General features: G+C 67.8%; 56 protein-coding genes, 1 rRNA gene and 2 pseudogenes (1 of these 59 cut by a window edge). 27 read left to right on the plus strand and 32 right to left on the minus strand.

All coding sequences use genetic code 11. From position 1 onward, the window contains the following. Positions 1–108: 108 nt before the first annotated feature. The 3 genes and pseudogenes from rrf to ON41_RS13425 all read left to right on the plus strand — a co-directional run bounded on the left by rrf (position 109) and on the right by ON41_RS13425 (position 2,821). A 5S ribosomal RNA gene (rrf, locus tag ON41_RS13415) occupies positions 109–225 on the plus strand. A 787-nt stretch (positions 226–1,012) separates the two neighbouring features. After that, positions 1,013–1,933 (plus strand): annotated as a pseudogene (locus ON41_RS43630) (hypothetical protein); the annotation flags it as partial. Positions 1,934–1,942: 9 nt separating this feature from the next. After that, positions 1,943–2,821 carry an HAD-IIA family hydrolase gene (locus ON41_RS13425; protein ID WP_040747938.1) on the plus strand — a complete coding sequence of 293 codons (879 nt, stop codon included), beginning with the start codon at positions 1,943–1,945 and terminating at the stop codon, positions 2,819–2,821. Between the two features lie 359 nt (positions 2,822–3,180). Here the strand turns inward: ON41_RS13425 and ON41_RS13430 are convergent, their stop codons facing one another. The 4 genes from ON41_RS13430 to ON41_RS13440 form a co-directional block, all read right to left on the minus strand. Continuing rightward, positions 3,181–4,080 (minus strand): SDR family oxidoreductase, encoded by a 900-nt coding sequence (locus ON41_RS13430; protein ID WP_040747939.1) that lies wholly within the window; start codon positions 4,078–4,080, stop codon positions 3,181–3,183. A gap of 76 nt (positions 4,081–4,156) precedes the next feature. Beyond that, positions 4,157–4,840 (minus strand): YdcF family protein, encoded by a 684-nt coding sequence (locus ON41_RS13435; protein ID WP_051161373.1) that lies wholly within the window; start codon positions 4,838–4,840, stop codon positions 4,157–4,159. 46 nt (positions 4,841–4,886) lie between these two features. Then, positions 4,887–5,039: a hypothetical protein gene (locus tag ON41_RS41550; protein ID WP_157185454.1), complete on the minus strand. Its 153-nt coding sequence runs from the start codon at positions 5,037–5,039 to the stop codon at positions 4,887–4,889. Next, positions 5,036–5,893 (minus strand): alpha/beta fold hydrolase, encoded by an 858-nt coding sequence (locus ON41_RS13440; RefSeq protein ID WP_040747940.1) that lies wholly within the window; start codon positions 5,891–5,893, stop codon positions 5,036–5,038. Before ON41_RS13440 ends, ON41_RS41550 begins: the two co-directional genes overlap by 4 nt. 95 nt (positions 5,894–5,988) lie before the next feature. Between ON41_RS13440 and ON41_RS13445 the strand changes: the two genes are divergently transcribed. Next, positions 5,989–6,615, plus strand: coding sequence for a TetR/AcrR family transcriptional regulator (locus ON41_RS13445; protein WP_083905329.1), 627 nt, complete (start codon positions 5,989–5,991; stop codon positions 6,613–6,615). A gap of 10 nt (positions 6,616–6,625) precedes the next feature. On the opposite strand, the gene ON41_RS13450 is transcribed toward ON41_RS13445, so the two are convergent. Then, positions 6,626–7,525 (minus strand): aromatic prenyltransferase, encoded by a 900-nt coding sequence (locus tag ON41_RS13450; protein ID WP_040747941.1) that lies wholly within the window; start codon positions 7,523–7,525, stop codon positions 6,626–6,628. A 216-nt stretch (positions 7,526–7,741) separates the two neighbouring features. Here ON41_RS13450 and ON41_RS41555 point away from each other — a divergent pair, with 216 nt between their 5' ends. The 5 genes from ON41_RS41555 to ON41_RS13475 all read left to right on the plus strand — a co-directional run bounded on the left by ON41_RS41555 (position 7,742) and on the right by ON41_RS13475 (position 12,076). Continuing rightward, positions 7,742–8,065 (plus strand): hypothetical protein, encoded by a 324-nt coding sequence (locus tag ON41_RS41555; RefSeq protein WP_051161377.1) that lies wholly within the window; start codon positions 7,742–7,744, stop codon positions 8,063–8,065. Next, complete coding sequence (locus tag ON41_RS38965) at positions 8,062–9,366, plus strand: T6SS phospholipase effector Tle1-like catalytic domain-containing protein (protein WP_051161379.1); 1,305 nt, start codon at positions 8,062–8,064, stop codon at positions 9,364–9,366. Before ON41_RS41555 ends, ON41_RS38965 begins: the two co-directional genes overlap by 4 nt. A 70-nt stretch (positions 9,367–9,436) precedes the next feature. Next, entirely contained in the window at positions 9,437–9,919 is a 483-nt protein-coding gene (locus tag ON41_RS13465; protein ID WP_040747986.1) for a cation:proton antiporter regulatory subunit, read from the plus strand. Between the two features lie 5 nt (positions 9,920–9,924). After that, entirely contained in the window at positions 9,925–11,181 is a 1,257-nt protein-coding gene (locus ON41_RS13470; protein ID WP_174411324.1) for a cation:proton antiporter, read from the plus strand. Between the two features lie 88 nt (positions 11,182–11,269). Further along, positions 11,270–12,076, plus strand: coding sequence for a nucleotidyltransferase domain-containing protein (locus ON41_RS13475; RefSeq protein WP_040747942.1), 807 nt, complete (start codon positions 11,270–11,272; stop codon positions 12,074–12,076). Positions 12,077–12,103: 27 nt separating this feature from the next. Here the strand turns inward: ON41_RS13475 and ON41_RS13480 are convergent, their stop codons facing one another. The 3 genes from ON41_RS13480 to ON41_RS13490 are packed head-to-tail and all read right to left on the minus strand — an operon-like array spanning position 12,104 to position 15,188. Next, a complete protein-coding gene (locus ON41_RS13480; RefSeq protein ID WP_246829523.1) occupies positions 12,104–12,880 on the minus strand; it encodes an SDR family NAD(P)-dependent oxidoreductase in 777 nt (258 codons plus the stop codon). Beyond that, positions 12,877–13,818, minus strand: a complete 942-nt coding sequence (locus tag ON41_RS13485) for an alpha/beta hydrolase (protein ID WP_040747943.1) — start codon at positions 13,816–13,818, stop codon at positions 12,877–12,879. Before ON41_RS13485 ends, ON41_RS13480 begins: the two co-directional genes overlap by 4 nt. Next, a complete protein-coding gene (locus ON41_RS13490; RefSeq protein WP_040747944.1) occupies positions 13,815–15,188 on the minus strand; it encodes a flavin-containing monooxygenase in 1,374 nt (457 codons plus the stop codon). Before ON41_RS13490 ends, ON41_RS13485 begins: the two co-directional genes overlap by 4 nt. 138 nt (positions 15,189–15,326) lie before the next feature. Between ON41_RS13490 and ON41_RS13495 the strand changes: the two genes are divergently transcribed. Then, positions 15,327–15,929 (plus strand): TetR/AcrR family transcriptional regulator, encoded by a 603-nt coding sequence (locus tag ON41_RS13495; RefSeq protein WP_040747945.1) that lies wholly within the window; start codon positions 15,327–15,329, stop codon positions 15,927–15,929. Positions 15,930–16,010: 81 nt separating this feature from the next. Here ON41_RS13495 and ON41_RS13500 read toward each other — a convergent pair whose 3' ends face one another. Beyond that, positions 16,011–17,117: a TIGR03857 family LLM class F420-dependent oxidoreductase gene (locus ON41_RS13500; protein WP_040747989.1), complete on the minus strand. Its 1,107-nt coding sequence runs from the start codon at positions 17,115–17,117 to the stop codon at positions 16,011–16,013. A gap of 156 nt (positions 17,118–17,273) precedes the next feature. Then, positions 17,274–18,518 carry a hypothetical protein gene (locus ON41_RS13505; protein WP_157185455.1) on the minus strand — a complete coding sequence of 415 codons (1,245 nt, stop codon included), beginning with the start codon at positions 18,516–18,518 and terminating at the stop codon, positions 17,274–17,276. A gap of 413 nt (positions 18,519–18,931) precedes the next feature. Here ON41_RS13505 and ON41_RS13510 point away from each other — a divergent pair, with 413 nt between their 5' ends. Next, positions 18,932–19,132 carry a hypothetical protein gene (locus ON41_RS13510; protein ID WP_040747947.1) on the plus strand — a complete coding sequence of 67 codons (201 nt, stop codon included), beginning with the start codon at positions 18,932–18,934 and terminating at the stop codon, positions 19,130–19,132. After that, positions 19,133–19,399 (plus strand): helix-turn-helix domain-containing protein, encoded by a 267-nt coding sequence (locus tag ON41_RS43765; protein ID WP_083905331.1) that lies wholly within the window; start codon positions 19,133–19,135, stop codon positions 19,397–19,399. Between the two features lie 127 nt (positions 19,400–19,526). Here ON41_RS43765 and ON41_RS13515 read toward each other — a convergent pair whose 3' ends face one another. Together ON41_RS13515 and ON41_RS13520 are read right to left on the minus strand one after the other, a co-directional pair. Continuing rightward, complete coding sequence (locus ON41_RS13515; protein WP_040747948.1) at positions 19,527–20,306, minus strand: alpha/beta fold hydrolase; 780 nt, start codon at positions 20,304–20,306, stop codon at positions 19,527–19,529. 372 nt (positions 20,307–20,678) lie between these two features. Continuing rightward, positions 20,679–21,617: a MerR family transcriptional regulator gene (locus ON41_RS13520; RefSeq protein ID WP_040747990.1), complete on the minus strand. Its 939-nt coding sequence runs from the start codon at positions 21,615–21,617 to the stop codon at positions 20,679–20,681. A gap of 89 nt (positions 21,618–21,706) precedes the next feature. On the opposite strand from ON41_RS13520, the gene ON41_RS13525 reads away from it, so the two are divergent. Next, entirely contained in the window at positions 21,707–22,024 is a 318-nt protein-coding gene (locus ON41_RS13525; RefSeq protein ID WP_157185456.1) for a hypothetical protein, read from the plus strand. 208 nt (positions 22,025–22,232) lie between these two features. On the opposite strand, the gene ON41_RS13530 is transcribed toward ON41_RS13525, so the two are convergent. From ON41_RS13530 to ON41_RS13550, 5 genes are all read right to left on the minus strand, one after another. After that, positions 22,233–23,531 carry a cytochrome P450 gene (locus ON41_RS13530; protein ID WP_040747950.1) on the minus strand — a complete coding sequence of 433 codons (1,299 nt, stop codon included), beginning with the start codon at positions 23,529–23,531 and terminating at the stop codon, positions 22,233–22,235. A 28-nt stretch (positions 23,532–23,559) separates the two neighbouring features. Next, positions 23,560–24,399 (minus strand): mycofactocin-coupled SDR family oxidoreductase, encoded by an 840-nt coding sequence (locus ON41_RS13535; protein WP_040747951.1) that lies wholly within the window; start codon positions 24,397–24,399, stop codon positions 23,560–23,562. Between the two features lie 540 nt (positions 24,400–24,939). Next, entirely contained in the window at positions 24,940–26,229 is a 1,290-nt protein-coding gene (locus ON41_RS13540; RefSeq protein ID WP_051161381.1) for an aldehyde dehydrogenase family protein, read from the minus strand. Between the two features lie 29 nt (positions 26,230–26,258). Then, on the minus strand, positions 26,259–27,089 hold the full coding sequence (locus ON41_RS13545; RefSeq protein ID WP_040747952.1) for a mycofactocin-coupled SDR family oxidoreductase: 831 nt from the start codon (positions 27,087–27,089) through the stop codon (positions 26,259–26,261). A 14-nt stretch (positions 27,090–27,103) separates the two neighbouring features. Then, the gene (locus ON41_RS13550) at positions 27,104–27,847 is read right to left on the minus strand and encodes a carboxymuconolactone decarboxylase family protein (RefSeq protein WP_040747953.1); all 744 of its coding nucleotides are present in this window, start codon (positions 27,845–27,847) and stop codon (positions 27,104–27,106) included. A gap of 87 nt (positions 27,848–27,934) precedes the next feature. On the opposite strand from ON41_RS13550, the gene ON41_RS13555 reads away from it, so the two are divergent. Further along, positions 27,935–28,612 carry a TetR/AcrR family transcriptional regulator gene (locus ON41_RS13555; RefSeq protein WP_040747954.1) on the plus strand — a complete coding sequence of 226 codons (678 nt, stop codon included), beginning with the start codon at positions 27,935–27,937 and terminating at the stop codon, positions 28,610–28,612. A 620-nt stretch (positions 28,613–29,232) separates the two neighbouring features. Here the strand turns inward: ON41_RS13555 and ON41_RS41560 are convergent. Then, positions 29,233–29,733, minus strand: a complete 501-nt coding sequence (locus ON41_RS41560) for a hypothetical protein (protein WP_169336483.1) — start codon at positions 29,731–29,733, stop codon at positions 29,233–29,235. A 250-nt stretch (positions 29,734–29,983) separates the two neighbouring features. Here ON41_RS41560 and ON41_RS13560 point away from each other — a divergent pair, with 250 nt between their 5' ends. Both ON41_RS13560 and ON41_RS43600 read left to right on the plus strand, forming a co-directional pair. Continuing rightward, positions 29,984–30,541, plus strand: a complete 558-nt coding sequence (locus ON41_RS13560) for a VanZ family protein (protein WP_051161383.1) — start codon at positions 29,984–29,986, stop codon at positions 30,539–30,541. A gap of 73 nt (positions 30,542–30,614) precedes the next feature. Continuing rightward, positions 30,615–30,914 carry a helix-turn-helix domain-containing protein gene (locus ON41_RS43600; protein ID WP_218003442.1) on the plus strand — a complete coding sequence of 100 codons (300 nt, stop codon included), beginning with the start codon at positions 30,615–30,617 and terminating at the stop codon, positions 30,912–30,914. Here the strand turns inward: ON41_RS43600 and ON41_RS13565 are convergent. Then, the gene (locus tag ON41_RS13565) at positions 30,871–31,791 is read right to left on the minus strand and encodes an NAD-dependent epimerase/dehydratase family protein (protein WP_040747955.1); all 921 of its coding nucleotides are present in this window, start codon (positions 31,789–31,791) and stop codon (positions 30,871–30,873) included. The genes ON41_RS43600 and ON41_RS13565 overlap by 44 nt on opposite strands. A 317-nt stretch (positions 31,792–32,108) precedes the next feature. Between ON41_RS13565 and ON41_RS13570 the strand changes: the two genes are divergently transcribed. The 4 genes and pseudogenes from ON41_RS13570 to ON41_RS13585 all read left to right on the plus strand — a co-directional run bounded on the left by ON41_RS13570 (position 32,109) and on the right by ON41_RS13585 (position 34,993). After that, positions 32,109–32,684 (plus strand): TetR/AcrR family transcriptional regulator, encoded by a 576-nt coding sequence (locus ON41_RS13570; RefSeq protein WP_040747956.1) that lies wholly within the window; start codon positions 32,109–32,111, stop codon positions 32,682–32,684. A 105-nt stretch (positions 32,685–32,789) separates the two neighbouring features. Further along, positions 32,790–33,719 carry an acetoacetate decarboxylase family protein gene (locus tag ON41_RS13575; RefSeq protein ID WP_040747957.1) on the plus strand — a complete coding sequence of 310 codons (930 nt, stop codon included), beginning with the start codon at positions 32,790–32,792 and terminating at the stop codon, positions 33,717–33,719. Positions 33,720–33,797: 78 nt separating this feature from the next. Then, positions 33,798–34,187: pseudogene (locus tag ON41_RS13580) on the plus strand (aldehyde dehydrogenase family protein); the annotation flags it as partial. A gap of 95 nt (positions 34,188–34,282) precedes the next feature. Then, positions 34,283–34,993, plus strand: coding sequence for a type 1 glutamine amidotransferase domain-containing protein (locus tag ON41_RS13585; protein WP_040747959.1), 711 nt, complete (start codon positions 34,283–34,285; stop codon positions 34,991–34,993). 149 nt (positions 34,994–35,142) lie between these two features. On the opposite strand, the gene pgl is transcribed toward ON41_RS13585, so the two are convergent. From pgl to ON41_RS13630, 9 genes are all read right to left on the minus strand, one after another. Continuing rightward, positions 35,143–35,901 (minus strand): 6-phosphogluconolactonase, encoded by a 759-nt coding sequence (gene pgl, locus ON41_RS13590; protein WP_040747960.1) that lies wholly within the window; start codon positions 35,899–35,901, stop codon positions 35,143–35,145. A gap of 35 nt (positions 35,902–35,936) precedes the next feature. Further along, positions 35,937–36,983 (minus strand): glucose 1-dehydrogenase, encoded by a 1,047-nt coding sequence (locus tag ON41_RS13595; RefSeq protein ID WP_040747961.1) that lies wholly within the window; start codon positions 36,981–36,983, stop codon positions 35,937–35,939. Positions 36,984–36,997: 14 nt separating this feature from the next. Further along, positions 36,998–38,116: an FUSC family protein gene (locus tag ON41_RS13600; protein ID WP_083905332.1), complete on the minus strand. Its 1,119-nt coding sequence runs from the start codon at positions 38,114–38,116 to the stop codon at positions 36,998–37,000. After that, the gene (locus ON41_RS13605; protein WP_051161384.1) at positions 38,113–39,573 is read right to left on the minus strand and encodes a sugar porter family MFS transporter; all 1,461 of its coding nucleotides are present in this window, start codon (positions 39,571–39,573) and stop codon (positions 38,113–38,115) included. Before ON41_RS13605 ends, ON41_RS13600 begins: the two co-directional genes overlap by 4 nt. 344 nt (positions 39,574–39,917) lie before the next feature. After that, complete coding sequence (locus tag ON41_RS13610) at positions 39,918–41,855, minus strand: S9 family peptidase (protein WP_051161387.1); 1,938 nt, start codon at positions 41,853–41,855, stop codon at positions 39,918–39,920. Positions 41,856–41,986: 131 nt separating this feature from the next. Continuing rightward, positions 41,987–42,946, minus strand: a complete 960-nt coding sequence (locus tag ON41_RS13615) for a zinc-binding dehydrogenase (RefSeq protein WP_051161389.1) — start codon at positions 42,944–42,946, stop codon at positions 41,987–41,989. 151 nt (positions 42,947–43,097) lie between these two features. Further along, positions 43,098–43,820, minus strand: a complete 723-nt coding sequence (locus ON41_RS13620; RefSeq protein ID WP_040747963.1) for an alpha/beta fold hydrolase — start codon at positions 43,818–43,820, stop codon at positions 43,098–43,100. Positions 43,821–43,997: 177 nt separating this feature from the next. Then, positions 43,998–45,104 carry a Gfo/Idh/MocA family protein gene (locus ON41_RS13625; RefSeq protein WP_218003444.1) on the minus strand — a complete coding sequence of 369 codons (1,107 nt, stop codon included), beginning with the start codon at positions 45,102–45,104 and terminating at the stop codon, positions 43,998–44,000. A gap of 46 nt (positions 45,105–45,150) precedes the next feature. After that, the gene (locus ON41_RS13630) at positions 45,151–46,122 is read right to left on the minus strand and encodes an aldo/keto reductase (RefSeq protein WP_040747997.1); all 972 of its coding nucleotides are present in this window, start codon (positions 46,120–46,122) and stop codon (positions 45,151–45,153) included. 374 nt (positions 46,123–46,496) lie between these two features. On the opposite strand from ON41_RS13630, the gene ON41_RS13635 reads away from it, so the two are divergent. Both ON41_RS13635 and ON41_RS13640 read left to right on the plus strand, forming a co-directional pair. Beyond that, positions 46,497–46,940 carry a MarR family winged helix-turn-helix transcriptional regulator gene (locus ON41_RS13635; protein ID WP_246461685.1) on the plus strand — a complete coding sequence of 148 codons (444 nt, stop codon included), beginning with the start codon at positions 46,497–46,499 and terminating at the stop codon, positions 46,938–46,940. Between the two features lie 432 nt (positions 46,941–47,372). Continuing rightward, positions 47,373–48,260 (plus strand): exodeoxyribonuclease III, encoded by an 888-nt coding sequence (locus ON41_RS13640; RefSeq protein WP_040747965.1) that lies wholly within the window; start codon positions 47,373–47,375, stop codon positions 48,258–48,260. A gap of 47 nt (positions 48,261–48,307) precedes the next feature. On the opposite strand, the gene ON41_RS13645 is transcribed toward ON41_RS13640, so the two are convergent. After that, entirely contained in the window at positions 48,308–49,339 is a 1,032-nt protein-coding gene (locus ON41_RS13645; RefSeq protein WP_040747966.1) for a LuxR C-terminal-related transcriptional regulator, read from the minus strand. A 137-nt stretch (positions 49,340–49,476) separates the two neighbouring features. Between ON41_RS13645 and ON41_RS41565 the strand changes: the two genes are divergently transcribed. Both ON41_RS41565 and ON41_RS41570 read left to right on the plus strand, forming a co-directional pair. Beyond that, positions 49,477–50,484, plus strand: coding sequence for a cupin domain-containing protein (locus tag ON41_RS41565; RefSeq protein WP_063709873.1), 1,008 nt, complete (start codon positions 49,477–49,479; stop codon positions 50,482–50,484). After that, positions 50,481–50,648, plus strand: a complete 168-nt coding sequence (locus ON41_RS41570; RefSeq protein WP_157185458.1) for a hypothetical protein — start codon at positions 50,481–50,483, stop codon at positions 50,646–50,648. Before ON41_RS41565 ends, ON41_RS41570 begins: the two co-directional genes overlap by 4 nt. A gap of 422 nt (positions 50,649–51,070) precedes the next feature. Here the strand turns inward: ON41_RS41570 and ON41_RS13655 are convergent, their stop codons facing one another. Continuing rightward, positions 51,071–52,306 (minus strand): FAD-dependent monooxygenase, encoded by a 1,236-nt coding sequence (locus ON41_RS13655; RefSeq protein WP_051161391.1) that lies wholly within the window; start codon positions 52,304–52,306, stop codon positions 51,071–51,073. Between the two features lie 94 nt (positions 52,307–52,400). Here ON41_RS13655 and ON41_RS13660 point away from each other — a divergent pair, with 94 nt between their 5' ends. After that, positions 52,401–53,147 (plus strand): TetR family transcriptional regulator, encoded by a 747-nt coding sequence (locus tag ON41_RS13660; protein ID WP_040747967.1) that lies wholly within the window; start codon positions 52,401–52,403, stop codon positions 53,145–53,147. Positions 53,148–53,390: 243 nt separating this feature from the next. Here ON41_RS13660 and ON41_RS13665 read toward each other — a convergent pair whose 3' ends face one another. Beyond that, the gene (locus tag ON41_RS13665; protein WP_051161393.1) at positions 53,391–54,365 is read right to left on the minus strand and encodes a GlxA family transcriptional regulator; all 975 of its coding nucleotides are present in this window, start codon (positions 54,363–54,365) and stop codon (positions 53,391–53,393) included. A gap of 147 nt (positions 54,366–54,512) precedes the next feature. On the opposite strand from ON41_RS13665, the gene ON41_RS13670 reads away from it, so the two are divergent. Beyond that, positions 54,513–54,944: a VOC family protein gene (locus ON41_RS13670; RefSeq protein WP_040747969.1), complete on the plus strand. Its 432-nt coding sequence runs from the start codon at positions 54,513–54,515 to the stop codon at positions 54,942–54,944. Between the two features lie 85 nt (positions 54,945–55,029). Then, a complete protein-coding gene (locus ON41_RS13675) occupies positions 55,030–55,551 on the plus strand; it encodes a DUF4254 domain-containing protein (RefSeq protein WP_157185459.1) in 522 nt (173 codons plus the stop codon). 230 nt (positions 55,552–55,781) lie between these two features. Here ON41_RS13675 and ON41_RS41575 read toward each other — a convergent pair whose 3' ends face one another. Next, on the minus strand, positions 55,782–55,906 hold the 3' portion of the coding sequence (locus ON41_RS41575) for a hypothetical protein (protein WP_157185460.1). It continues 76 nt past the right edge of the window; the window shows 125 of its 201 coding nt (coding positions 77–201); its start codon lies beyond the right edge, outside the window; the stop codon is at positions 55,782–55,784.

Genomic DNA, 55,906 nt, shown 5'->3' on the forward strand with positions numbered 1-55,906 from the left:
GGATCCCGGTGAGAAGCATGCCGGGACGTGATGGTTCCGGTGTGCCCGGGGTCGTCATGGAGGTCCCGGCACGGTTTTGGCCGGGATCTGTGGATAGTTTCATAGAGTTACGGCGGTTATAGCGGTGGGGAAACGCCCGGTCCCATTCCGAACCCGGAAGCTAAGCTCACCTGCGCCGATGGTACTGCACTCGACAGGGTGTGGGAGAGTAGGACACCGCCGGAACATACTTCCCGAAAAGGGGGCCCATGCTGTGGGTCCCCTTTTCGCCGTTTACGGCCGGTGCCGCATCACGGCCGGTGCGTCCATCCGTGATTCAATTTCGTGTAGGCGGCCGACGGCCGGCACACAGCGACGACGTCTCGGCGGGCACCGAGCAGGAACAGACGAAGGGATCACCGTGTCGGAGCAGAACGAGGGTCGGAAACCCTTCCGCCGTAGCAGCGGGCCCGGCCAGGGGTCTGGCTCCGACCGACCCGGGTCCGATCGCGGCCGCGACCGGCCGTCGGGCGGCGGTTTCCGACGCGACGGCGGCCGCGACGACTCGGGCCGCGATTCCGACCGCCGTGGCGGCGACTCCGGTCGCGGCTCCAACGGCGACAACCGCGGCGGATTCAAACGCGGCGGCGGGTCCGACCGTCCCTATGGCGATCGCGATCGCGGCGACCGATCCGACCGTCCTTACGGTGACCGTGGAGGTCGATCCGACAGGCCCTATGGTGACCGCGGGAATCGATCCGACCGTCCCTATGGCGATCGTGACCGCGGCGACCGATCCGATCGGCCGCACGGTAATCGCGGCGGTTCCTCGGATCGCCCGTACGGCGATCGTGGCGCCAACCGTGGCGGCTTCTCCGATCGCCCCTCCGGCGACCGCGGCGGCAATCGCGGTGAGGGCCGGGGCGACGATCGTCGCGGTGGCTACGGCCGCGGCGCGGACCGCCGTGGCGGCGACCGTCCCGGCGGAAGTGGCTTCTCACGTCCCCAGGGCGACAAACGAAACTTCGGACGCGACGACGGCGAGCGCGGCGGATTCCGTCGCGGCGACGACCGGCGTCCCGACCAGGACCGTGGCCGATCCGACCGCCGCTCGGGCGACGGCGACCGCGGGTACGGCGGCGGACGCCCGGATGGCGACCGGGGTCCGGACCGCCATCGCGGCGGCGAGGGTGCCCAGTTCGGACGGGGTCGCGCGACCGATCGCCGCGAACGGCGCCCGGACGAGCCCGAACTGCCCGAGGACGTCGAGGCCGGTGAACTGGAATCCGCGGTCCGCCGCGACCTGCTGAGCCTGGACAAGAACAACGCGGACACCGTCGCCCGCCATCTGGTGATGGCGGCCCGTCTCCTCGACGAGGATCCGGAGCAGGCGCTGGCCCACGCCCGTGCCGCCCGGCAGCGGGCCGGCCGCATCGCGGTGGTTCGGGAGACCGCCGGTGTGACCGCGTATCACGCCGGTGAGTGGGCGGAGGCGCTGTCCGAACTGCGGACGGCCCGCCGGATGTCCGGCGGCTCCGGACTGCTCGCGGTCATGGCGGACTGCGAACGCGGCCTCGGCCGCCCCGAGCGGGCGATCGAGCTGGGCCGCAGCGACGAGGCCCGTCAGCTGAGCGGCGACGAGGCCACCGAACTACGGATCGTGGTCGCCGGCGCCCGCATGGACCTGGGCCAGTACGACCAGGCGGTGGTGACGCTCCAGACGCCGGAACTCGACCCGTCGCGGAGCGGTTCGGCCGCCGCGCGGTTGTTCTACGCGTACGCGGAGGCACTGCTGGCCGCCGGACGCGTCGACGAGGCTCTCAAATGGTTCCTCAACGCGGCGTCGGCGGATCTCGAGGGCGAGACCGACGCCGAGGAGCGGGCCGACGAATTGGCCGGCGGGACAACGGAAGTCGACGCGGACGAGGACTCCGGACGCGACGATCTCGAATAGGTGGGACAAGTGACGCGGTTGAGGGACCGGTTCGGCGCGCTGCTGCTGGACCTGGACGGCACGCTGTATCGCGGGAACGACGTGATTCCCGGTGCGCCCGAGGCGCTCTCGGGCGCAGCGTCCGCGCAGGCGCTGATGTATGTCACCAACAACGCCAGCCGGTCGGCCGCCGTGGTCGCGGCCCACCTTGCCGGTATGGGCTTCACCGCCACCGAGAACGAGGTGGTGACCAGCGCCCAGGCCGCGGCGCACGTCCTCGCCGACCGTCTGGACCGCGACGCGACGGTGCTCGTCGTCGGCACCGACGATCTGGTCGCCGAGGTCGAGCGGGTCGGTCTGCGTCCCGTCCGGCGCTTCGAGGACACGCCGCCCGACGCCGTGGTGCAGGGACATTCGCCGCACACCGCGTGGCCGGATCTGGCCGAGGCGGCCTACGCGCTGCGCGCCGGGGTCCTGTGGGTCGCCGCGAACACCGATGCCACGCTGCCGAACGAACGCGGCCTCGCGCCCGGCAACGGGTCGATGGTGGCCGCCCTGCGCACGGCCACCGATCTGGAACCGATCGTCGCCGGCAAACCGTACGCGCCTCTGATGGAGGACGCGCTGGACCGCGCGGACACCCGCGACGCTCTGGTGGTCGGCGACCGCCTCGACACGGATATCGACGGCGCCCACTGCGTCGGCCTGCCGTCACTCCTGGTCCTCACGGGTGTCAGCACCTTGGCCGACCTTCGCAAACAACCACCGGAACGCCTCCCCACCTTCATCGCCGACTCCCTGGACGCCCTGAATCACCCAGCCGCCCAGATCGACCCCGCAGGCGCAGACGGCGATATCGCCAACCTCCTCCGAGAGCACCCCGGCCGCGCCATCCCGATCGCCGGCTGACCCAGACTCCCGCGAGGGCCAGCCTCCCGCGAAGGTCAGCCTCCCGCGATGAGAGGGTCTCCGCGTGGTGAGAGGGTCTCCGCGTGGTGGGTCGGTCTTGCCGTGGCGAGGCGGTCTTGCCGTGGTGAGAGGGTCTCCGCGTGGTGGGTCGGTCTTGCCGTAGCGAGGCGGTCTTGCCGTGGTGGGACGGTCTCCCCGTGGCGAGGCGGTCTTGCCGTGGCGAGACGGTCTGCCGTGGTGAGACGGTCTCTTGTGGTGAGGCGTTGTCCTTGTTGGCGAGACACTCGCTGCGGTGAGACGGCCCCTGTGGCGGCAACCTTCCGCACGGGACGTAGGCGGTCGGAGACCGTGGTGGGTGGTCAGGACGGGAGGGCGTAGGCTCCGGCGGCTATGTCCTCCAGCAGGGTTGGGCCCGTGGGGGTCCATCCGAGGAGTTCGCGGGTGCGGTCGTTCGATGCGGTGATGTCCATGCCGAAGAAGCCGCCGATCCAGCCGAAGTGGGCCTGGGCGTCCTCGGGCGCTACCGAGACGGCGGGCACGTTCAGGTAGTCGCCGATCGCGGTGGCGATGTCGCGGGACGGGATGCCGGATTCGGCGACCGCGTGCATTCGCGAGCCCGCCGGGGCCTTCTCCAGCGCGAGGCCCACCATGCGGGCGGCGTCGGAGCGGTGCACGGCTGCCCAGCGGGTCGAGCCGTCGCCGACGTAACCCGCCGCGCCGTGTTCCTTCGCGACCTGCGTCAGGACCGAGGTGAAGCCGTGGTCGCCCATGCCGTGCACGGTCGGGGAGAACCGCAGCGCCACGGAACGGACGCCGCGCTCGGCGTAGGACAGCGCGAGGTTCTCGCTGCCGCCGCGCATCGAGTCGGCGCCGTGGAAGGGCGATTCGTCGTCCTCGGTCAGGGGCCGTCCGATGCCGCCCGACGCCAGCCCGGAGGCGAGCAGGAACGGGCGATCGCTGCCTGCGAGGGTATCGAGCATCCGCTGGACGGCCGCGTTCTCGCTGCGGCCGGCACCGGCGTAGTCGGTGAAATCGTGTTTGAAGGCGAGGTGGACGACCCCGTCGGCGGACGCGGCCGCCGCGGCGAGGCTGTCGAGATCGTCGAGGCTGCCGCGGTGGGCGGTGGCGCCCTTGGCCGCGAGCGTGTCGGCGGCCGCGTCGGAGCGGGCCAGTCCGACGACCTCGTGGCCGTGCGTGAGAAGTTCGTCCGTGACCGCCGAGCCGATCCAGCCGGAGGCACCGGTGACGAAGATGCGCATGACGACTCCTTTCAGGTATGTCAGTGACTGACATCGACAGTAGCACCGGATGTCAGTCACTGCCATCAAGAAAATGTCAGGCCGCCGGTGGCCCGGCATCCATACGCTGATTACCGCCCGCGCGGTTCAGGAGGGCGACAGCCGCCGCGCCCGCGCGGCGGCGGGCTATGGCGGCGAGTTCGTGGGCCGCGGTGGGAACCTTCAGCCACCACCGCTCGAGGAAGCGATAGTCGGCGGCGGGGGCCAGGCGGTCCGCGAGATCAGGCCGCTGGAGCAGGAGGTAGCGGCGGGCCCGGGCGGCGTGCATGGGATCGGAAGCGATCTTGATGTGGTCGGCGCGTTCCACCAGCGACATCGTGAATTCGATATTCTGCCACGTGCTTTCGGCCTCGGTCTCGGTGACGATGCGGGCGGCCGGCACGCCGAGAACGTCGTGGGTGTAGCGCGCCATCACCTCGGCCTCGGGCCACTCCCGCCGCACCGCGCCGCCGGTGAAGACGAGGCGCCCGTCGCGCCCGGGATCCAGCGAGCGCGCGGCGATACGGCAGCGCCAGCGTTGCAGCCGATGCGGGCTCCCGTCCTGATTCGCCGGATAACCCAGCACCACAACGGTTTCCGTTCCGCCGGGTCTCGCCGGCGCGGGGCGCAGGTACTGCCGCGACGCGCGCCAGGTCAGCCATTCGGCCGCGGCGATCGTCGCCATCGCGACCGTCGCCGCGGTGGCCCACCACCGGATCCCTCCGAGTCGAATACCGCGCACGCCGACATTGTGCCAAGTGGCACGCGGGATCGGCCGCAGCCCGCTCCTATCCGCGTTTGCGGGCGACCTCCGCGCGGTCGCGGTTCTGCGCGTGGCCGCCGCCGGCGCGGTACGTCTCGAGCGCGCGCTCCATGCTCTCGGGATCGAAATCCGCGGTGATATGCGAGATGACCAGGTGTTCGGGGTGCGGCTTGCTCACTGCCGGGGGGTCAGGAACGCGCGTAATGCGATTGTCAGGGCGGCGGGATTGTCCTCTTGCACGTTGTGTCCCGCGTTCGGCACGACGACGAGTTCGCCGTGGGGGATGCGGTCGACGAGCTGTTCGGCGGCGAGCTGGGGGAGGACCTTGCTGCGGGCGCCGCGAATCAGAAGGACCGGGTGCCGGGTCAGCTGGGTGGTCAGCCGGTGGATGGCGGCGAGGATGGCGGGAAAGTCGGGCGGGCTCGGATCGGCCTTCGGAATCCACTCGCCCTCGGGCGTGGGACGGAACAGCGTGTGCATCCGGTAGGCGACGGAGGCGCGGTCGGCGCGCGGGTTGAGCCGCAGTGCGGCGTCCACCACCGTGTCGAGGCTGCCGACCGCGCCGAGGCCGAGGGTGAACTCCCGCATACGCCGGGTGCTGTCGAAGTCCACGCCCGGGGCGACATCGATGAGCGCCAGCCGGTGCACGCGGTCCGGCCACGTGCCGGCGACGTGCGCCGCGACCACGCCGCCGAGTGACATACCGGCCAGGGCGAATCGGTCGATGCCGAGGTGATCGGCCGCGGCGGCGACGTCGGCGGCCATGGTGGCGACGCGGTAGTCGCCGGACCAGTCGCTGTCGCCGTGACCGCGCAGGTCCAGTGCTATCGGCCGGACGGTGCCGCGCAGGCCGAGACTCACGAAATCCCATGTGTGCGCGGACAGTTTGCCGCCGTGCAGCAGGAATACGGGGAAACCTTCTCCGCCCCAGTCGAATCCGTGCAGCCGGCAGCCCGTGCGCGAGTAGTGGATGTCGCGGGGCGGGGTGGGATCGTGAATGTCGACGCCCAACGCGGCCGCCAGCTCGGTCATCCCCGGAATCGTGGATCGTCCGTGCATGATGCTCCCCTTACCTTGGACCATCAATGTAAGACTCTTACATTGAGTGGTCAAGGTAAGATCGGCGGGTGGCCACCCGAGTGCGACGAAAGCCCGATGACGCGAAACGGCTGATCCTTGAGGCGGCGAGCAGGCTCCTGGCCGCGGGCGGACCGGCCGCGGTGCAGGTGCGTGCCGTCGCCGCCGAGGTCGGCGTGTCCGATGCGGCGGTCAACCATCACTTCGGTACGCGTGACCAGCTGTTGGAGTCGCTGCTGCGATTCGGCGGGGCCACGATGAAATCCGAACTGCGCGCCGTCCTGAACGCATGGCCCGACGGTCCGATCGATCCCGCCGAACTCGTGCGCGCCCTGTCCGCGCTGTATGCCCGCGGCTACGCCGAACTGGCCCTTGCCCTACACCAATCCGGGTGGCGGGATCCCAGCAGCGGCCTGCTCGACGAGGTCGTCGACCGCCTGCACACCCAGGCGGGCGAGCAGTGCGCGTCCACCGGGCGAACTCCCCCGTCCCGCGACGTGATCCGGCTCACGATGGCCGCCCTCCATCAGGCCGTCGCCCTGGATCCGTTGTTCGGCAACGAATTCCGCCGCAGCGCCGGCCTGACCTCTGCTGGCGAGCGCACGCTGGAGTGGTGGGCCGAGGTGGTGCGGGCGACTCTCGATGGAGAGTTGGGGGCTGTGCCGCCGACCGGTTAGCCGGTGCGGGTCACCGTTGCTGGGGGACTTCGGCTCCGCCGGGGAGGACGAAGCGCATGGGGGAGGTGTAGTCGGCCTGGATCTTGTAGTACTTGCCGGAGGGTCCGTAGGCGGCGTAGAAGGCGGCGGCGTGGGGGCCCGGGCCCGCGACCGGGCCGGTGGCGAAGCGGGACAGCGTCGGGTCGAGATCGGGGAACTGGTCGCGAAAGTAGCGGGCGGGGAAGCAGATTCGCAGAATGTTCGGCGAGGTCCACGAGAAGGTGCGGTAGATGGTGAAGGGGGAGGCGAGGACGGTCAGCTCCTCCTCGCTCGGCGGGACGAAACCGAGTTCCGCCAGGATCGCGACGATGTTCTCCGGGGTGATCTGCCCCGGCGCCTGGATCGACGCGTACAGGTTCATCGTGCGGCTGGCGAAATCCATTGCTATCAGCGCGAGTTGGTCGCCGCCCCAGCGCTTCAGGTGGCCGGTGTGCGCCCGCGCGGACTCCGGGACCCCGTCGACGGCCAGCAGCCGGTCGACGGGGATCAGCTCCGGGAAGCTGGCCCAGATCTTCTGTACGCCCGAGGTGACGCCCACGTCGACACCCCACTGCACCGGTTCGGTGGCGGAGATCGCGGCCAGAACCTTCTCCATCGGATGGCCGGTGAACTCCAGCAGCCCCTCCGCACGCAATCGGTCGGGCGCGTTGGCGGCCGCGGGGAGATTCACGAACCGGATGCTCAGCTCCCGCTCGTCGACCGCGTGCGTCGTGGTGCGTACCGCCAGCCACGACTGTGGCCAGAACTCGTCGCCCAGTGCGTCCAGTACCGCGTTCACCACCGCCGGGTCGTACCCGACCTCGGCCAGCCGCGCGTACTCCCGCAGATCCGCGTGGAGCTGCTCGCGCGTCACATCCAGCGGCATGCCCATGAATCACCCCTGTCCCGAGCCCGTCGTGTACCAGCCCAGGATAGGCGGCCGCTCCGCATCGCCGTGGACGGTTTCCGCAAACGACCGGCACCGTGCCGAAACGGTCGCTCGGTTCCTTTTTACGGTCAGGGCCCCTATCACTTCCGGATGGGAAATAAGGGGTGTGTCACGAGATCCGGGTAGTGATTGTTGTTCCGTGCCTTTATCTTCGATGGCATGTGGCTCTATGCCTTATGGGGGTTTCTCGGCGCGGCATTCTTTTGCGGCGTCGAGTTCCTGGAAGCCGGTCAGCGTGTCGGAGGATGGCCCTGGAAGCGTCCCGCGGGGCCGGGTGGCGGGCCCTACGCGGTGGCGATCGTCGTTCGCCTGGCGCTGGGGGCCGGGGTGACGGCCGCGCTCGCCGCGGGAGGGGTCCTCACGAATGTGTTGGTCGCGGTCGGGGCGGGGGCCGCAGCGCCGGCCATCCTGAAAAGTCTTGCCGCGCTGGCCGAGCGGATGCCGATCAGGCTGCCCGCGGGAAGCCGAGGTGGGAGCGCGTGAAACGACTGGTGGTGTGTTGCGACGGCGAATGGAGAACCGGCCCGCGCGTCGCCGGTGACCGGTTCGGACACCGGCTGCTGTCGGCGCTGGCGGGGACGACTCGGGCGTTCGCGCGGCCTCCCGCCGACGAGCCCGCGACCCGTGGCCGTCGCGTGCTGTCCGCGCTCGCCGGTTCGACCGCCGCATTCGCCCCGGGCCCGGCCGCGGAGTATCCCGAACCCGATGCCGGGGTGTCCAATATCCTGCAGATCGCGAAATCCGTGCGGCTGGGCACGACGACGGAAGCCGGCCGGTATGTCGGTCAGCGAGTCTTCTATATGAACGGTGCGGACCCGCAGGGCACTCTCGATACGGAACTCTCGACGATGTATCGCCAGCTGGCGCTGAATTGGGAGCCGGGCGATCAGATCTTTATTTTCGGTTTCAGCCGCGGCGCCTATACCGCGCGCAGTCTGGCGGGGATGATCGGCCGGTTCGGGCTGATGGGTATCCGGGGTATAGCCGCCGGCCGGTATCCCGAGGTGCTGGCGTATTACCGGGAACGCAAACAGCATCCCGACGAGCCCGATCCGCCGCACTGGACGGATTTCCGTGCGGCCAACTGCCATTACCCCGTTCCGATCGAATTCCTGGGTGTGTTCGACACCGTCGGCGCGATGGGCGTGCCGGGACTTCGGCGGTGGCGGTACCGGTTTCCCGATATGCGGCTGTCGCCGTATGTGCAATGCGCTCGCCAGGTACTCGCCATCGATGAGCGCCGCCGTGTGTTCGCACCATGCCTGTGGGAGGTCGACGACGCGGTCGCCGGGCCGCTGCGTTCCGATCGGATCGAACAGGTGTGGTTCAAGGGTGGGCACACCGATATCGGCGGCGGCAATGCGGACTCCCGGCTGTCGGATCCGACGCTGCGCTGGATGGTGAACGAGGCCGCCGCGCGTGGTCTGGTATTCGAACGCGAACCCTTCGAGAAGTTCTCGGAGAGTGGCGCTTTCGACGCTTCCGCACAGCCGCGTAACGAGCTGACGGTTACGGATCGGCTCCTGAATCTGATCGGCCGGCTGCTCGATCCGCAGAGCCCGTACTACTATCCGGATTCCTGGCGCCGCCTGGACACCGGCACCCCGAATACGTACCTCTCGAATACCGTCGTGATCAGCGACGACTACCGCCCGCCGAATCTCGAACGCTGGCAACACGAACTCGCGCGGCAGGGCAAATCGCTGCCGTACGAGCCGGGGACCGATGCCGCTGCGGCAACCTCACCCCGCCCCGAGGATCCGCAGCGCACCCGCTCCCAGTGATCTCGCGGCATTCACCGGCGGGCATATGGCGACCGTGCGGGCGCTGAAGATCCCTCGATAGGGTGGGGTGGTGAACGTCGAGGTTACACAGCTGCCGGGTATCGGTGTGCGCAAAGATTTTCCATTGAAAGATTCCCGTCGCCGGGTCGGGGTGATCGATCATAAGGACGGCACGATCGATCTCATAGTGAGCAAACCCGGGAATCCGGATGCGACGGACCAGATTTCGCTGTCGGCCCACGAGGCCGCGGTATTGGCCAATCTGCTGGGTGCGCCACAGTTGGTGGCGCAGCTGCGAAACGAGCATCGCGACTACGGCGATCTGACGACGCGCCAGCTGGTGATCCGGGACGGATCGCCGTTCGACGCCCGATTGCTGGGCGATACGCAGATGCGGACCAGGACGAAGGTTTCGATCGTCGCGGTGGTGCGCGCGGGTCAGGCGATTCCCTCGCCGGGACCGGATTTCGCGTTCACCGCCGGTGACGTGCTCGTTGTTGTCGGAACGGCGGAGGGGCTCGCGGCTGCCGACAGACTATTGATGGACGGCTGAAACGTATGGTGGAGCATGAAACCGCCCTGGCGCTGATTCAGCTGGGCGCGGTGTTTTTCGGTTTGGGTCTACTGGGCAGAGTTGCCGCGCGGATCGGGATGTCGCCGATTCCGTTGTATCTGATCGGGGGGCTGGTCTTCGGCACCGGCGGGCTGATCGAACTGGATCACGTGGACGAGTTCATCCACCTGGCCAGCGAGATCGGCGTCGTGTTGCTGTTGTTGCTGCTCGGCCTGGAATACACCGCGAACGAGCTGGTCACGGGAATGCGCAAGTCCTGGCTCGCCGGTGTGCTGGATATCGTTCTGAACGCGACGCCCGGTGTCGTGGTCGCGTTGCTGCTGAAATGGGGACTCACCGGCGCGGTCGCGATGGCGGGCGTCACGTATATCTCCTCGTCCGGAATCGTGGCGAAGGTGCTGGGGGATCTCGGCCGGTTGGGTAACCGGGAGACGCCCACGATTCTGTCGATTCTGGTGTTCGAGGATCTGGTGATGGCCGGGTATCTGCCGGTCCTGACCGCGGTGCTGGCCGGCGTCGGATTCGCGGCCGGGGTGAAGACCCTGGGCATCGCGCTGGCGGCGGTCACGGTGGTGCTGGTCGTCGCGCTGCGCTACGGCAAATACGTGTCGATGATCGTCGACAGCGAGGATCGGGAGATCTTCCTGCTGAAGCTGCTGGGATCGGCGCTGCTGGTGGCCGGTGTGGCCTCCGCGTTGCAGGTGTCGGCGGCGGTGGGCGCGTTCCTGCTGGGTATCGCGATCTCGGATTCGACCGCCCATACCGCGACGAAGATCCTGGAACCGTTACGGGACCTGTTCGCCGCGTTGTTCTTCGTGCTGTTCGGGCTGAGTACCGATCCGACCAGTATTCCGCCCGTGCTGGGCTGGGCGGTCGTGCTGGCGGTGGCCACGGTCGCGACCAAGGTAGCCACCGGATGGTGGGCGGCCAAACGCGCCGGAGCGTCGACGTACGGGCGGGCGCGTGCCGGTACGGCGCTGGTGGCTCGCGGCGAATTCTCCATCGTGATCGCCGGATTGGCGGTGACGACCGGTGCGGTCCCGCCCGAGTTCGCGGCGCTGGCCACCACCTACGTCCTGCTGATGGCCGTGCTCGGCCCGATCGCGGCCCGCGTGGTGGAGCCGATTCTGGTCGTGGTTTCGCGGTTGCGCTCGTCCAAGCGCAGCGGAACCCGGTCCACCCTCGAAACGTCCGGCGCGGACGGCGTCACGGGCCAGAGCCAGGCAGTGACGGAGTCCTAGCGCCGCCGGTGCCCGCCCAGCGAGGCGACTCCGCTGCCCCCGCGAAATGCGGTGGCCCGGGGTCGTCCGGGGCGGGCATAGTGCCCGCATGGAGATCGTGGGACTGGACGCCGACGGGTTCATCGCCCGGGAAGGTTCGCTCGACCGGATTCAGGCGCCGTTCGCACCGGTGGTCGACCATGCGTGCGCGGCCATCGAGGAGACCTTCGGCCCCGACCGCCTGCACAGCGCCTACCTGTACGGCAGCGTTCCCCGGGGCAGCGCCGTCCCGGGCGTGTCCGACCTCGACGTACTCCTCGCCCTCCGGCAGGAACCCACCCCGCCCGACCGGTCCGACGCCGGGTCCCTCGCCACCGTGCTGGATGCCACCCACGCCGTGATCAACGGCGCCGGCATCGAACTCGCTTCCACCGCAACGTTACTCAGCGATATCGAACGCCACGACCTGGGCTGGTTCGTCGCCTGCCTGTGCACGCCGCTGCTCGGCGACGACCTCGCGGCGTACCTCCCGCGCTACCGGCCCACAGCACACCTCGCCCGCGAGACCAATGGGGACCTCGACCAGGCGGTCCGATCCTGGCGGGCGCAGCGCGGCGGCGACCTCACCGAGGTCGAGCGCCTCCGGCTGACCAGGCGGGCCTCCCGCCGCATCGTGCGATCGGGCCTGACCCTGGTGATGCCGCGCTGGGGTGGATGGACCAGCGATCTGGCCCGCTCGGCGGAGATCTTCGCCCGCTACTACCCGTCTCGCGGCGCCCAGATGCGCACGGCCGCAACGATCGCGCGCGTCCCGGCCGAGGACCCGGTCGTCCTCGACATGCTCCTCGACGACCTCGGGCCGTGGCTCGCCGCCGAATACATCCGGGTGCACGGAACCAAGGCGCCTCGCGGCTGACACCCTATTGGATTGTGAGACAACGGGTTACGGGGAAGGTAGGTCGGTCGAGAGTGCTCGGAGTTTGGCGACGGTGTCGGGGTAGCGGCGGAGGTGGGCGCCGCCGTTGAGGTCTATGGCAGCGCCGGTCATCCAGCCGGAGCGGTCGGAGGCGAGGAAGGCGGCGAGTTCGGCGACGTCTTCCGGGCGGCCGCTGCGGGCGAGGGGGGTGTTCTCGAGGTATTCCTCGCGCAGGCCCGGCACCATGGCGATGCCGGCTACCAGCGGGGTGTCGACGAGGCCCGGTGAGATCGCGTTGACGCGGACGCCGCGGTCGGCCAGTTCCAGCGCCGCCACCTGGACCAGCATGAGGACGCCCGCCTTGGCCGAGCAGTAGGCCGCCAATCCCGTCCCGGGCTGGCGTCCGTTGAGGGAGGCCACGCAGACGATGCTGCCGTTGTCGGCGAGGTGCCGTCCGGCGTGCTTGACCACGAGGAAGGTCCCGGTCAGGCAGACATCGAGGGTGGTCTGCCAATTCGCGAGGTCGAGTTCGGTGACCGCGCCGAACATCGACAGACCCGCGCAGTGCACCACGGTGTGGGCGCCGGCCGCCGCGCGCAATCCCTCGGCCACCGAATCCTCGTCGGTCACGTCCATTCGTACCGCGGTCACCGCGTCGCCGAGTTCGTCGGCTAGGCGCCGCGCGGCCGCCTCATCGATATCGGCGACGACCACCCGGTATCCCTCGGCGGCCAGCAGGCGCACGGTGGCGGCGCCGATACCGGACGCACCGCCGGTGACCACCGCGGTGCTGCCCGCGCTCACGCGGACCGTCCCGGACTCGTCACGGTCCGCGGGGCGAGATGCCTTCGCAGGAAACGCAATTGGTGGTCGACGGCGGTCTCGAACCAGGGCCGGTCCGGGAACAGGTCGAAGTGGTCGCAGGGGTAGTGGCGCACCTCGGCCCGCGCCGCGAACGCGGTCTTCGCCGCCGCGTGCGGCGGTGCGGCCCTGTCGAAGTCGGCGATCTGCACCAGCACCGGCGCGGTGATGCGATCGGCGTGACGGCCCGGCCGGTAACCACCGAGTTCCAGCGCGACCGCGGCGTCCACCTCGTTACGCCAGGTCGGACCGGACAGGCCGAGGTAGCTGTCGTAGAAGCCGTCGGCGGTCAATGCAGCGCGCTCGCCGGGCCGTCCCACCAGGGGAATCATCACCGGCCGCCGGCCCAGCCGGGCCGATACCGCGCTGCGCACCGCCGTGACCGCCGAGCCGGCGACCGCCCGCGCGCCCACCTGCCGCAGGGCGAGGAGACCGGCGGCCGGTCCGGAGACGAGCGGAACGGCGGCGATCACCGCGGCGACATCCGTGCGGTCCGCGGCGACGGTCAGCGCGTGCCCGCCCGACATCGATACTCCCCACAGCACCAGCCGACCGGGATCCACGCCGGTCTGCCGCCCGGCCGCGGTCGCCGCGGCCCGGAAGTCCGCCACCTGTCCCGCGACCGAGACCCGCTGCCGCGGCTGTCCGGCGGAGGCGCCGAAACCCCGGTAGTCGAAGGCGAATACGGCGAGACCCGCGGCGCGGAAGATGTTCGCGAAGGGCAGCAGTCCGGAGTCCTTGGTCCCTCCGAATCCGTGTGCCATCACCACGACCGGACGGCCGTCGGCGCTTTCGAAGGGACCCGCGGGCTCCGGCTCGAAAAACCATGCATCGCACGAAATTCCGTGCGAGGAGAACTCGACCTGCCGATAGTTCGTCACCGGTGCGCCTCCTGGCTCCGCTGTGCGCCCGCCTGTGACCAGCGCGGGGGACCCGCGGCCGCCGCCCGGCGCGCACCGGCCGGCAGTTCCCGGACCCGCATGTCGTGTTCGTAGAGGAAGTAGTCCAATTGCTGTGTGTGCCTGGGGCGGTCGAGCATGTGACCGGTGTAGAACTGCTGGTCGGCGACGATCACGCGGCGCATCTCGGCCTCGCCGGGCGGCCGGTAGCGCCCGGCGGCGTAGGCCGCGATCAGGCGGGCCTGGCATTCCACGAACGGGAACAGCGTCGGTGTGGCCTGGGCGAATCCGGCGAACATCAGATCGTCCATGCCGGGCAGGAAGATTCGTTTGTAGAGATCGATCCGGTTGTCCGGTGCGCTGATGAAATCGGGGTCGAAGAACGGGAAGGTGATGTTGTAGCCGGTGGCGTAGACGACGATATCGAAGTCGTCGCTGCTGCCGTCCCGGAAATACGCTGTGCGGCCGTCGAATCGCTCGATATCGGGCTTGGCGATCACGTCACCGGAGCCCAGGCGCAGCGGCAGTTCCACCGATTGCGTCGGATGCGCCTCGAAGAATTTGTGGTTCGGCGTGGGCAGGCCGTAGTTCTCCGGCCGCCCCGCCGTGAGCGGCTGACCCCACTGGACGACCTTGCGCTGCCACGACGTCGGGATATACGGAAAAGTCCGGAAGTACTTGTCCGCCGGACGTCCCGCGATGTACTTCGGCACGATCCAGGCGCCCGACCGGGTGGACAGCGTGAGCCGGTTGTCCAGCGCCTTCGACGACAGTTCGACGGCGATATCGGCCGCGCTGTTGCCGAGTCCGACCACGAGGATCCGGCGGCCGCGGAAATCCAGCGGGGTGTCCGGATCGATGTAGTGATGGGCGTGCAGGGTCTCGCCGGTGAACTCGCCCGGGAAATCCGGATAGCGCGGGTCCCAGTGGTGCCCGTTGGCGACCACGAGCAGATCGAATCGCCGGACCTCGCCGCGTTCGGTGGTGAGTTCCCAGCCGCCGTCCGGCAGCCGCCGCGCCGCGGTGACGCCGTTGCGGAATTCGATGGCATCGGTGAGATCGAATGCCGCGCAATAGTCGTCGAGATATCGCTTGATCTGCGTGTGGTGCGGGAAATCCGGATAGTCCACGGGCATCGGGAAATCCCGGAACGACAGCCGGTGCTTGGAGGTATCGATGTGCAGCGATCGGTAGGCGCTGCTGTGGCCGTTCGGATTCCCGAAGGCCCAGTTGCCGCCGACCCGGTCCGACGATTCGAAGCACACGTACGGCACGCCGTAGTCGTTGAGCATCTTGCCGGCGGTCAGCCCGCTGATGCCGGCGCCGATGACAGCGGTCCGCGGTAGGTACATCGTGCGTCCTTTCCGAGCGTAGACAGATCGGAGACTCTGTCTACAGTGGACAGAATCTCAGAAGTGTCTACTATTTGCTAAGGTTTTCGCGGAACCGGCGGAAATTCGCCGGTCACGGACCGATCGAAAGCGGGGCGTGTGACCGAGGCACCGGTGAACGGGGTGGTGGACCAGCTGCTCGACGCCGCGCAGACATTGCTGGCGCGCAAGGGAATTCGCGCCACGACCGTCATCGAGGTGGCCGAGGAGGCGGGGGTGTCGCGGGCCTGGCTGTATCGCCACTTCCCGGACAAGTCGGCGCTGCTGGGCGCGGCGATCGTGCGGCTGACGGATTCGTTCTGGAGTGGTGCGCGGGCCGAACTCGACACCTTCGGCACGTTCACGGAGCAGCTCGTGGCGGGCGTGCGGATCGGGCGCCGCGTCTACGACGATCCGGGGGCGCTGCCGCTGCGGCTGCGGGTGACCGAGCCGGAGGAGTTCGCGGCGTGTGTGGGCGCGGGGGTTTCGGGCTTGGTTCCGGATCTCGGGGCGTTCTGGCTGCCGTATGTCGAGGCCGCGATGGCTCGCGGCGAGATCGCCGGGCGGCACGATCCACGCGAGGTGTCGGAGTGGATCGCGCGGGTGCTGATCAGCCTGGGCACCATGCCGGGGGAGACGATCGATGCCGACGATCCGGCCACTGTCCTCCGCCATCTGCGCACCTTCGTCTTGCCGGGTCTGCGGGCCGATCCTCGCGGGTGAGATGACCACGGTGCCAGGCGGGCGATCCACGCGGGGTGCCGTGTCCGGGCCGTGTGCCGATCCGCGTGGGCGACGCGTTCGTCAGGACTGCACCGGCACATCTTGCGCCGCACCGGGATTCACGGGCAGGCTGCGGTCGACGGGTCGGATCGCCCGGTAGGCGGCGACCACCGGCGCGAGTTCGGTGGGGGTGGCGCCGTGCAGGATCACCGAGTCGACGCCGAGGGTGAACTGGCGCGCCACGGCCGCGGCGCAGGCGGCGGCGGATCCGGTCGCGCAATCGCGGACCCACGCGTCGGGAATCGTCGCGGCCAACTCCCGCACCTCCTCGGGTGTGGCGGTGGCATCGATCGCCCCGCGCGCTCCGGTGAACGCCGCAGTCGCTCGCACGCGATCCAGATCCGTTGCGTGCCAGCCGTTCGCGCGCACGAGGGCGTCCGGGTAGCCCTGCAGGTAGGTGGCCAGCCGGCCGTAGAGCCTGCGCAGTCGTTCCTGTTCGGAATGCTGGTCGTCGACGGTCGCCAGCACCGACCAGATCCGCACCGACGACGGATCGCGTCCCGCCCGTTCGGCCGCGCCGCGCACGGTGGCGACCGCCGCGGCCACTGCCTCGTCGCTCAGGAAGGTGTGCAGCACGACCGCGTCGGCGATGCGGCCGGCGAGCGCCAGCGTCCGGGAACCCATGGTGGCCAACAGGATCGGCGGCGGCGTGAGGTCGACGCCGAGATGCAGGACCGGGTAGTTCCCGATCAGGCCGTCGTGGCCGACGATGGTCTCACCGCGCCACAACCGGCGCAGGACGTCCACGAATTCGGCGAGCTGCGCACCGGTGACCGTCGGCAGCCCGAGCACCTGCCACTGGGCGGTGATGCCCCGTCCGAGCCCGAGCGCGAACCGGCCCTCGCCGAGTTCGGCGAGCGTCGCCCCCATTGTGGCCGTGACCAGCGGATGGCGGGTGTGGTGATTGGTCGCCGCCGTCGCCACGCCGAGCCGGGGCGCGGCCGCGGTGAGCGCACCGGACAGCACGGCCGCGTCCTTCACATTGAAGCGCTCCGAAACGAACGCGGCCCCGAGCCCGATCCGGTCGGCGACCGCCGCCTCGGCCACCAGTTCGGCGGGCCGCACCGGATGCCGGGACAACGCGTAGTACCCCAGCTCGGGGAGAAGATCCGGATCGGGCTGCGACATCGCCACTCCTCGTCGTCGCTGCGGCTTGCGCCGGTGGAACCGCTCCCGAATCTAGAACAAGTTCCATCAGTCGGTACACAGATCGAGAAAGTTGTCTACTGCCGAACGCGATCACCGGAAACGGAATACCCCTCCGAGGCGAGCCCGCTGGACCGGCTAGTGCGTGGTGCCCAGGTTGCGGATGACCTGCTGCATCGCGGGCACGAGCATGGTCTGGGCCTCCGTCGCGGTCAGCCCGTTGCGGTGCTGGGAATCATGGGCGCGCAGGTCCACGACGAACCGTCCCTGCCGCACGGTCACCGCCCCGGCCGCGCCCAGCATGTTCGGATCATCGAGGACCGCCGATTCGTCACCGATCGGGACACCGGTGGGCTGCCCGTTGTGCTGCCTGCGGACGAAAGCGATGTCCTTCTTCGCCGCCTCGTCCGACAGGTAGCTCTTGATCTCCACTTCCAGCGCCTGCCGGTCGTCCGGATCGAGTTCGCCCGTGCCGCGATAGCACTTCATCGCGACGTAGTTCTTGTCGCGGGACTCGGCATCGAAGGTCGTCTGCCCGACCGCGGTGGCGGGGTCCTCCACCACCAGCGGTGACAGCGTGCCGTGATACGCGGCGGCGAAGACGTCCTGGGTGATCAGCGGGCACGGCTGGGCGACGGTGGCGGGGAACGCCGCCCGGTCGTAGGAGATCGTGGCGGGGCCGGTGGGAGCGGTGGCCTGTGCTTCCATACCGGCCGCGATGGTGGTGACGATGTCGTGCAGTTTCGGGCCGTAACCATCGGCCGCGAGATCGACATCGATGTTCACGTGCTGGCCGTGTATCCACATGTTCACCGCCCCCCGCTGATCGTCCCGGTTGGGTGTGTCCGCCAGCTGCGCGGACACGTTCACCCCGCCGAATTTCTGAGCGCCCGGGTACTTCTCGATTCCGCTGGTGCCCGGGTAATAGGGTTCCTGGGCCACTGCGATCGACAGATGCTCGGTGCCGGAGCGGTTCGGCGCGGCGAATCCGTACTCGCATTTGTTCAGTGCGAAGGTCTTCGCGGACGGTGCGGTACTCGGCCCCGCGCGCAGCGGTCCGGTGCCGTCGGCCGCGATATAGGTGCGTTCGAAGGTGGAGTTGGGCAGCGGGTTGGGATCGGTGTGGACATCCAACTTGCGCAGGTCGGCCAACGTCAGCAGATTGCATGCCTGCACCACCGGCGTGCCCTGATAGGTCGCGGGCGTCGGATTCGGGATTTCGCCCAGCGGCGCCGGATCGGCCACCCCCGGGATGGGACTCGAATAGCCGGGCCGGGTGATCGTCTTGCCGTCCCCCTCGGCGGTTGCCGTGGAATCACTTCCCGACGAACCGAATACCGGTCGCAGCACCGTGAACGCGACGATTCCGAGAACCACGACCACACAGCCGACGATCACCACGATGCGAGCGGTTGAGGACTTGGGCGGTTGCGGCGGCCGCGGTTGCCACTGCGGCGGATACGGTTGCTGAACCGGTGGTCTCCATTGCGGGTGTGGCTGCTGCGGGCCACCGAACTGCTGGTTGATCGTTACCCTCCCGATCGCACATCCGCCCGGCACTCGGTTCGCCGGCCTTCCAAGACTGCAAACGGGGACCGTAATCGCCCCCCACCGGGGCGGCATCGGTGTCGCCCGCACCCTACGTACGTGGTTCCACTGATCCGCCCCGCGCGGCGAAGCCGGAGATCTATCACCCGGGCCCGGCGTGCGGCATGTGGCCAACTTCGCGACCGTGCTCGGGGCGCTTGCATGGGCGTCGGTGAGCAGACCGTGAGCAGACGGCGAGGGACGAGGCGGTGCGCCGCAGTGCGGCCGAGGCGTGCTTCTTCGATCTGTTCGCGGCGGTCGACGGCTCCCAGGTGGTCGGTGCCGTCGCGAACGCTGTCGGCGTCCGCGATACCGGGCTGGGCATTCGGGATGGCGTGCAGCGGATCTGGAAATCGGCATCTACGGCAACCGGACATTGTGCAGCACAACCGGTCTCGGCGCGCCGGTAGATGAGATGGTCCGCTCGGTGGTGGGATATCGCCCTCTCCGCGTCGGCCGGATCGACCAACGCCGAAATAGCCGCTCGCCGGGGCGGTTCGCGCCGTACGGTCGAAGCGCAGATCACAAACATCCTGAAAAAACTGTCGATCGGATCACGTACACAGATAGGGCTGGCGGTCCCGCCCGAATCTCGCGTACGGCTCAGCGCGCACGACCAACCAGATCGACGTCCAGCGGTGTCTCGGAACGTAAATAGCTCCTCTGTCGAGCCGTAGTAGCGGTTTCGGCGGGTTGTCGGTCAACGGGCATGGCGCGGAAGACGACATCGGAGAGCCGGCGTTTCAGGATCCAGGTTGGGGCACGATTGTTCGCCGGTGGGCTGGGCCTATTGGCGGGGTGGGGTCATTGCCCCTGGTCGAGGAATTCGTTGACCGCCTTGGCGAAACCGTCGGGGTCATTGGTGTAGACGAAGTGGTCGGTGTCGAGTTCGACAAGGCGGGTGTGGGGGCGCTGGTCGGCCATGGCGCGGGCCTGGTCGGCGGGGATAGCGCCCCGGCTGCCGCGGATGATCAGGGCGGGGCAGGTGCCGGCGAGCCAGTCGGCCCAGTGGTCACCGTGGACCTGGTCCTCGGAGTCGATGATGTCGAGGGGGTGGAACGGCAGGCTCCAGGTGCCGTCGGCGCGTTCGCGGACGAGTGCGCCGAAATGGGCTGCGAGTGGCCCCATCTCATCGATGAGCTGCTGGCGGGTGGCGGCTTCGTAGGGCAGCGTGCGCAGGAACTCGAACGGGTTCGCGCCGTCGAGCCCGAGCGATACGGCCATGTCGGCGTTGATGATCGCCTCGACGCGTTCGGGGTGCCAGGCGGCGAGCTGATAGGCGTTGAGGCCGCCGACGGAATGCCCGAGCAGCACCGCCCGCTCGAGGTCGAGGTGGTCCAGTAGCGCGAGTACGTCGGCCACGTAGCCCTCGCGCGAATAGTCGGCCGGGCGGTCGGAGTAGCCGTGTCCGCGCTGGTCGAGCGCGATCAGCCGCCATCCGGGAGCCAGCCGCTGGGCCAGTCCGGTGAAGCTCTCGGCGTCGGACATGTGGCCGTGCAGGGCCAGCAGCGGGCGTCCTGTCCCGCCGAAGTCGAGGTAGGACAGGGTGCGGCCGGCGATGTCGAAGGTGGCGCGAGTGGTCATTGTCAGCTCCGTTCTTGTCGTGCTGACATGACAGTAACGAGTCTTAGACAAATGTGCAAGACATATGTATGAGACGTATGTTCTCCTGTGTTCCGCAGGTGGGGGCGGGGTTGGCAACAGGTTTTCGAGGAGGCCGGGAGGCTGTTGCCGGGGCGGTAGCGGGCGGGCGTGGTCGAGGCCGGGGCGGTTCGGTCGAGGACTCGTCGAGGGATCCGCTGTCTGGTGGTCGAGCCGGGGGAGAAAGGTAGGAGGGATTTCAGCTAGGGGGCGTAGCTCCTACCAGATCTGGCGTATCGCAACCGCATTGCAGGAGAACGTTTTCGGCGAGTCCGCTTGCATGGTGCGGAGAAGTACGAAACTGGTACTCCCTGCCTACTTCTCGGAATAGGTGTGTAGTGCCTGGGTGAACCAGGTGAATACCGGCCCCAGATCCTCGACCGGAGGCCAGCCGTTGATCGTCGCGACCAGTTGCCAATACCGCGCTACGCGAAAGTCGTTGGCGATCTCGAGCCGCTCGAGCACCCACCGGCGCAGCTGACTGTCATCTGCTTTGCCGAAGGTCTCGGCATACTGCGCGGTCAGCACGTCGACCACGCCGGCGGCTGCCGCCGAATCCGGTGTGACGCCCGTCGCCAACGCCCGGCCGACGTCGGTGCGCACCTTCTCGGTCAGATGGTGATGCAGGCCCGTGGTGTCACCGGCGGCGCGTTCCTTTGCCTGGTATTCGGCCATGCGTCGCACCGCGGCCCGAAAGTCGTTGTCCTGCACCAGCTCCACCAGCTCCATCCACGCTTCGACCTGCGCTGCGGTGGCGTCGTCGGGCAACTCGGGCATGCTCGATCGCAGCAACTCCAGCATGGCCGGGTTGGCGTCGACACCGCCGAAGGTGTCGTCGATGAAATCGTGAATGAAGCGATGCCGTTCGGCCTGCGACAGATTCACCAGTTTGTGCATCAGATCCATCTCCTCTGGGTTCGATTCCCGCTTCGCGACCGCCTGCAGCACCGCGCGCCGCAAGCGCAGCACCCGGATCTGCACATCCAGTGCCGCCGCGTGCGCCGCGGCGACCTCGGCCAGCGAACTCTCGCGGGCCAGGACGCGGCGGACGGTGTCCAGGTCGACATCCAGTTCGCGCAGCGTGCGGACCAGATCCAGGCGCGCCGATGCGTCGGCGTCGTACAGGCGGTAGCCGGCCGGGCTGTGACAGGTCGCCGGAACGATCCCCTTGTCGGCATAGAACCGGATCGTCTTGACAGTCAAACCGGTCCGCGCGGCCAAGGCCCCGATCGTCAGAAGGTTCTCGTCGTCCATGCCCACAAGAATGACGTCTCCCCCTGATGGAGACTCAAGCCCGATCGGCTGATCGGTCGGCGCTGCCATTGGTCACGGTGAAGCTCGACATGGCAACCACTCTGGCGCACGTCGCGCCGGACCGGTTCGGTCCTGACTCAGGCGTCTCGTATACCACCGACGGCGGGGCGAATACCGTCCGGGCCAAGACCCTCCGCCGGGCCAACGGCAGCGGGCAAGGTTGCACCGTGAGTCGTGAGCCCCGTGCGCCGCGCCGCGGCGCCCGCCATGGACTGGACGCGGCCTTCGTCTGGGACAACCTCGACCTGGTCAGTGAGGTAGGCGCTGAAGGGATCCAGCAAGTGGGGACCGATTCGCCGCAAGACCTCGCGGACACCATGCACGCCGCCTGGGTCCGATTCGCCTGAACCGGTACCCCCGGCTGGCCGCGCTACAAGCGACCCGAACGCACAACGATGCTCTTCGACACCCTCAGCCGCGTCGAATCCGATCGCGCCGGACCTTCTTCGATGAAGTGCTCGTCACGAGCGACGATCAAGCTGCCCGGGCGGCCTCGGCCTGTCGGCCACCGTCCTCCGCGCGGGACGAGTCGGCGGTCGGAGTCGACGGACGCCTTCATCGGGCGTCGCCCGCGGTGCGGGTGGGTGTGAAGGTGATGTGCAGGTCGTGGAGTCCGCGCAGGAGGAAGGTCGGTTCGTAGTGGTAGGTGCGGTTGCCGGCGGGGCCGTGGGCGGTGTCGTCGATGGCGATGTCGGTGGCGCGGTCGAGGAGCCGGTTGAGGGTGACCTGGCCTTCGGCGCGGGCGAGCGGGGCGCCGGCGCAGGTGTGGATGCCGCGGCCGAAGGCGATGTGCTCGCGGGCGTTGTGGCGGTCGAGCCGGAACTGGTCGGGGTCGTCGAATTTACGTGGGTCGCGATTGGCGGCGCCGATGCACAGCATCAGGATCGTGCCCGCGGGGATGTCGACATCGCCCAGTCGGGTGGTCTTCTTGGCCAGCCGGAAGTCGACCTTGGTGGGGCTCTCCAGGCGCAACGCTTCCTCGATGAACGGGCCGATGAGGCTGCGGTCCTCGCGGAGTAGTTGCTGGTAGTGCGGCTGTTCGGCAAGGACTTTCACCGCGGAGCTGAGCAGTTTGGTGACTGTCTCCTGTCCGGCGGCGAACAGGAAGGTGGCCGGGCGGACGAGGTCGATGACCGGGGGAGTAGTCCCGTCCGGATACGTCGTGGCGGCCAGGACGCTGAGAATGTCCTCGCGTGGTGTGCTGCGCCGGTCGGTGATGTAGGCGCTGAAGGTGTCTTCCAGCCACTGCAGCGGGTTGCTGCCGACCGGTTCGTGATCGAGCGCGCCGACCCGGCTGCCGGGGGCCTTGCCAGCTCCGAGGGTGGCGCGGAATTCGTCGCGGTCGGCGTCCGGGACGCCGAGCAAGTCGGCGATGACCAGTGTGGCAAAGGGTTTGGCGTACTCGTCGAGCAGTTCGCAGCGTCCGTTGGCGAGGAATTCGTCGAGCTGGCGGTCGGCCTGCCGCCACATGTATTCCGCGTTCTCCTTCAGCCGCTTCGGGGTCAGGAGTCTGGCCAGCAGCGCCCGGGTGCGGGTGTGGTCGGGCGGGTCCATGGTGACCATGTGCTCGAAGATCGGGAACTGGTGGCGATGCTGTTCGATCTGGGCGGTGATGTCGTCGCCGGTCGGGGTGAACGGCAGCGGCGGGAACGGCCCGCCGATCGCGATGCACGCGGAGAACGCGTCGGAATTACGGAACGCCTCGCCGGCCTCCTGATATCCCGTCACCGCCACCACGCCGTAGTGCGGTTCCCGGAACACCGGGTTGTGACTGCGCAGAGAGCGCAGGTATTCGTAGGGATCCTGAGCGATGTCCGGATCCGAGAAATAGTCGACCGACGCCAAATCCGTCATGGGTTCGACAACCTTTCGCAAGAGTCTCTTACTTCAGCGTGCTGCCCGCATCGACCGTCAGGGGAAGCCCGGTGACATAACGCGATTCGTCGGAGGCGAGGAACAGCACGGCGTTGCTGATGTCCACCGGCTCGACCCAGCCGATCGGCAGGACGTGCATGAACTGGGCCACGGGCGCGAAGTCGTCCTTGGTCGGATTCTCCAGATCGGGCCGGAACATTTTCATGGTGCCCTCGTTCATGAACATGGGCGTATTCACGTTCGTGGGGCAGACGGCGTTGACCCGGATGGAGTGCTCGCCCAGTTCGACGGCGAAGGACCGCATCAGGCCGATCACACCGTGTTTCGCGGCGATGTAGTGACCGGTGTTGGCGTAGGCCTTGAGACCGCCGACGGAGCTGGTCAGGATGATCGAACCGCCGTGTCCGCCCGTGATCAGATGGGGCACAGCGGCTTTCACGGTTTTCCAGACGCCGGACAGGTTGATGCCGATCATGATGTCCCAGTCCTGCTCGCTGGTGTTGTGGAGCAGTTCTCCGCCGTTGCCGATACCCGCGTTGGCCGCGACGATGTCCAGCCGGCCCAGCTGTTCGACACCGCTGTCGAGGGTGGCCCGCACCGCGTCGAAATCCCGCACGTCGACCTCACTGGCGATGATCCGCCGGCCCAGTCCCTTCACCAGATCGACTGTCTCGGCTAGATCTTCGGGAGTCGCCGCCGGAATCTGGTCGCTGCCGCTGACCGGGGCGCACGCGTCGACGGCGATGATGTCGGCGCCCTCCTGCGCCAAACGCACTGCGTGACTTCGCCCTTGGCCTCGTGCCGCACCTGTGATGAAGGCGACCTTGCCCTCGACCCGACCTGCCATGAGGCACCTCGCTCGTAGCTGTCGGACACCTCCGTGCCCGATCTTCCCTGACCGTCAATTTGCTGATCGATCGATAAAACTGTGACATTCGGCGGACGGGCTGTCAATGGCCTCTTCGCGCATGATCTGGGCTGTGGCCCCCATGAGTCGCAGCCGTGTCCCGCTGTCTTTCTCGTTGGTCACGTGCCTGGCCATGCCGCGACCATATCCGCATGCGACGCGAGACCCGATCTCCGGCTGCCGCGGCCGCGACCGCTGGCGAAAGACTCACTTTTGCTGATCGATCGATCAATTTCAGGTGATCACGGTGGCCTCCCTCGGGCTCCCGTTCTGAGCGAGGCGGCCGAGCATTCCCATCGATGACACGCTGGCCGAGGTTCTCGGTGACAACGCCGCGGCGCGCCGGGCTGTCGAGCTTCTCGTTTCCGATACCGACGACTTCGCGTCCGGCCGGCCGAGAAGCGCCGGGAACGCGTTGATCGCCGAGTCCGGCGTGGGTGTGACTTGCTGACATCGAAACCCACTGCGAGAGCGGTGTTCTCACGGCATCGCGATGCGAATGTTCTTGACCTGCTGGAATTCGTGCAGTCCTTCCAAACCGCCGGCGCGTCCGGTGCCACTGTGTTTGTATCCGCCATAGGGGCTCTGGGGTGAGAGGTCGCTGTTGCGGTTGATCCATATCGATCCGGCGGTGAGGCGGCGGGCGATGCTGTGGGCGCGGACGAGGTCGCGGGTCTGGATGTAGGCGTTGAGTCCGTAGTCGGTGTCGTTGGCGAGCGCGATGGCGTGCTCCTCGTCGATGAATCGCAGGACCGAGACCACGGGACCGAAGGTTTCGATCTGTGCCAGTGGCGAGCGGTTGTCGACGTCGGCGAAGACGGTGGGTTCGAGGTAGTAGCCGTCGGCGAGGTCGCCGCCGATGCGGTGCCCGCCGGTCACCAGCTCACCCGCTCCGTCGGCGACGGCGCGGTCGATCGTGTGCAGGATTCGGTCGACCGCGGCTTGGCTGATCACGGGACCGACGAGGACCTGCGGGTCGAATGGGTCACCGATGACAGCCGAGGCGATCACGGCCAGGAACTCCGCCATGAAGGCGTCGAAGATCGAGTCCTGCACCAGGATCCGGCTGCCACACGCACAGCTCTGCCCCGCTTGCCCCAACGGCCCCTGGAACGCGGCCAGGCGCGCCGCCGGACCGAGGTCGGCGTCGGCGAAGACGATGTTCGCCGATTTCCCGCCGAGTTCGGTGGCGACGGGAGTGAGACTCCGCGCCGCAGTGGCGAGAACCGTGCGGGCGGTGTGGCCGCCACCGGTGAAATGGATCTTCCCGACACCCGGGTGCTGGACGAGTGCGTCCCCTCCGGCCGGACCGGATGGGAGGACGTTGACCAGCCCGGCCGGCAGACCGGCCGCGAGGAAGAGTTGACCGAAACGCAAAGGGGTGAACGGCGCGAACTGTGAGGGTTTCAGGACGACGGCGTTGCCGGCGGCCAGTGCGGCCGCGACAGCGAGCCCGATGACCACGAGTGGCCCGTTCCACGGCGCGATCACACCGACCACGCCGTAGGGCTCGCGTTCGATCAGGTTGACGTCGAATTTTCCGGATACCGGTGTGCTGGCGCCGTGAGCTTTGTCGATGTAGCCGGCGTAGTAGCGGATGAATTCCTCGGCCAGTGCGACGTGCCCGGGACTCATCCTGATCGGCACTCCGATGGCAGGGTAGATGTGCCGGTGGGTGCCGCCCGACGAGTCGTGGACCCATTCGCCCCCGATGAGCAGGCCTGTGGGCAGCGCATCGGGTGATGTCGGGACTGGAAGGCTGGGTGTCATGAGAAATCTCTGATCGTGGGTGCGGGCGGTCAGCGGATCATGAAGCCCGCGTCCAGCGGCCATTGGATTCCGGTGATGAATCTCGCCTCGTCGGAGACGAGATAGGCGACCGCTCCCGCGATGTCCTCGGCTTCGAGCATCTGCAGCGGTAGCGCGTTCTGCATACCGGAGATCGAGTTCGCGCCCCCGGCCGCCGCCTGTTCCATCAGTTCCCGCATGGCGTCGTTGTGGGTCATGCCGCTGGCCACCCCGGTCGGGTGGATGGTGTTCACCCGGATCCATTCGGGGGCAAGGTATCCCGCGAGGCCCTGCATCAAGCCGACCACACCGCGTTTCGCGGCGGCATAGGCGTTGCCGCTGGCGAACAGCGAGGGAGAGGCCTTGAGCCCGGCCGTCGAACTGGTGATGACGATGGATCCGCCGCGTCCGCCTTCGCGCATGGCCGGTAGCGCGGCGCGGATCGTGTGGTAGACGCCTGTCAGATTGGTGTCGATGACGTCGTTCCAGTCGGCGAGGAAATCCTCGGATTCGGGCCCCATCCTGATGATGCCCGCATTGGCGACAACGATGTCCACTCGCCCGAACTCCCGGTAGCCGTCCTGGAACGCCGCGCACAACGCCGGATAGTCGCGGACGTCGGCCTTGCGGGCGACCATCCGACGCCCTTGTGCACCAACAAGTTTCGCGGTCTCGGCGAGGTCGGCCGCACTGGCGTTGGGGTAGGTCATCGATGCGACGTTCTCGCAGATATCGATACCGATGATGTCGGCGCCCTCGCGAGCGAGCCGTATCGCGTGGGCGCGGCCTTGGCCACGGCCGGCGCCGGTGATGAACGCTACGCGTCCGTCCAATCCTGACATGATCGCTTCCCTTCTCAGTGGCCCAGCCGGGCCCAGGCGGCTTCGGCTACCGCGTGCAGCGCCTCGCCTTTGGCGAAACCGGAGTAAGCCGCGAGTTGCAGGACGACCTCGTCCATCTCGGCCTTCGTCAGGTCACCGGATTCGAGCGCGGAGCCGACATGGGAGGCCAGCGGTAGCGCCGCGTCGCATACCGCGACAGAGGCGACGGTGATGAACCGGCGATCGCGCCTGCTCAGCCCGGGACGCTGCCAGACATGGCCGAAGACGAAGTTGAGGATCCCGGCGTGGATGTACGGGGTGTCCGGCGACGGGGCGTCGATCAGATTTACCTCGATGAACTCGCGAGTGCCCTCGGCGATACGGTCAGCCCAGTCGGTCGAGCCCAGACTCTCGTTGTCCGGGATCCGGATCGCGGCATCCAGCCCGCGGGAACTCTGGACGCGGGCCCATTGCCGGCGCACGATGCCCTCCAGGTGCGAGGCCTTGGGCCAGCCGTTGTAGACGGCGAAGTGCAGAACGAACTCGAGCATCTCGTCGATGGTGAGGTCGTCACTGTTGAGCGCGGCGAAGACCTGGTCCGCGATCGGCTGCGGTGCGTCCGCGGCCGCCACGCAGGTCAGCGTCACCCAACGTCGTTCGCGCCGTGGCAATCCCGGCCGCGCCCACACCTGATCGATGACGAAGTCGCGGGCGGCGCGCTCGAACGGTGTGCCGGCGTCCGGCGGGTCGACGGTCATCACGGACCGATAGCTCACCATGATTTCTACCTTCTACTGAAAACTAGATCTAGCGACTTCACATTAAGTCGAGAGACTTAGATTTGTCCAGAGTGGTTTGATAGACCCATGACCGAGTCGGCGACCCCTGTTGGCCTCTCCGCCAAGCAGCAGCTGGTACTCACCGCGGAACGGCTGTACGCGGTGCACGGCATCGACGGTGTTCCCCTGCGCAGGATCAGCGCCGAGGCGGGGATGGGCAACAAGTCGGCCGTGCAGTACCACTTCGGGTCCAAGCAGGGCCTGATCGATGCGATCCTGCTCAACCGCGTCGAAGAGCTGACTCGCCGCCGTCGTTTGCTCGAAGCCCGGCTCCCCGAAGGCGATCTGCGACGAGTCGTGGAGGCGCACCAGCTACCGCTGATGGAACTGGCCGAGGACGAGAACTGCTACTACCTGTCGTTCCTCGAACAGCTCGTGCGGGACTTCCACCCACTCGACAAACTGCCCGCCACCCACCGCGACTCGGAGCGCGCCTACTACACGCGAGTCGGAGCGCTCATAGCCCATGTGCCCCAACCACTTCGAGACATCCGGATCCACCAGGCCTCAGCGATCTGCCTGCACATCTGCGCCGACCGCCATCGCATGCGCGGCGCGGGATCAACCGTGGCGCCATTCGCGGTCCACGTCAGCCAACTGCTGGACACGCTCGTCACGCAACTGTCCACACCCCCGTCCGGCGAAACCCTCGCCGCGCTGGCGAACTCACAAGTAGAACACCCCACCCTCAGCGCCCTGCCATGAACGGCGGTTGCCCTACTGGGCTCCGGTTGGAAGGATCTTCGAAAGGTCTCTTACACAACCGAATACGTCACCGGCGCCCTGCCGGGCCTCGGGCGGCCGTACGACCGCGGATCGGACACATCGGAATCGGCCATGAGATCGACTCGACAGCATCCGGGAGTTGATCGGCTCATGCCCCGCCGGACCATTCGAGGGTGATCTTGAAGTTCGGGCCACCTCGAAAACCCCGCCCGCCACCACCGACTCCGAGGGGGTGAGGGGAACAAGCCGCCGCCGCGGTTCGCGCACTATGCCGACTGGGTGCAGCAGTGGCTGCTGCCGGTGACCGCGGTCCGGGTCGTGGGCAACCACCGCGAGGGCCAGTACACCTGGTGCCGCCAATGGTGAGCCCACCACGGCGTCGCGGTCCGGTTTGCCGCCCTGCACGCCGTCTTCGAAGCCGCCGGTCCTCGCTGGCGCAGCGGGCCGAGATGCTCGCGAATTGCAGTGCGTGGCCGAGTACCTCGTGGAGCGCGAATTGGCGCGCGACGGCCTCGGTGAAGCGGGCGTTGCGGAGGTTGATTCGTAGCCGGGGCTTCTGGCCGGCGCCGTCGAGCCAGTAGCTCCAATGCGCGTCGATATCAACGGTTTCGATGCTGAGGTCGTACGGTGCGGTCGATCCCGTTGCTGCTCGGACGGCCGGTTCCAAGTCGGCTGCGGCTTCCTGGATGGCGTCGGCGCTGTCGGAGGTAGTTCTCGGACCAGCCTTTCGGGTCGCATCCCTGCGTCCGTCGAATGTAGCGCGCGAGTGGTTCCCGCTCGCCGAGGAGGGCGGCGCAGTAGGCGATGTCTGCGTCGATTCGTGTCGCGAGAGCGGCATCGTCATCGGCCTGTGCTTCGGCCTGGATTGCCGTCAAACGATGTAATGCTTCGAGCCTGTTGGCGACGGCCGGGACTTCGGTTGGTGGGGGCGAACAGTCGTAGTCGATTACCGGGTGCGCGTCGCGTTCGATCTCCCGACGTAGCGTCACCGACTCGTTCGGCCGCAGGGAGTCTCTGGTCAGCGTGACCACGACGTTCTCGCCGTCGTAGTCCCACAGTAGGTCCTCTGTAGCACTGCTGATGTTGCCGTTCGGCTGCACTTCCTCGCCCGAACAGGTGACCGGAGCCGATGGAGTCAGGTCCTCGACCGCAACTGGTCGTCGTTGCCCAAACCCCCTCACCGGGAACACCGTTCGGCGAGGGAGAAGCGGTGCTGTCCGTCGTGAAGTACGGCGAGCCCAACTCCTGCCGATGACGGCCATTATTGGCCTTCGGTGGGTTCGGGATCTACACGGAACCGGCACACTTTCGGCACCGTGCGTTCGGGGTGGGCGATATAGGTTTTTGTCCATGCGGCAGGTGTGGGAGTCCTGGGGGCCGGTGCTGGTGGTGTGGGCGGTGGGGATCGCGCTGATGCCCGTGGTCGTGGCGCTGCTGGCGCGGTGGCAGATTCGCACGGATGTTCCTCGGCGGATTGCCGTGCGGCGCAGTGTTATCGAGGTGGGTGTGGTGGCGGGGACGCTGCCCTGGGCCTGGATGATCCTCACCCCGACCAGGGGTGTGCGGGCGGTCAGTCTCGTTCCGCTGCGCGATATCGCCGCGACGGTGGGCGAGGTGTCGGTCGATACCGTGGTGCAGATTGGCGCGAATATCGCGGTATTCCTGCCGCTCGGATTCCTGCTGCCCCTGCGTTTTCCGCGCTTCGCCGGTGTATTGCGGATGGCCGTGCTCGGCGCGGTGTTGTCGGCGGCCCTCGAGGTCGCGCAGTATGTCCTGGATCTCGGGCGGGTGTCATCCGTCGACGATGTGCTGATGAACGCCGCCGGTGCGGGCATCGGTGCCGCGCTGGCCCGGGTGTGGCGCACGAGGCCCCGGGGCCCTCGAATGATCGAATGGAGGGATGCCTGATGTTCATACGGCAGTGGCTCTACGGGCGCGATGCTCGGCAGATCGAGGATAGGGTCCGCAGCACCCGCGCACCTTGCAGCGACGGTTCAAGGAGGCCACGGGCCTGACGACGACGGAGTACATCCAGGCGGCGCGCATCGCGAAGGCCCGCGAGGCCCTGGAGCTGACGAACGAGCCGGTCGCTCGGATCTCCCGCAGCGTCGGCTATCTCGACGTGTCGAACTTTCGGCGGCTTTTCAGCGCGCGACGGGAGTCACGCCGTCGGAGTACCGCAACCGGTTCGGCATCGCGGCACGCGAAGGCAGTCGCCAAGATGGCTAGTCGGGTGGTCAGTCTGCGAGGATCCGCTGGACTCCCTCCCAATAGGTGGTGACCTGGAAGTCGGGAAAGCGGGTCGCGAACTTCGAGCTGTCGAAGATGTTGTCGTCGCGGTAGCGGCCGAGCAGCTCGTACATCTCGTCGAGTGGCTCGACGAAGCGGCGCCCGAGGCGGAATGCGAGCATCGGCAGCACCGTGTAGCCGATCTTGCGGCCGGTGACCTCGCCGGCGATCTCGATGAGCTGGGCGTAGGTCTGCCGGTTCGGGTCGATCGGGAGGTGCCAGGTCTGGCCGTAGGCGTCCGGGGTGTTGCCGAGCAGGGCCAGGGCCCGGCTCGCGTCGGGGGTCCAGATCAGGGAGCGCTCGGTGTGTGCGTCGACCGGGACGAACGGACGCTTGCCCGCCTTGATCCGGTCGAACACCAGCGAATTGGTGTAGCTCTTGGTCGAGCCGGGTCCGTAGAACTCGGGGGCGCGGCCGATGAGGCCCTGCACCCGGCCGGTCCGGATGGCCTCGAGCAGCATGGTGGCGATTTCGCCACGGACACGTCCCTTGCGACCGGCCGGTGCGAATGCTGTCGATTCGGTCTGGGGCGCCGACGTTCCGGGATACATGTAGGTGTTGTCGAAGAAGACGAGCTTGGTCCCGTGTTCGGCGCAGGCGTCGATGACGTTGCGCATGATGACGGGGAACTGACGCTCCCACAGCTCCGAGTCCAACGGCAGGCCGACGGTGAGGTAGGCGATCTCACTGCCCGCGACAGCGCGGTTGGTGGCCTCGGCATCGGTGAGGTCGGCGGCCACGAGTTCATCGGTGTCATCGACCCGTGACGGCTTGCGGCTGACGAGGCGAATGTCGTTGGTGTGGTTGCGGTGGAGCTCGTTCACGAGCTCGTCGGCGATCGGTCCGCCGGCGCCGAGGACGGTCTGCATGTGGTCTCCTCGAGGTGGTGGGGCGGTGTCGACGTCAGCTCGGTGGCGAGCGGCGTCGTGTCACGATGCGGTCGACCACCGTGGCCGGGGTACGGACCCAAGCCGGTGTGGTCGTTGGTCGAGCCTGGGGGCACCTGGTCGGGTGTGGTGCCAGTGTGTCACCGCGGTCGACGCGACAAGCCGTTTGGTGACGTCGTCGACGGCCCGGTCGGGGGATAGCGCATCGGTCGCCCCGGTTGACGACGAGGGCCGGTCGGTTCCTCCGGACGTACGCTATGTTTGCAGTGCTAACAGAGCGTAGAAGGACGAAGTGAGCAATGTCAACATCGGAGAAGAGTGGTTACCATCACGGCGATCTACGGGCAGCGCTGCTGTCGACCGCGATGGAGATGCTCGAGGCCGGCGAGCCTTTCTCGCTCCGCGCAATTGCGCGCCGGGCAGGCGTGTCGCCGACGGCGCCGTACCGCCATTTCAAGGACCGCGACGCATTGGAGTCCGCACTGGCCGTCGAGGGCTTCCGGGACCTGCTGACGGACCTGAGCGAAGGGCGCAACCCGCCCGCTTCACTCCAGGATCTGGCCGAGTTCGCGGTCGCCTACGTCGCCTTCGCGCTGCGGCGTCCGGCTCTGTTCCGCGTGATGTTCGGCAAGCCTTGCGACGATGCGGACGACGAGCGGGTCGAGGCGGCCGACGCCCTGCACGAGTTGCTGGCCGACGCGCTCGGGCAGGTCTTTCCCGAGGCGGACGCCTCGGCCCTGACGTCGGCCGGCTGGGGGCTCGCTCATGGGCTGGCCTGCCTGCACCTCGACGGCAAGCTGCGGGCGGCGTCCGGCGAGGAGGTCGCCGAGGGGGTGCGCAGCGCCTTCCTCGCGATCGCGTCGGTCGGCTCCTGACGCCCCGCCGCACGCCCGTCACGCATCTCGACCTGCATTGTTGACAGTGCTCACATGTCGTGCGATCCTCAGTGTTGACACAGCTTACATTGGAGGAGGGACTCGATGGCATCGACCGGCAAGCTGATCGACCGGACCGTGGAGGTCGACCTCGGAGGGCATCTCGTCACCGTCCCGGAAGGCGGCCTCTACGACCGGTTCCGGATGAACACCGACCTCGACGAGGTCGCGCGGGACCCGAGGGTCAGTAGCGTCGACTTCTTCCGCCGGATGCCGAAGACCCGCGTGGATTCCCGCATCGGACCCACGCTGACGCCGAACTTCTACTACCGCATCGCCACGGCCCGGCTCACGATGCTCGCGCCGACGAAGGCGATCCGGGCTCGCCTGCCGAAGGAGCTGGATCCGCTCGAGATCGCCCCGGGGCTCGGGATCGTCTCGGTGATGGCGTTCCGGTACGACGTGTGCGACATCGACTTCTACACCGAGGCCGCCGTCGGCATCGCCGTCAAGCCGGCGCGGCACGGCGGCGGGCTGGGCTTGCTCGACCTGGTCACCGGGCTCAAGAATGATTCGCTGCACTCCTACGTGCTCTCGCTTCCGGTCAACACCGAGATCGCCCAGGTACGCGGCCACGACGGCTACGGCTTCCCCAAGTGGGTCACCCAGCTCGACGTCGACATCGACACCGAGCGCACCTCCGCCAGGGTCACCAACGACCAGGGTGGCCTCGACCTCGCCCTCTCGGCGCCCACCCCGAAACAGACTGCCCGGCCCACCGGTGCGCACGTCTCGACCCTGACCTCTTACACCACGATCGACGGTGCCTGGCACTCCACGACCAGCCAGATCAACATGCTCTCCTCGGGCACGACGCGGTTGCCCCGCCGCCTGGACCTTCAGCTCGGCGAGGGCCGGATGAGCGAGGACCTGCGCTCGCTGAAACCGATCCGGACGATCCAGCTCGACGTCACCACCGAAGGCCAACTGGCACTGCACATGCCAGTGCCCACCTCCATCCAGGATCGGAGCTGACGACCAGATGACCACCACGACTGCCGGCCACATCGCCACCGTCGCACCGGCTTCGCTGACACCGGCCCGGCTCCACCCGCCAGCGGGCGCCACATCGCGCGCGACGCAGGGGAGCGGCTCGTCGGCGCGTCGCTGGAGCTCGGCGGCAAGAACGCCGTGATAGTGCTCGCCGACGCCGACATCGAGAAGGCCGCCGCCGGAGCGGTCGCCGCATGCTTCCCCTCGGCCGGGCAGCTGTGCGTGTCCATCGAGCGGCTCTACGTCGCCGATGAGATCCACGACGCGTTCGTGGCCGCGTTCGTCGAGCGCACCCGGGCCATGCGCCTGGGCGCTGCCTACGACTTCTCGGCGGACATGGGCTCTCTGACCACCCTCCCGCAGCTCGAGACGGTCAGCTCGCACGTCGACGACGCGGTGTCGAAAGGCGCGACGGTGCTGGCCGGCGGCAGCGCCCGGCCCGATCTCGGGCGTTCAAGAGGCTGCGCACCCTGGGCGTCCGATGACCACGTGACACGACGGCCGACCACCTTGTCACCCGCCCCCGCAGGAAGGAAGATCAGTCAATGACCAAGCGTGTCCTGCACGTCGTCACCAACGTCGGTCACTACGACGACCCGTCCCACGCCACCGGGCTGTGGCTGTCCGAGCTCACGCACGCCTGGCACGTGTTCGACGAGGCGGGCTTCGAGCAGACCCTGGTCAGCCCGGCAGGCGGCCCCGCGCCGCTCGAACCGCGGGCACTGAAGTTCCCCAACTACGACAAGACCGCCAAGGCCTGGCGCGCCGACCCCGCGAAGATGGAACTCCTCGCGACCACGAAGAGCCCCGAGGAGATCGATTCCGCCGACTTCGACGCCATCTACTTCACCGGCGGACACGCCGTGATGTACGACTTCCCCGACTCCGAGGGCCTGCAGCGCATCACCCGCGAGATCTACGAGCGCGGTGACGTCGTGTCCTCGGTCTGCCACGGCTACTGCGGGCTTCTCAACACCCGGCTCTCCGACGGCTCCTACCTCATCGCGGGCAAGCACATGACCGGCTTCGCCTGGCAGGAGGAGGTGCTCGCCCGCGTCGACAAGCTGGTGCCCTACAACGCCGAGCAGCGCGCGAAGGAGCGCGGCGCGCTCTACCAGAAGGCGAAGCTGCCGTTCGTGTCCTACACCGTCGTCGACGGAACCCTCGTCACCGGCCAGAACCCGGGTTCGGCCAAGGCCACGGCGCGAAAGATCGTCGAAGCCCTCGCGGGCAATACGTCGCAGGCTCGCCCCTGAGACACGGTTGTTCCGTGGGTCATCGACGGGGTGATCGAAGTCGTGGTGCTGTAACCGCGTGGCCCGCCCACAACCCGTGACCCCGGCAATGAGCGTTCACCGGTCCGGTGATGTGGCAATGCTGGGGTCGAGGCGGGAGGGCCTCGCCATCAGGATGTGCGCGGCTGATCATCGGCGCCCGCCTGGAGCCGTGACGCCGCGCCCGCATCCAGGAACCACGTGGTGGATTCGATGCCGATCGCACCCGCCGCGGGGACGTCGTCGGGGTCGGCACCGGCGATCGCGGCGGCGACCGCTTCGGCCTTCCCGGCTCCGGCCACGACCAGCGCGACATGGCGGGCGCGATGGACGGCCGGCAGGGCCAGCGTGACTCGGGCCGGTGGCGGTTTGGGGGAATTCGTCACCGCGACCACGAGGTTGTGCTGTTCGCGCACGGCATCGCTGTGCGGGAACAGGGAGTTCATGTGCCCTTCGGGGCCGATACCGAGCAGGTGCAGGTCGAATGCGCCGTGTTCGGCCAGGAACGACTGCACGAGGGATCGGTAAACGGCGGCGGCCGCTGCCGGATCGGGTGAGTCGTCGGAGGTGGCCATCGGGTGGACCCGGGCCGGATCGATCGGGACGTGGTCCAGCAGTGCCCGCCGGGCTTGCAGGTCGTTGCGGTCCGGGTCGCCCGCGGGCACGAATCTGTCGTCGCCCCAGAAGATATCGAGCTGCGACCAGTCGACGTCCGCGCTGTTCTCACGGACCGCCTCGAGCATGCCGATGCCGGTTCCGCCGCCGGTCAGCACGGCCGACGCGGAGCCGTGGGCGGCCTGTGCCCGGCCGATGCGAGCGGTGAACATCGCCGCTCCCGCGGCCAGCAGGGCGGCGGAATCCGGATAGACCTGTACCGAGCGCTCAGACATGACGCACCTTTCCGGAACTGTTCGGTGGGGGACGGCTATTGCCGCAGGTCGACGACGACCTTGATGTCGTCGGGGCCCTTGTGGACTGCCGTCGGGTATTCGGCCATCGCCACCCGGCGGGTGATCATGCGTTCCAGCCAGCTGTGATCGGCCTGTGCCAGGGACGCGGCGGCCTGTTCGTAATGGCGGCGGGCGGCGTTGACGCTGCCGAAGACCACGGTGTTGTCGAGCACCATCAGTTTGTTGATCGCGTTGGTGTTCAGCGTGGTCGTGTCGGCGGCGCTGGCGATGCCGGTCAGGCACACGATGGCGTTGCGGGCGACCACCTCGCCGAGTTCGGTCACCAGCGGTCCGTGGCCGGTGGTCTCGACGACGATATCCGGGGTGAGGCCGATGTCCCGGACGTCACCGGTATGGAAGGTGGCACCCAGGTCCCGCAGCAACTCGACCTTCGGGCCGCCACCGTTGCGGTCCAGGACGTGCACGTCGAGGCCGCGCTGCGCGCCCATCAGTGCGGCGCACAGCCCGATCGGGCCGGCCCCGGTGACCAGGACTGCCGACGGTTCCCAGGGGAACCGTGCCCCGATCCGTTCGATCTGTTCCCAGGCTTTCGCCAGAATGGACGCGGGTTCCATCAGGACGCCGCAGTCGCCGAGCGCGGGGTCGAGCCGGATGGCGAACTCCGGTTCGGTGCGCCAGATCTCGGCGCCGAATCCGTTGCGGGCCTTGATGCCTCGCTCGGTGTATTCGCCGTTGGCGCAGAAATCCCAGTCGCCGTGCGCACACGGCGCGCAGGGCACCGGGTCGGGGTGGCGGACGATTCCCGCGACCAGGTCTCCCGGCCGCAGCCCGCTGTCGGCGGGGGCCTCGAGGACCTCGCCGAGCGATTCGTGCCCGATCACGAGCCGATCGCCGCCGGGTGGCAGCCAGCCGTACCCGTTCTCCACGATGTCGACATCGGTGCCGCAGATGCCGAGCAGCCGGCCGCGCACCAGCACCGACCCTTCCGCCGGCGTGGGGTCGGGGAAGTCGCCGACCTGCAGCTGTTCCGGTTTACCGGGGACCGCGGTGATTGCTCGCATGAGAGTCCTTCCCGTCAGAGTGATGTGCGACCACTGGTGGTGCGGCGGGGGTAAACCCGGCGCATGTTGGGCACCGGAGCCACGCGGACCGCGGACGTCTCCCTTCGCAGGACCCGTTCGGCCTCATCGATCGAGACCCCCGCGAACACCAGGACGTCGAAGACCACCATCCGGATGGCCGACCAGCCGACATCCGAACCGGAGCGACCGACGACCTCGACGGTGTCGTCGGCCGCCCGCTGCCGCGCCGAGCCGCTGCCGGGCGCGACGGCGAGTGTCCCCAAAGCTGTTGCGAGCCTGTGGACTTCGGGTGCGAGAAGGCGCTGCTCCTCGGATCCGACGAATGCGGAAGTCCGGGTCAGCGACAGGCAGCTGTTGCCGAGCAGGTCGAGACGCCGTGCGGAGACGCACTCCCGCTCCACCGCTTCGCGCCCACGCCACCACCAGGGGGTGCGGGAGACGGCGGCGGCCGCGCTGTCGCGCGCGTGTCCGAGCCGGGTGAGCTCCTTGTATACCGAGCGCAGTGGGCTGTCGATCGACACGACCGGTGCGGTATGAGGCGCCGACATGGCCTGCGCGGTGAGTTGCAGGGCGCGTGCCAGGTCCGCCAGGATCGCGGACTCCGACCGGCGCAGCAGCGCCAGCGGGTGGGCGGGGAACAGGACCTGGCTCACCACGAGTGCTACCGCCGCGCCCAGCAGCGCGTCCTCGACCCGGGCGGTGCCGGCGAACTTGCCACTCGATACCGAGATGATCGCGCTGACCCCCGCCTGCGCCATGGTGAGCCTGTCGCCGCCGATCACCAGCCCGGCGACGAGGGCGAGCAGGACAGCGGTGCCCATCGCCCAGAAGCCGTGGCCGAACCACACCATCATCAGCTCGGCGACCAGCAGGCCCAGCACCACACCGATGACGAAGCGCACCGCATTGGTACCGCGCCCGCCGCGATCGGTGTTCAGCGCGATCAGAGTCGTGATCGGCGCGAACACCGGATTGTGGTGATGGATGAGGCCGGTGGCCAGCAACCATGAGACGGTCGCCGCGGCGGTCTGCTGCAGCGCCGGCCACAGGCCGTAGGTCAGACGCATTCGCGCAGCGGACAGCGCCGCACCGGCGCGATCCGCCGCGATCATCCGTGCGCACCGATCCCGGGCCCGGCACCCAGCCGCGACCGCGGCGGCTGGTGGTGGAAACGGGCATCGAGTGCGGCCGCGATCTGACCGTCGGTGCGGTCCTTGGTCTCCGGTACGTACCGGGCCACGAACAACAGACCGAGCACGCAGATGACACCGAATATCAGGAAGGCCTGGCCCTGCCCGATCGCGACCGTCAGCGGCAGGAACGCCTGGCTCACCGCGAAGTTCGACAGCCAGTTGGTGGTCGTCGCGCTGCTGGAGCCGATGGCCCGAACCTGCGGCGGGAAGATCTCGCCGACCAGCACCCAGAACACCGGGCCCAGACCCGCGGCGAACGCGGCGATGTACAGGACCATGAACACCAGCGACAACACGGAATTCATCTCGCCGATGAAGCTGATGCCGAGCAGTGTGACCGCGACCGCCATCCCGGCCAGCGAGCCGAGCAGCAGCTTGCGGCGGCCGAGCCGGTCGATCGTGGCCATCGCGATAACGGTCATGACCAGGTTGATGATGCCGATGTACACCGAGTAGTAGATCGAGTTCGATGCGGACAGGCCGGTACTTTCGATGATCGTCGGCGCGAAGTAGATGATCGTGTTGATACCCCCGAACTGCTGGATGACCGCCATGGCCAGCGCGACGATCAAGGCCGGGCGGACGGCAGGCGCGAGGAGCGCCTGTCGGCGGGAGCGGTGGTCGCGGGCGTTCTCCTGCTGCTGCTCGTGCAGCCGTTGCTCGTACCTGCCGATCAGGGCGTCGGCATGGGCGGCGTCGGTGACCTTCAAGATCAGGCCGCGGGCCTGCTCGGACCGTCCGGCGCCGACCAGCCAGGCCGCCGACTCCGGCACGAACAGCAGCGTGCCGAAACAGAGGATCGTCGCCGGCACGAACCCGGCCGCGAACATCCACCGCCAGCTACCGCTACTCGCGAAGGCCAGGTCCACCAGGTAGGACACCAGAATGCCGACGGTGATCAGCAACTGGTTCATGCTCAGGATGCGACCGCGGATCTCCGCGGGGGATATCTCCGACAGATAGACGGGCACGGTCGCCGACGCCGCGCCGACCGCCAGGCCCAGCACGATCCGGGCGAGTAGCAGCACCCAGTAGTCCTGCGCGGAGATCGCGAGTGCCGTGCCCACGATGAAGATCGCGCCCTCCAGCGACAGCGCGCGTTTACGGCCGACCGAGTCCGCGATGCTTCCCGCCGACATCGCACCGATCATGGCGCCGATCAGCAGGACGCTGACGATACTGCCCTGCTGTGCGGCGTTCAGGTCGAAATCGCGGGTGATGAACAGCAGCGCCCCGGACACCACGCCGGTATCGAACCCGAAGAGGAACCCGCCCACCGCGATGAGCGACGCCCAGACGATGATTTTGCGTTTGCCCTCGTGACTGATCTGTTCGAGCGGACCTGCGGTGCCCCGGACCTGCGAGATAGCTGGCATGGTTCGATTCCCGTCGCGTCTCACACGCGGATATCGCGAGTAGTTCACCCGGCGTGTGCTCGTCATCAACTCCGGACCGTCGCAGCGGCACTTACCGGAGTGCCGTTGCCTGTCCAGCCATAGACAATCACCACGAACCGTTCACCACGCCCAGTGCGGGGACGTCGGTGTTCAATCTCGAACTGGAGAATTCTAACCGGCGTCTCCGGCGCGGGACCGGGTGAACCGGAGACACTGTTATCAAGCCGATTCGATGTAGCCACATATTAGCCGTGGGCTCCAGGGGCTGGTGATCGGCGTTGCGTATCCACTTCGACACCGTCATCGGGCGCGTGATTTTCGGGTCAGTCCGTGCTCGGGGGTTCGGACCGGTCGGCGCTGCGGCCGCCGAGGTAGCGGGCGAAGTGCTGTTCGATCGCGCGGTACAGCATTATCCGGTTCTCCGGGTTCTCGAAGCCGTGGCCCTCGTCGTCGGCGACCAGGTATTCGACCGGGACACCGCGCTCGCGTAACCGGGCGACGATATTGTCGGATTCGGCGCGGACAACGCGGACGTCGTTGGCGCCCTGGGCGACCAGCAGCGGGGTGCGGATCTTGTCGACCATGGTGATCGGGGACCGGGCGAGCATATCGGCTTCCTGCTCCGGGATTTCCGGGTCGCCGACGTAGCGGTACCAATTGTTGATACTGAGGGCCCGGGTGAACGGTGGCAGGGTGCGCAGGAAATTGGCGAGATCGGAGACGCCGACGTAGTCGACAGCGGCGGCGAAGCGGTCGGGCGTGACGGTGACGCCGACGAGGGCGGCGTACCCGCCGTAGGAGCCGCCGTAGATGCCGAGGCGGTCGGGATCGGCGTAGCCGCGGTCCACGGCCCATTCGACGGCGTCGACCAGATCGTCGTGCATCGCACGGGCGAATTCACCGATCGCGGCCGTGGCATGGCGTTTCCCGTGGCCGAGCGAGCCGCGGAAATTCACCTGCAGTACCGCGTAGCCGCGGTTGGCGAGGAACTGCGCGTCCGGGCTGTACCCCCAGGAGTCGTGGTGCCAGGGCCCGCCGTGCACCGCCAGCACCAGGGGAAGGTTCCGCGGTTCCACCCCGACCGGCAGGGTGAGGTAGCCGTGCAGGGGCAGCCCGTCGCGGGCCGGGAAACCGACGGGTTGCATGGGGGCCAGGGTATTCGGGTCGCGATCGGGGTAGGCACGGAAAAGCAGGCGGGCCTCGCCGGTGGTGTGGTCGTAGAACCAGGTGACACCGGGGTCGCGGTCGTGGACGAAGGTGGCGATCCAGCGCTGTCCCGAGTCGTCGCCGGACAAGGTGCCGAGCACGCCGTCGGACAGTTTCTGCAACTGGGCATAGATTTCGGCGAATTGGGGGTCGAGGACTTCGATATGGGGTCGGTCGGCCACGAAGCGGGCGGCGAATATTTCGCCGCTACGCCGATAGGTGTGGACCGGAGGCGGGAGCACGCCAGGCAGCATCATCCCACCGATATCCAGGTCGTGGCCGTCGACCGCGGCGACGACGGTTTCCGCCCCGGTCTCATGGTCTATGCGGACCAACCGCAGGTCGTCGCCGTCCTGGAAGGACCCGACCAGCAGTCCTTTCCCGTCAGCCGTGACCTGCTGGGGGTAGACACCCATCGGGTGTTCGGCGCCACCGAGCCGGCGCAGTGGCCGCTTCTCCCCGGTCGGGTCGATCGCGGAGATCTCGACGGTGCCGTCCGCGGCGAGCACGGTGTGGAAGACGGATTCACCGCGGCGGTCGAGCAGGACGGCGGCGGTCGGATCGTCCTGTTCGAGGTGCAGGGTCGTTTCGCCGGTGGCGACGTCGATACGGAATGTGTCGAAGAACAGCGGGCGCCGGTTCATCGTCACCAGCACACTGCCGGGTACCGACGGCAGCGGTTCCGCGCCCAGCGCCCGCGAACCCGGGTCCAGCGGAGTGAGGTCGACGGCGGGCGCTGCGGGGTCGTCGAGGTCGACGCGGAAGAGGTGCCAGTCCTCGTTACCGTCGGTGTCCTGCAGGTAGAGCAGCCAGCGGGGGTCGTCGGTCCAGTAGTAGGTGGTGATCCCGCGTCGGGTGTCGTGGGTGACCGGGACGGCATCGTCATGGGTCTGGTCGACGCCGCGGACCCAGACGTTACGTCGGCCCCGGTGTGGGGCGAGGTAGGCGATGCGGGTGCCGTCGGGGGAGATCGAGGGGTTCGCGAACTGCGGGTCGGCGAAGAACCTTTCGATATCGATCAGCTCCGGCCGTTGGTCGGTCGGGTCTCCGGTCATGCTCGGTCTCCAGTTCGCTCGGTTCCTGCACTCGATTACGTATTGATCGAACACTGTGCCGCAGCGGCATACTCAAGCCCGGGAGCCGGCCGCTACCCGGATGGCTTCGCGACCCGCGCGACGCGCCCGGGCTATTGCTCCGGCAGGAGGACGATTGCAGCTTCGGAGATGCGCGCTTCCAGGTCCCGGTGGGCCGAGGCCGTCTCGGACAGGGGGTAGGTCCGGATCGGGCGGTTTCGGAAAACCCCGACATGCCAGGCGGCGAACAGGTCGCCCGCCGCGGTGAGCAGCGTGGCGCGGTCGGGCAGGTACTCGGCGGCCGGCGACTGCGTCGGGGTGATGCCCCTGCGCTTCAGGTCTGCGGTGTCCAGCTCCGGTGGCCCGGACGCCGTACCGAGAAGATCGAGGGTGGCGCCGTCGCGGAGAACGGACACAGCCTCGGCGAAGGTAGCGCGACCGACGGTGTCGTAGAACACGTCCACGCCGGCGCCGAGCTTGTCGATCGTCTTCTTCAGCTCGCCGGTACCGGCAACGACGACGTGCTGCAGGCCGAGCGCACGTGCGGCGGAAATACGCTGGGGCGATGAGACGAGCGCGACGACCGTCGCACCGAGATGCTCGGCCCACGGTGCGAGTACCGAGCCGACCCCGCCGGTCGCCCCGCTGACCAGGACCACGCTGCCGGGCTCGACGCGGTACACCCGGTGCAGCCGCCCCCATGCGGTGAGCCCGTTGGCGAGCAGTGCGGCAGCTTCTCGCGCCGGGATATCCGCGGGAAGCGGGATCAGGTCCGCCGCGGCGATCAGGCGCTTCGCTGCGTAGGCACCGGGTGAGAAGTAGTAGCCGACGCAGTCGCCTGCGGCGACCAGCGACACCTCGGGACCGACCGCCTCGACGACACCGGCGCCTTCGCCGCCGAGCACGGCGGGCGGAGCGCGGAGCGGGAAGGCGCCGCTCCGGAAGTAGGTATCCACGAAGTTGACACCGATGGCCTCTTGACGCAGGAGCACCTCTCCCACACCGGGGCTGCGCACCGCTTCGGTCTCGTACACGAGCTGGTCAGGGCCACCATGCCGGTAGAGCCGCACCACACCACTCACAACCGCTCCTCTCGAAATTTGCCGTCCGCCGGACACAGACACAGACATTTCCATCTCCTCGTTCGCGCCCCGAGCGGGGCACCGATCAATGCCCAGAAGTCGGGCGAGAACGCGTCGGCACCCAGCCCCATCTCGACAGGTTTTACACGTGAGCCCAGTGGGCCTCGAGTTCGCGCGCGACATCGGTCGGACGCTCTATCATCGGCCAGTGCGAGCTGCGCAGCTTGAAGACGGCACGTGCGCGTGTGGCATTACCGAGTTCGTCGGCGAAGCGGTGCGGAAGAAACGGATCGTCCAGGCCCCAGATCACTAGCGCCGGCGCGGTCACGTTGCTCAAACCTGGCTTCCACTCCGCCCCGACCTCGATCGCCGAACGGTAAAGGGCGAGAATGCTTGCCCTCATCGTGGCATCGAGATGCCGGACCGATTCGTTTGCCGCGTCGCGCGGCATCTGCGCCTCGTTGAGGCTTGCTGCGAACGCCTCGAGGTCGAGGTCTGCCATCCATTGCTCGCCCTCGCCTGGCGTTTGCCAGATCTTGGCAAGATAGTGCCACGGATACTCCGGATCGATCGGTCCGCTGATGCCTGTCCATGTCCGCACCAGATCTGGTCGGATAGACGCGAGACGGCCCGTGAGCAGAGACCCCCAATCATGACCGACCAGGTCGACGGGTTCGCCGATTTCTTCGATCTTCTCGATAAGCCAATCGAGATACTCTTCTTTCGTCGACGTGAATCCCGCTGGTAGGGGTACGCCAAACCCGGGGAGATCGATCGTCACAATATCTTCGCGTTGAAGATAGGAACGGACGGTGTCCCAAATCCGGTGGGTATCAGGTACACCATGGACGAGGACTGCAGGCATTTCGGATTCTCCAATTGATTGTTGTCGTGGTTGAATGGCCGGTCGGCCGAGTCGGGGGAGGAGGATGACTTTGCCGTGAGTGTGGCCCGTGGCAGGGCCATGGTGACGAGGGACTGAAATCGTCAACGCCCGTATCCGTCACGCCAGTAATGCACGGTGCCGCGAGGTGCGGTGGCGTCAGTGCCGGACGCCGGTCCGGGCGGCTTGTTCGACTCGGGCGATGAGACGGCTGTTGTGGGCGGCGTGCTGGAAACCCGGGGTGTGGTGGGTGCCGTTTGTGATGTCGCGGGCCAGGCTGGCGTAGACCTCGCCGACGTTGATGGAAGCGCCCGTCCAGATGTTGGCGGCGGTGGGTCCCGCACCGGTGGCGACCGGGCGGTCGGGCGCGGTGAAGCCGACGCTCGACGAGAGGGTGAGGTCGCCGACCTGAACGCCCGCGGGGTGGTCGCCCGTCAGCTTCAGCCAGCCCTCCGATCCGCGTACTTCCAGACTGAAGTGGGCGTCGGAGGCGGGCACGCCCGCCAGGATCTGCACCCCGACCGACGCCCCCGAGGAGGTCTTGGCGATGGCGTCGAGGTGATCCGGGACCTCGCGGACAGATACCGCGCCGGTGTCGACCAACTTCACCTGGGGCCAAAGGAGTTCGGTGCGGGCGTCGATCTCGGTGATGGCGCCGAGAACGGCCTCGACCACATCCAGGACGTGGCCCGCGGCAATGGTGAGGAAGCCGGCTCCGGACGCTGCCTTGTCGAAGTACTCGTACGCGCTCACCGACTCCGGGCCGTTGCCAAAGGTCGTCGCGGCGACTCGCGCCGAGAGCAGCCGCCCGAGCCGGCCCTCAGCGATGATCTCCGCCGCGCGGCGTACCGAGGGGTTGAGTCGGCCCTGCAGGCCGATCGCGGTGTGCAGCGAGCCTGCCGCCTCGGCCATTTCTTCCGCCTGCGCGACGGTCGAGCCCAGTGGCGACTCCGAATACACGGCCTTGTTCGCTGCGAGCGCCGCCAGCACGAGCTCGCGGTGAGCCGGCACCTTGACCGCCACGGTGACGAGGTCGATCGACGGATCGCCGATGAGCTCGAACGGATCGGCGTACCAACGTCGGGCGCCGAACGCCTCCGCAGCGCTGCGAGCGCTCTCCGCATGCCGTGTCGCCACGGCCGCAAGTTCGAACGCCGGCTGGGCCGCCAGCGCGGGGATATGCGATGCCCCCGCCCAGCTCGCCTTCGTGTCCGCACCGATGATGCCGACACGAATCACATTGCTTGCCATGATGTAAAGCTCCATTCATCCATAGACAAAATTTGGGGCGGACCCCGCACCGCACGTTTTTTCAACGGTCGATGGCGGCCATGTCGGGCTCCGCATGGCGGTCACCGGACGCAGGTGGCAGGTTGTTCAGCCGGGCGATCTGATCGGCAGTGAGCCGGATACCGTCGGCGGCGCTGTTTTCTTCGAGCCGGTCGACTCGCTTGGTCCCCGGGATAGGTGCGATGCCGTCGCCCTGTGCGAGTAACCAGGCCAGCGCGACCTGTGCGGGCGTGCCATCGATTTCGTCTGAGACTTCGCGTACCTCATCGGCGATACGCAGGTTGCGCGCGAGGTTTCCGCCGGTGAACCGGGGATTGGTGCGACGCCAGTCGGCGGCGTCGAGGCCATCGAGGGAGCGGATATGACCGGTGAGGAAGCCGTGCCCCAGCGGCGAGTAGGGGACCAAACCGATCCCGAGCTCCCGCAACGTGGGTAGCACCTCGATCTCGGGGTCGCGGGTCCACAGCGAGTACTCGGATTGGACGGCTGCCACTGGATGAACGGCATCGGCCCGGCGGATCGTCGCCGCAGCTGCCTCGGAGAGCCCGATGTGGCGCACCTTGCCCGCGGCTACCAACTCGCTCAATGCTCCCACTGTTTCCTCGATCGGAGTGCCGGGGTCGACCCGGTGTTGGTAGTACAGGTCGATGTAGTCGGTTCCGAGCCTGCGCAGCGAGCCGTCGACAGCTGCGCGGAGGTTGGCCGGTGTGCTGTCCGGGCCCGGACGGCCGGTGTGCGAGATCAGGCCGAATTTGGTCGCGAGAACGACGTTGTCCCGGCGGCCCTTGACGGCGCGACCCACCAATTCCTCGTTGAGGTAGGGCCCATAGACCTCGGCGGTGTCCAGATGTGTGACGCCGAGATCCACGGCGCGCCGAATGGTACGAATCGACTCGGCCTCGTCCCGGCCGGCGCCGGTGTAGAACGCCGACATCCCCATGGTCCCGAGGCCGATGCGCGAGACCTCCATCCCGCCCAGCGATGTGAACTGCATCGGGTTGTCCCTTCCTGGATCCACTCGCAGGTTCCGCGTTTCGATGCGAAACCGATCTCGCGCCGCCGACAGACGCGTCACGGCTCCGATGGCACACAGCGCCTCCGACGGTTACGTGATCAGCCGGCAGCGCGACGAACTTGATGAATCAAGAACTACCCTCTTCTTCTTGACCTGTCAAGAAGTTCGGCTAAGGTGGCCTCATGGCGAGTACGGCAGCTGGCACGACAGGGCAACGGGGGCGGCGTCCGCGGAACACTTCGGCGACAGCGGGCGAAGAAGCTTCCGGCGCAGGGGAATCCACTGCACCGCATCCAGGAACGCGATGGCTGAACGACGATGAGCGGGCGGCGTGGCTGGCCAACTCCGCGCTCATGATCAGCTTGCCGGCTGCCCTCGACGCGAGGATGCAACGCGAGGCCGAGCTGACCTTCTTCGAGTACATGGTGCTGTCGGTCCTGTCCGAACAGCCTGATCGCACGCTGCAGATGAGCGATCTGGCCGCGCGGACCGCGGCATCGTTGTCGCGGTTGTCGCATGTCGCCGCGCGGCTGGAGAAGCGCGAACTACTCACCCGGGCCCGCGTTCCCGGCTCCGGCAGACGCACCGTGGCAATGCTCACCGAGGCCGGCTACCAAGCGGTTGTGGCGGCGGCACCGGGGCACGTCGCCGCGGTCCGCGAATACCTGATCGACGAGCTCGAGCCGCACGATCTGGCGGCACTGTGCCGCATCGGCACCGCGGTCGCCGCCGCCCTCGAGCGCGAGCAACTCGACGCGGCCTCTACGGCAGCTCCGCGTGAAACATCGACGGCATAGTCACACAGCCATCCCACGTACTCCCGCCCCGCGGACTGTGGATTCAAGGGGGGTCCCGGCCTGATTCGCTGACCGGACAGCGGGAAGGCGCCGTCCCTCCATCGGCGGCCACGACGACACTGAGCAACGGCGTCTCTCGAGATTCGCTATGTCAGTGGTGCGGAACCAGGGCGATTGCTGCCGCGCAGGCGAAGCCTCTCGTTGCACTGCTGAGGTGGTAGTCAGGCCGCTTCGAAGTTGGCTGACCCTGAATTCCGGTGAATTGCAGGTCCAGTTGCCCTTGCTTTGTGTTTCCTCGAAGAACACGCGCGGGATGCAGACCCTGAACGTTCACCTGAGAGCCTGTGCTGATTCGGGTAGAACACGGCCGGTTGCAGGTCGCGTATCGGAGCTGCCCGGGTGAGAGGTATGGGGCTCCGGCACAGTGTTGCCATGGGTTTGTCGGTCGCTGACTCTTTCACTGTCGCCACTTTCAATGTCAACGGAATCCGCGCGTCACGTCGTCGTGGATTCGATCAGTGGTTGCGGGCCAGGTCGGCGGATGTGGTCGCGTTGCAGGAGCTGCGTTGTCCCGCAGCCGATGTGGGAACCTTCCCGGGCTATTCGGCGGCGGTGGACGTCGGTTCCGTGGCCGGTCGTAACGGCGTGGCAGTACTGACGAGGGTTCCCGCCGCCGCCGTGCGGACGTGGGTGACCCACCCGCCCAGGGCCCGGGGACTCGGTGAGTTCGCCGCGCAGGGACGCTATATCGAGGTAGATCTGGCCGACCGCCCGGTGACGGTGGCCTCGCTTTATCTCCCCAAGGGTGGTCTGCCCGCGCATCTCCAGCGCCCGGGATCGATGCGCGAACTGCCCGACGGTGGGGTCAAGTACGAACGGAAGCAGAGGTTCCTCGCGGCGTTCGCCCGCGAAGTGCACCGGAACCGGCTCGCTGCGCTGAGTGCGGGACGCGAGTTCGTCCTCACCGGGGATCTGAACATCGCGCACACCCGACACGATGTCACCAACTGGCGTGCCGCCCGCACGATGGACGGCTTCCTGCCTGCCGACCGCGAGTGGTTCAGTTCGGTTCTCGGCACGCGCCGGCTCGTCGACGTGGTGCGACAGGTGCACGGCGATCGCCCGGGTCCACTCACCTGGTGGAGTTGGGCGGGTCGATCGTTCGCCAAGGATGTGGGTTGGCGAGTGGACCACCAACTCGCGACGCCCGGTCTCGCCCGCCTCGCGACGGCTGTCGTCGTCGACAAGGAACCGTCACCCGCCGAGCGGCTCTCCGACCACGCGCCCCTCGTGGTGACCTACTCGGCGATGCCTGACTGATGATTTCGCGGATGGTGCCGGCGAGCCGTCGCGGCACCTCGGGATCGTCAGAGACCGTAGATCTCGCCGACCACCTGGGAGACGAGCTGTCCCCGGCTGGACACGCCGACCTTGGCGAACAGGGACTTGAGGTGGCTCTGGACGGTGTGTGCGGAGACCTGCAGCTCGGCGGCGATGGCGGGTGTCGACGCGCCGGCGATCACGCACTGCAGCATCTGCTGCTCCCGAGGGCTCAGTGCGTAGACGAGTGCCAGTAGACGGGCGATGTCGGAAGTCGGGGCGGGCTGGATGACCACCGAGACGCTGTCGTCGTCGGCGCCGCCGTCCATCGCGGACCCCCAGAGTGACAGCCATTGGCCGGTGCGGGACCGCACTCGCAGGTAGGACTTCGCGCCATGCCCGGCGCGGGACGCGGACGCGACCTCGTGCAGCGCCATCTGGTGTGGCGACAGCTCGTCCAGCCATTGCTTGGCGGCTTCGTTGGAGGCCGTGATCCCGCCCCGGTGGTCCAGCATCAGCACACCGGGATTGCCCGGAGTCGCGCCCAGTGAGGTGCCGGGCCGTCCGGCCGCGCGGCGCAGTGCCACGGCTACCGAGCGGGAGATGGCCTCCGCGAGGTTCGCGTCGTGCGGGGTGAAGCAGGGGCGGTTGTGGCCGCGGAACAGGGACAATGCGCCCCAGCACTGCCTGTCGGCGAGGAAGACGATCCGCATCTCGTCTTGTGCGTCGATTATGGGCAGCACGGTGCGGAACCGGTGGCTGCGCTCGGGTTCGCCGCCGGTGCTGTGGTTGAGCATGCCGACTGATCGCTGCGACCGGGCCAGGTCGGCGAACTTGTCCACGTCGTCGACCAGGTACTCGTTGTGGGTGGCGACGGATCCGCCGCCTGGTGGAATGCCCCCGGACACCTCATCGGTGAGAAGCAGCGTCCACGGGTCGGTGGTGGCGAAACAGTAGGCATCGTGAGGGATCACGCGGCCGAGACGGCTGACTATCTCGGTACGCAACGTGCGCGACTCCAGGTCGAGCCCGCACGCCCGCTCGACGCTGTGCAGCGCGTCACGTTCCGTGACCGACATTCGAGCCATAAAACCCCGCACTCTACCCGGAAACCCGATCTTGCGGAACCCCCTGATTCGGGCATACCGGCGCCACGGGACCGGTTCTAGCCTGCTTCCGGGCAGTGCCACGACACACGAATCGGATGGACGGACAGATGGCAATCTCGTACGCGGCAGAGGCGGCCGACCACCAGCAGCTGGAATGGCTCGGTGGCGGTGTCATGCATGTCCTTCTCGACGGCGAGCACACGGGCGGGCAGTTCGCGATGTTCCGGTCGTCCGCGCCGACCGGGGCGGCTTCACCGGCGCACGTGCACACACGCGAGGACGAGATCGTCGTGATGCTGAGTGGCAGCGCCGTCTTCTGGGTCGGCGAACAGCGCTTCGAGGTGGGTGAGGGCGGCGTCGCGTTCCTGCCACGTGGTGTTCGGCACGCCTACCGCATCACGTCCGACGCGGACATGCTGGTGCTGAGCACACCGTCCGGTCTGGAGGACTTCTTCCGCGGTGCGGGCCACGACCTGAAGACGCCGAAACCGGAAGGGTGGCAGATCACGCCGGAGACCATGGGCAAGGCAGCGGCGGCGAACGGGCAGATCATTCTCGGTCCGCCGCTCGCCCTCGACGGCGTACTGCCCGCCAACGCGGACGTGGACTCGGATGGTGTCCCGTACGTGGCGCAGGCCAGTGAGCACGAGACGCTGGCGTGGCTCGGTGGCGGCATGATGCGGATCCTGCTCGACAAGGACCACACGGGCGGCCGACTCTCCCTGTTCCGGTCCAGCGCGTCGGCGGGCTCGGCGTCGCCGGTATACGTGCACAGCATGGAAGACGAGATCATCGTGATGCTGAGCGGTAGTGGCATCTACTGGGTCGGCGAGCACCGCTATGAGCTGTCCGCGGGCGGTGTCGTGGTGGCGCCGCGCGGGGTGCCCATGGCCTACCGCATCACCTCCGACGCGGAGACCCTCGCGGTCGCCACGCCGGGTGGGCTGGAGACCTTCGTCCGCACCGCGGGTCGCGATGTGCGGCAGCCCCGCCCGGACAGCCGGGAGGTCTCGCACACCGTGCTGGCGGAGGCGTCCGAGAAGACAGGCCAGACGGTCCTCGGCGCGCCGCTCGAAGCGGACGACATGATCCCGGGAGCTCTCCTCGGCCTGTGAGCCAGCGGCTGGGCAGCGTCGGTCGCCCGTTCGACGGCCACACCGTGCGGCTGCTGCGTGCGCATCCGCTGATCGGCCAGTGCATGGTGATCGGCCCGGCGCAGATAGCGGGTCATCTTCCGACGGAAGTACATCTGTTCGGGCTGCCCCGCCAGATCGCGTAATGCGTTCTCCACGTGCGCATCTGCGATATCTCGGGCCGAGGGTGGTCGGCGACGGGCTTTGCGGTAGGCCCGCAGCGCGATCTGAATTCCGTGCGCGGCCAGCGCACGGCAGATCGACTCGACGCCGTAGACCTCGATCCTGCAGTAGCCCTTCGTTGTCGAGTAGGAGCCCGACGCTGGATGCCTGTGGGGGAGAGGGACGCTCAAATCCGCGGGAGACGCCGGCGCGGCCGACCGCAGACTGGCTGCCTGCTGCGGCTCTTCGACAGGTTCGTCTTCTTGCCCGGGGTTTACCGATGCGGTTGGTGCCGGCGGGCGCGCGGACGCGAAACCGAGCAAGATCGAATGTCGAGATTCCCGGCTTCGCCGCTGCCGCAGCTGCTTCGGCCGGACCCAGCTCGCCGATCAGAATCCATCGCAGGTCACGGCGTCCACTCCGAGGACGATTCGCTGGCACAGGACATCTGGGGAGCGCCGTAGTCGGCGAGGGGTTCGGTTGCCTTGGGGGACATGATGCGTTCCATGCCCGCCATCGATTCGAGCAGCGGCAGGCGCGTGATGGTGTTGCGCACCGCCATGCCCAGGCGCGACCTCGGCACTATGAGGCGGAGGTTGGGGCCGACCTGTTGTTTGCGGGCGATCAGGGGGCGGTGGGTCTGCTCGTAGCGGTCGAAGGCGACGCGGTGATCGCCTGCGGCCGTGGCCAGTTCGCCGGCCAGGCGGTAGGCGCCGATCAGGGCGAGTTCAGCGCCGGCGCCCGAGACCGGGGAGGCGCAGTAGGCGGCGTCGCCAACCAGCGCGATCCGACCCGTGGACCAGGAATCCATCCGGACCTGGCCGAGCGCGTCGATGTAGGCGTCCGGGTCGGCGAGCACGCTGGAGAGCAATTCCTGTACATGCCAAGCCTTTTCGGTGCCGAACTCCTCCGACAGCAGGGCGCGGGCCGCCTGCTGGTCGCGTAGGTCGATGTCGCGCTGGCGGCTGCGGAAGACGAGGTACGCCTTGGCCTGCGGGTGGTTGGCCGAACGGTAGATACCGGACATCCGGCCGGGGGTGTTGTGCACCGTGACCCACCGGTCGGGCCCCAATGTCGCGTCGGCATTCCCGAAGGCGAAGTAGTGGCCCATGTAGCGAACGAAATCCGATTCCGGGCCGAAGGCCAGGCGGCGGACCGACGAGTGCAGACCGTCGGCGCCGATCACCAGGTCGAAGCGGCGCGAAGGGCTGTTCGCGAAGGTGACGGTGACACCGTCGTCGTCCTGATCGAGGGCCTGGATGGAGTCGTCGAAGAGGTATTCGACGGTGTCCATGGTGATTTCGTGCAGAATCCGCACCAGGTCGCCGCGCATGATCTCGACTTCGGCGCTGTCGTACCTGTTCTTGATGCCGTCCATGTCGATGCGGGCGATCTCGCCGCCGTCGGCGCGGACGAACCGCATACCGGCGACATCGGCGGCGACCACCCGGGCCCGATCCATGATGCCCATGCGTTCGGCGACCACGATCGCCTGGTCGCGAATGTCCACGCCCTGTCCGCCAGTGCGCAGCCCGGGCGCGCGCTCGACGACGGTCGGCCGGAAGCCGTGGGCGGCAAGCCAATACGCCAGTGTCTGCCCTGCGATGCCAGCACCGGAAATCAGAATCTGCTGGTTCTTCATGACACTCTCCCTATCTCAAAAAAGCTGACCATCGGTCAGAAATTTGACTGTAGGGCACTGACCGGAGGTCAGTCAAGGGGTAGGATTTCGTCTCATGACCGACGACTCGCGTGCCCGAATCCTGAAGACGTCGCTCGCCCTGTTCGCCGAGCGCGGGTTCCACGCCGTCTCGGTGCGGGAGATCGCCGAGCAGATCGGCCTGACCAAAACCGCGGTGCTTTATCACTTTCCGAGCAAGATCGATATCGTCGTCGCGCTGGTCGAGCCGTTGCTGGTCGAGACCGAGGCGCTGCTGGAATCGATTCGGCCCATAGCGGATCCGGACGCACGGCGCTGGGCCGTGGTGGAGGGACTGCTCGACACCTGGCTGCGGCATACCCGGTTGCTGCGGATGCACATGCAGGATCAGGCCTTGTCCGCCGACGACGCGACTTATGCGCGACTGCGAGACATCGCCCTGTCGGCGCAGGAACTGATCGCCGGTCCGGGCGCCGACCTCGTCGCGCGGGTGCGGGCCGCGCAGGTGTATGCCGCGCTCAGTGATCCGGTGGTGTTCTTCGCGGACCAGCCCGAAGCCGAGGTGCGGACCGCGATTCTCGCAGGAGCGCAACGACTCCTGGGCTCACCACTGCGGCGCGGCGGGATTCGCTCCGAGGTAGCGAGGGAGACCCCGCACCGCAGGCCGAGCCGCGGCCGTCCGGGGGCGATGACCTCGGCAATGGTGGAATCCGCCCGGCGCATGCGCGGCAGCGGCAACTACACCGTCGGCGAGATCGCATCCGAACTGGGCGTATCCCGCGCGACGGTCTACCGGTATCTCACTACAGCTGCTGACACCTAGTCGCATAATTGCGAGAGACATTTGTGAGACGACGGGCGCGGGCGGGTCCGCGCCTGGAGGTCATGGCGGCGCTGGACCTACGCGGCATGCTCGCTTTGGCCCACCGCCGGGGCACCCGACCCCGACCACGAATCCGACATCGGACTGATGTCGAGTGCACGCAGACAGGCGACGACCCAGCCCGTGTCGAGGCCGCGCGGCACGCGGTCAGCGGCCGGCACGCTGTGGATGACGTTCGCTGACTTACCAGATCAGGGTGGATGACCGCAGCTCGGCCAGCGACATGCCCCGGCGCCGCCGGGCGAGGCTGCGCAGGGTGCTGCCGTTGAGGTAGCCGACTCTCGCCGCGACCGCGTCCACTGTCAGCGGTGTGGTGCGCAGCAGGTGCGCGGCGCGCTCGAGGCGGATATCGTCGACGAAATCTCGCGGAGACATGCCGAGTTCGGCGTGTGTAGCGCGTTGGAGGCTTCGTTCTGTGACGCCGAGTTCGTGGGCGGCCTGGGCGATCAGGAACCGCGTGCCGATGTGTTCGCGAACCCATCGCTCGAAGGCCGCCGTCACCGAGTCCCCGCGGGCGACCACCTCGGGGATCGAGAAGTTCGCCTGAGTCCGCCGGTTGCCCGCCGCCAGGTACCTGCCGACCAACTCGGCGAGAGCGGGGCTTCGTTCCTGGACCAGTGACAGCGCCAGATCCAGGTGAGACAGCGATGCCCCTGCTGTGGTCACGCGCCCGCCGCGGCACAGCGTCAAGCCTTCGTCGAGTCCGACCCGGGGATATCGTCGGCGGAAGCTGGGACCCAGCCACCAGCTGGTGGTCGCCGTCGAGCCGTCCAGCACGCCTGCCTCGGCCAGGAAGAACGTCCCTGTACACGCGGCAGCGAGATGCGCGCCGGACGCGTGCGTATCCCTGATCCGTTCGAGCAGGCAACCGTATTCCGGGGAGGAGACCAGCCGGATCAACGCCTCCGCGCCGAGAACGTTCACTGCCGGAACTACCACCACACCGAGGTCGCCGCCGAGCTGATCGAGCGGGATCGTAGGCACCGTGTGCCCGTAACTCGTACGGACGTGTGCCTCGAGCGCGGCGACTTGCACGCGCCATGGTCCGGGCGGCTCCTCGAATTCATTGCGTAGGGCGTTCGCCATTCCGAACGTCTCGAGCAGTGCGGTGAAGCCGAAATCGGCCACGCCGTCCATCACGACGATGGTCACGTCCATGTCGGAGATAGTACGGAACGTGTCGCGTCCGACACTGCTGATCGGCGAAGCGCGACCATAGAGTTGTCGATGTGATGCGACCTACTCCGGCGGGGGTGGTCGGAGCACTCGTCCAGCAGTCGTCCCTTCCGCCCTTCCGGAGTCGATATGCCGATCCTCGCAACCACCGGTACACACCACGTGCGCCTGACCGTGACCGACATCGAACGGTCCCGGGCCTTCTATCAGGATGTACTGGGATTCGAGGTTGTCGCCGAATCACCGGGCAGCCCAGCCGATCCCGTTGTCCGCACCGACCCCTACCGGTTGTACGGGGGGTGCGTGTTCCAAGCCAACGGGATGCTCCTGGGTCTACGGCCGGTCGCACCGGCCACCGACCGATTCGACTCCGAACGCGTCGGGCTCGACCATCTCAGCTTCTCCGTCCCCTCGAAGGACGAATTGTTCCGCGCCGCCGCCCGGCTCGACGACGCGGGCATCCACCATGGTGAGGTCACCGACATGGACCAATTCGGCATCGCGATCCTGTCCTTCACCGATCCCGACGGAATCCACCTCGAACTCACCTCCCCGCTGTGACACCCGGGACACGAAACCCGTTGTGACAGCTTCGGATACGGAATAGGCAATCATGTTCTCCTGGCGCTCCGGCAACGGTACGGCCATGGCCGCGGAGCTGCCGAGCGCTAGCGAGCTGCTCTGCGCGATGCACGGCCAGCACGTCTGCGGGGCGCTGTGCCACCTGGCACACGAACTCGCCGACGTGCATCGCCGGATGCGTGCTGGCCTGCGGCCGGACCTCGCACACCACCGCGCAACTCTGATCGTGAGCATCGACGACTGGGCGGCCAGTCATCTACCGGCGCCTGCGTGCGGTGCCCGTGTGCATACCGAAACGCTCGGACAGACCATCGACCACATCGCATCGGCCGCTGCGCGGGCGTTCCACATACTGATGACCGACGACCCCGCCGGAACACTCATGCACGCCGAATGGACACACCTCGCGGAACTCGAGATCGCCTACAGTGACCTCGCCCGCGACATCGAAAGCGGCCGCCGATGTCTACCCCCGGCCACGACGCGAGATGGAGCACAGGTCATGAGGAGAGCACGCACCAGCGGCAACGCCGCCCGTCAAGCGCGCGCTTCCACCGAGTACTCGGACAAACCAGTCTGCCGATAAATGACGAAATTGTTCATCCAGTTCGTGGCGCGCAGGTGCCCGCTACGCCTGCGAAGCGCTCGGCGCGCCCGGGTTCGAGGGCGTCGTCTGTGCGACCCGACTACGCGGATGGGCCTGGCGCGTCTCTGCTGATACCCGGTGTTGCGATGGTTGCACCCATCGAACTCGTCACGCTGCTGTTGTCCAGCGGAGGCAGGTGGATAACTGCCGCTGTTCATAGGCGAGTCCTCTCACGCGTGTCGGATGGTGGAACGCGAGGACGATCTGCGCCGGGCTTGATGCTCGGTCGCTATCGAGTCCACGGTGGAGAGCGTGAGCGCGTTGTTGGTGTGGTGGGGACGCGCGAGGGAGATCA

The sequence above is a fragment of the Nocardia transvalensis NBRC 15921 genome (genome assembly GCF_000308875.1).
Classification (GTDB): domain Bacteria; phylum Actinomycetota; class Actinomycetes; order Mycobacteriales; family Mycobacteriaceae; genus Nocardia; species Nocardia transvalensis.

Coding starts and splice junctions, on each gene's coding strand:
- ON41_RS13430 (WP_040747939.1), bottom strand. CDS start 4,080: ATGCGCATCTTCGTCACCGGTGCCTCCGGCTGGATCGGCTCGGCGGTC.
- ON41_RS13440 (WP_040747940.1), bottom strand. CDS start 5,893: ATGACCGAGCTGGCGGCCGCGTTGGGCGTCGACATTCACGATCCCACC.
- ON41_RS13450 (WP_040747941.1), bottom strand. CDS start 7,525: ATGGGCATGCCGCTGGATGTGACGCGCGAGCAGCTCCACGCGGATCTG.
- ON41_RS41555 (WP_051161377.1), top strand. CDS start 7,742: ATGTGGCTCTATGCCTTATGGGGGTTTCTCGGCGCGGCATTCTTTTGC.
- ON41_RS13470 (WP_174411324.1), top strand. CDS start 9,925: ATGGTGGAGCATGAAACCGCCCTGGCGCTGATTCAGCTGGGCGCGGTG.
- ON41_RS13475 (WP_040747942.1), top strand. CDS start 11,270: ATGGAGATCGTGGGACTGGACGCCGACGGGTTCATCGCCCGGGAAGGT.
- ON41_RS13490 (WP_040747944.1), bottom strand. CDS start 15,188: ATGTACCTACCGCGGACCGCTGTCATCGGCGCCGGCATCAGCGGGCTG.
- ON41_RS13500 (WP_040747989.1), bottom strand. CDS start 17,117: ATGTCGCAGCCCGATCCGGATCTTCTCCCCGAGCTGGGGTACTACGCG.
- ON41_RS43765 (WP_083905331.1), top strand. CDS start 19,133: ATGAGATGGTCCGCTCGGTGGTGGGATATCGCCCTCTCCGCGTCGGCC.
- ON41_RS13515 (WP_040747948.1), bottom strand. CDS start 20,306: ATGACCACTCGCGCCACCTTCGACATCGCCGGCCGCACCCTGTCCTAC.
- ON41_RS13520 (WP_040747990.1), bottom strand. CDS start 21,617: ATGGACGACGAGAACCTTCTGACGATCGGGGCCTTGGCCGCGCGGACC.
- ON41_RS13525 (WP_157185456.1), top strand. CDS start 21,707: ATGGCAACCACTCTGGCGCACGTCGCGCCGGACCGGTTCGGTCCTGAC.
- ON41_RS13530 (WP_040747950.1), bottom strand. CDS start 23,531: ATGACGGATTTGGCGTCGGTCGACTATTTCTCGGATCCGGACATCGCT.
- ON41_RS13535 (WP_040747951.1), bottom strand. CDS start 24,399: ATGGCAGGTCGGGTCGAGGGCAAGGTCGCCTTCATCACAGGTGCGGCA.
- ON41_RS13540 (WP_051161381.1), bottom strand. CDS start 26,229: ATGACACCCAGCCTTCCAGTCCCGACATCACCCGATGCGCTGCCCACA.
- ON41_RS13545 (WP_040747952.1), bottom strand. CDS start 27,089: ATGTCAGGATTGGACGGACGCGTAGCGTTCATCACCGGCGCCGGCCGT.
- ON41_RS13550 (WP_040747953.1), bottom strand. CDS start 27,847: ATGGTGAGCTATCGGTCCGTGATGACCGTCGACCCGCCGGACGCCGGC.
- ON41_RS13555 (WP_040747954.1), top strand. CDS start 27,935: ATGACCGAGTCGGCGACCCCTGTTGGCCTCTCCGCCAAGCAGCAGCTG.
- ON41_RS13560 (WP_051161383.1), top strand. CDS start 29,984: ATGCGGCAGGTGTGGGAGTCCTGGGGGCCGGTGCTGGTGGTGTGGGCG.
- ON41_RS13565 (WP_040747955.1), bottom strand. CDS start 31,791: ATGCAGACCGTCCTCGGCGCCGGCGGACCGATCGCCGACGAGCTCGTG.
- ON41_RS13570 (WP_040747956.1), top strand. CDS start 32,109: ATGTCAACATCGGAGAAGAGTGGTTACCATCACGGCGATCTACGGGCA.
- ON41_RS13575 (WP_040747957.1), top strand. CDS start 32,790: ATGGCATCGACCGGCAAGCTGATCGACCGGACCGTGGAGGTCGACCTC.
- ON41_RS13585 (WP_040747959.1), top strand. CDS start 34,283: ATGACCAAGCGTGTCCTGCACGTCGTCACCAACGTCGGTCACTACGAC.
- pgl (WP_040747960.1), bottom strand. CDS start 35,901: ATGTCTGAGCGCTCGGTACAGGTCTATCCGGATTCCGCCGCCCTGCTG.
- ON41_RS13595 (WP_040747961.1), bottom strand. CDS start 36,983: ATGCGAGCAATCACCGCGGTCCCCGGTAAACCGGAACAGCTGCAGGTC.
- ON41_RS13600 (WP_083905332.1), bottom strand. CDS start 38,116: ATGATCGCGGCGGATCGCGCCGGTGCGGCGCTGTCCGCTGCGCGAATG.
- ON41_RS13605 (WP_051161384.1), bottom strand. CDS start 39,573: ATGCCAGCTATCTCGCAGGTCCGGGGCACCGCAGGTCCGCTCGAACAG.
- ON41_RS13610 (WP_051161387.1), bottom strand. CDS start 41,855: ATGACCGGAGACCCGACCGACCAACGGCCGGAGCTGATCGATATCGAA.
- ON41_RS13620 (WP_040747963.1), bottom strand. CDS start 43,820: ATGCCTGCAGTCCTCGTCCATGGTGTACCTGATACCCACCGGATTTGG.
- ON41_RS13625 (WP_218003444.1), bottom strand. CDS start 45,104: ATGGAGCTTTACATCATGGCAAGCAATGTGATTCGTGTCGGCATCATC.
- ON41_RS13630 (WP_040747997.1), bottom strand. CDS start 46,122: ATGCAGTTCACATCGCTGGGCGGGATGGAGGTCTCGCGCATCGGCCTC.
- ON41_RS13635 (WP_246461685.1), top strand. CDS start 46,497: ATGATCAGCTTGCCGGCTGCCCTCGACGCGAGGATGCAACGCGAGGCC.
- ON41_RS13640 (WP_040747965.1), top strand. CDS start 47,373: ATGGGTTTGTCGGTCGCTGACTCTTTCACTGTCGCCACTTTCAATGTC.
- ON41_RS13645 (WP_040747966.1), bottom strand. CDS start 49,339: ATGTCGGTCACGGAACGTGACGCGCTGCACAGCGTCGAGCGGGCGTGC.
- ON41_RS41565 (WP_063709873.1), top strand. CDS start 49,477: ATGGCAATCTCGTACGCGGCAGAGGCGGCCGACCACCAGCAGCTGGAA.
- ON41_RS13655 (WP_051161391.1), bottom strand. CDS start 52,306: ATGAAGAACCAGCAGATTCTGATTTCCGGTGCTGGCATCGCAGGGCAG.
- ON41_RS13660 (WP_040747967.1), top strand. CDS start 52,401: ATGACCGACGACTCGCGTGCCCGAATCCTGAAGACGTCGCTCGCCCTG.
- ON41_RS13665 (WP_051161393.1), bottom strand. CDS start 54,365: ATGGACGTGACCATCGTCGTGATGGACGGCGTGGCCGATTTCGGCTTC.
- ON41_RS13670 (WP_040747969.1), top strand. CDS start 54,513: ATGCCGATCCTCGCAACCACCGGTACACACCACGTGCGCCTGACCGTG.
- ON41_RS13675 (WP_157185459.1), top strand. CDS start 55,030: ATGGCCGCGGAGCTGCCGAGCGCTAGCGAGCTGCTCTGCGCGATGCAC.